Genomic DNA, 44,331 nt, shown 5'->3' with positions numbered 1-44,331 from the left:
GTTTGCCAACGCAAGGCTATCGACTTCTTTGAGCCATGCAAACTCCTTTTTGTACTTGGCAGGAGTCGGGAATTTTTGCTTTTTCAAGGCTTCTTTGTCGTCCTTGAACTTCTCATATGTTTCCTTTCGTTCAGCCAACATTTTATTGTAGACGAAACGAACGCAACCGAAGGTTTTCGCAAGAAATTGCTCTTGTTCTTGTGTTGGGTACAGACGGAACTTATATGCTTTGTTTGCCATATCGAATCACCTCACTTCATACCTTGATTTTCTATATATTTCTTTATCACTTCAATGGGCGCACCACCCGTTGTGAGTAAGCAAAAGCTTCTCAACATCGTGATTTCATTCTACTAAGGAAATATTGTAATTTTCACCCAGTCTAATTTCATTGATATATCAGCCTTTCATTTATATAAGACTGATTATATCATAGCCAAAAAAAAACTTTAGGCTACGCCTAACCGAAATTCATCTCCCATTTTCACTGGTGCTGGCACACCTTCACGTTTAGAAGTGGGAGACTTCTTTCGGAGGGAAGTTAAATAAACATTTAGGGGGAGTGTTAGTGTCTGTTGTCGTCATAACAGGTTCTTCTGGATTAATTGGTTCGGAATCAGCTGAATTTTATGTTGGTTTGGGATACGATGTGATAGGGATCGACAATAATATGAGGGAGTATTTTTTTGGTTCCGGTGGTTCGACCATAAACAATCGTGAGTATTTGAAACTTAAACTTGGATCTAAATATAGACATTATGATATTGATATAAGAGACTATAAAAAAATAGAAGAAGTATTTGAAGAATATAAACAAGATATTTCATTAATTATTCATACTGCAGCACAGCCTTCACATGATTGGGCAGCAAGAGAACCATTGACTGACTTTCATGTGAATGCAAATGGAACCCTTCATTTGCTTGAAGCTACGCGTAAATTCTGTCCTGAGGCAGTATTTATCTATACATCCACGAATAAGGTGTATGGTGATCGGCCAAATCAACTTCCTTTGATTGAATGTGAAACTCGCTTCGAAATTGATTCAAACCATCCTTATCATAAAGGTATATCTGAGGATATGAGTATCGATCAAAATATGCACTCCTTATTTGGAGCATCTAAATTAGCTGCAGATATATTGGTTCAGGAATATGGGAGATACTTCAATATGAAAACAGTTTGTTTTCGAGGTGGAGTGTTAACTGGGGCGAAACAATCTGGAGTCGTCTTACATGGATTTATTAATTACTTAATGAAGTGTGTAATCAATGGTATTCCCTACACGATATTTGGCTATAAAGGCAAACAAGTAAGAGATGTAATTGCTTCTAGCGATGTGATTTCCGCATTCCATACCTTTTTTCAAAATCCTAGACAGGGTGGAGAGGTGTATAACCTTGGCGGAGGAAGATATTCTAATATTTCCATGCTTGAAGCGATTGAATTAGCGCAAGAAATCACAGGAAAGAAATTAAATTATTCCTATAATGAACATCACCGAGTAGGAGATCATATTTGGTATATTAGTGATTTAAGCAAGTTTACCTCTCATTATCCTGAATGGAAGATTACAAAGGATATTCGTATGATTATGGAGGAGATTTTTTGACTAGTAATTGTCACAAAAGTAGAAGGAGAAGTTCTTGGAGTAAAAAAAGTAAGGTGAATAGAGTGACTTAATGTTAGTTTTCAATGTCGCCAAAAAGTTCATCAAATACTTTTACCAATCGTTTAAACCTATCATCAGATCGCAAGATTTTTAGCTCTGATAACACGGTTTCCTTCCATTTTTCATCATCCTTTAATCCTACAAATTCACTTAAATTCACTAGGCTTCGATTTTCCAAAAACATTTTAAGTGCCGCTTGAAGTCCTTTCTTTAATGTATCTCTAAAAGTCTTATTTTGCTCAGGATACTGATTAGAAAGTGTTCTATATTCATGTAAAACTTGACTTGCTTTTACAAAGCTTCCTTTACCAATAAAGGGTAATGTGATCACTGCTACATCGATATCAGGATGAATCTGTTGAAACTTCACAATGTTTCCAATCATTTCTTTCTTTCTCTCCGTCAAAATGTAGGGATGCTCCTGATGATAGGTTGCAATCTGTGGTGCATCATAAAAAGTTGCTCCTGCTTTGTAAAGTCGATAACCTAATTCATTATCTTCACTACCCCAACCAGCAAATTCCTCATTAAAATAACCTACCTGATCTAGCAAAGTTTTTCTAAAGGAGACAGCTCTAGTAATGCAAAAAATCCAAGGAAGATGGAATCCATTTAACCAAGGCCCATAATCTCTGATTATCGTAGGAAATGTAGGATCTGGATAAGCAAGTTGATGAAAAAATAAAGATTGAATCCCCTGTTTACCTAATAATGGAACTGGTCTTTTTATTCTTTTTATATACCTCAAAAGCAAGTGCATATTTTTAGTGTGATTCGAGAGAGATAGCTTCCATTTTCTCAGAAGTTTTGGTTTTGTTTTAATCATGGAATAGAATCGTTTGATTTGTTTTTCATTAAATTTTGGATCCAATACGGTATAAACGATTTTTTGCTGGTTGGTACATGAGATAACAAGGTTTTCTTCCGTTTGATGAAGATGAATATGATGTTCAATAAAGTCAGGATCGACTAGCATTTCTACATCTAAAAAAATAAGGATTTTTCCAGATGCATGTTGAATACCAATATTTTTAGCACGTGATCGACCTACATTATGTTTAGTTCGTACGTATTTAAATGTAAAAGGTGTTTCTAAGTTGCTTAAAGTGGTTGTTTGATCGGTTGAAGAATCGTCTACAAAGATCACTTCAAATTTTTCAGGGTCATAAGTTTGATTTTGGAAAGAATAAAGGGTTAACAAATTTTGTGGATATTTATTGTGGGAGATCATAATGACACTTACCTCTATAAACATATTACCTTTCCCTTCGTAATAAATAGTTTCTATCTACAATATGAAGATGGACTAGGCATGGGAACAATCTTCTAAACCCATATCAGCATAAAATATTGAAATGAATTTAATTATGTTACAACCTAGTAAAATGGGGGATGGTCATTGAAAAAGGATGTAAGTATCATTATGCCTTCATATAATAAATACCCTTTAAATTTGTTCAGCTTGTATGCATTAGCAAATCAAAAATATGATTTATCTAAAATGGAAGTGATCTTAATCGATGACGCATCAACAGATCTAACCCCTAAATTAAAAAGCTTTAAAGCCCCGTTTAAATATCATTACATTCGCTATGATAAAAATCTAGGTCGTTCTAAAGCGAGAAATGTAGGGATTTCGCTTGCAAACGGGAGTGTGATTATATTCCTAGACTCGGAAATCATTGTCGATTCTCATTTTGTAGCAAATCATTTGGAAAATCATTCGGAAGAAGAAAACATGGTAGTTACAGGAGCTCTAAGACAATATGGGGTCTATACAACGTTGTACCCCGATTTTCGTAATGATCAAATTGAAAAGTTTTATTCTTTAATACGGGGAAAACCACTTTTACTCAGACGTTGGCAGCTCATTCCAGGAAATCATCTAAGAAATCTAAAAACCATTCGAAAAAGATTGAAACAGGCGCAAAAACCAATCCCACTTTTATCGCAAAAAGAGATTAAATCTAGATTTTATCAACAGCTTACGTTTCCAAAACCTCTTTTTGCAGATGTGCGAAAGCATTTTGGGGACCAATTAATTGGGTATCATTTACCTTGGCAGGCCTTTTTATCGGGAAATGTCTCTTTAAAAAAAGAACTATTAGACAAGGTGGGATATTTTGATGAGGATTATCAAGGGTGGGGATTGGAAGACACAGATATGGGTTATCGATTATATAAAATAGGGGCAGTCTTAAAAAACGATCAAGGAGTCCCCCATTATCACCAAGAACATCCTTTTTCTACGCAGCAACAGCACCGTGATATGTTTAAAAATTACCTCATTTATCAAAGAAAACATCCTGAATTTGAAACCTCTACACATGCGATGACGATTGCTGGGTATATTGATCGATTAGAGGAACAGCGTATTTTAGAAGAATATAAACAGCTCAATCAAGAATATCCTAACCAATTTATGCTGCTTAAGGAAACATACTTACTATTCCTTCATAAAGTGGCAGAGTTGTTAGCAGAAGAGAAAAAAATAAATCATCTCTCTTTTCAAATCGGATTAGACGATCAACCTGAAAAAAAGAATCAAGTTCTTACTGAAGAAGATACCATTAAAAAGTTAGAAAAGTTTGATCTTTTTATAGATACCTTTCATATGCTGTTCCATTTATAATCTAAAAAAATGATGGGAGGGGTTAAAATTGGGAATAAACCTTATGTCACGATTTTGTTAGCCTTTTATAATGAAAAGAAATATATGAAAAAGGCCATTGCCAGTGTGAAACAACAAAGTTATTCCAATTGGCAATTGATTTTATTAGATGATGGATCAACAAACAAAAGCAAAAATTGGATTCTCCCAATCATAAAAAACGATTCTCGCATCCAATATAAACGATTCAGGAAAAATCAGGGAAAAGGCAAAATATTAAATGAGGGATTAAAGATCGCAGAAGGAGAATATGTTTTGGAATTGGATGCTGATGATTGGTTACACCCTCTTGCACTTCAATTATTTGTTGATTATATGCAGAAGCTTCCTTCCACTGTTGCGCTAGTATACTCCGACTATGTGACAGTAAAAAAAGTTGGAAAGAACTTAATGAAACACCAAGCTGTGGTAGCTCGTCCATTTCTTAATCGGATCCAGTGGGTGAAGAATTACTTTGTTCCTATCCCACGTTTCTATCGAAAAGAAGCCCTTCTTGCTATTGGGGGATGGGTGACAGATTATCCATCAGAAGGCCGATTATATGAAGATATAGCCACAGTATTTCGCTTGCTTAAACATTATCAAATGGCTTATTTACCTAAACGAACAATGGTGGTTAGAAGAAGATATGACAGTATTACGTATAAAAACCGAAATGCTTGGTATTCAATGTATAAATATTTATTGGCAAGAGCATTACAAGAATGGAACGAACCTTACCTTGTTGACGTAGACTTAAAAAACAAAATAAGCATTAAAGAGAAAAAAGGAGATTCTGGATCTCTCCCCCTTGTATCTCTACTTATTTCATACCCTTATCATTCTGCAATATTACCTTATCTTAGACAAAGTATTGCACATCAAACTTATCCAAATATTGAAACCATTTTTATAAACGATCATTCAATCTCAAAAGAAACCTTAAAATTGGCTAACGGGAAATATGTACTCATTTTATCGCCTTTCGAAATATTAAATCCTGAATGTATTGAGATTTTTGTTGACACAATGGAGGAGAAAGAAAGAAAGGGTGAGATCGTTTTGAGGGCAATAGCAAAAAGAAAAAAAATAAAATCGAAATCGCAAACTATTTTACCAGACCTTTGTATTTATCATTTAGATCTTATAAAAAAAGCTGATTGGACGTCAATCGATCATTCAACTGAGAAAAACATCTTAACGATTCCAAGGTTTTTAAGCTTTTACTTGTAAAGCTGACCTTATTTTTTTAAAATAGTCAACTGCCGTTACCCAAATCCTTCTAACTCATAATTTATTAGAAGAATATTTTAATTTGCTTTTGACATAGAAGGAAAATGAACCGGAGGGAACTAAGATGAATGTTGGGGTTGTAGGTGTCGGCTACGTAGGATTGGTCGTAGGAGCCTGTTTTGCAGAAATGGGACACCATGTCATATGTCTAGATATAGACCAACATAAAATTTCATTGTTGAAAAGTGGACAAGTGCCTATCTATGAGCCAGGTCTTTATGAAATGATTAAACGTAATTCGGAAAATGGACGACTTTCTTTTACTACAGATTTAAAAGAGATGCTTGATTTCAGTTTGTTTGTTTTTATCGCGGTTGGAACACCACCAAATGAAGATGGATCAGCTGACTTATCCCATGTTCTTCAAGTTGCAAAAGAGATTGGGCAAAATATCAACCGTTATACAATTATTGTAGATAAATCAACGGTACCTGTAGGAACTGCGCAAAAGGTAAAAAATGTAATTAAAGAACAGTTAACGAATCGAGGACTAAATCAGATAGAAATTGATGTGGTTTCTAATCCGGAATTTCTTCGTGAAGGGGCAGCCATTCAGGATTTTATGCATCCTTCCCGTATTGTCGTTGGAACAGATCATCCTCGAATAGCTGCTTTAATGAAGGAGCTATACCGTCCATTAACAGACCAAGGGTATCCATTGCTTCAAATGTCGATTTTCTCTGCTGAGTTAACGAAATATGCTACTAATGCGATGTTAGCGACTCGAATCAGTTTTATCAATGAAATTGCAGCCATATGTGAGGCAACAGGCGCTGATATTGAAGAAGTGAAGCTTGGATTAGGCTCTGATACTAGAGTTGGAATGGCCTTTCTAAATGCTGGATTAGGTTATGGTGGATCTTGTTTTCCAAAAGATGTAAAAGCATTGATACAAACTGGAAAAGAGTATCGGGTGGAACTTCAGATTGTAAAGGCTGTTGAGCAGGTAAACAGTCAACAAAAGCAAAAATTACTAAACAAAGTTCTACAATTTTTTGGTGAAGATCTCCATGAAAAAGTCATTGCAATATGGGGGTTAGCATTTAAACCGGAAACTGACGATATCCGTGAGGCACCAGCGATAGAAACGATAAAGGAGTTAAGACGGCATGGGGCAACGATACATGCCCATGATCCAGCGGCAATTGAAAATACTCGTGTTTTATTGGGGAATAATGGGATTTATTACTTCGATGATCTATATGAAGCAATTAAGAATTCAGACGCCTTGCTACTAATTACGGAATGGAAAATGTATCAAGAGGCAGATTTATCAATCGTTAAAAAAAGGATGAAATATCCAGTTTTATTTGATGGGCGTAACCAATTTGATCCAATTGCGATGCAGAAAGCTGGTTTTGTTTATTACTCGATTGGAAGGACGAAGGTACAATGAAACGTAAGCGAATATTAGTTACTGGTGGAGCTGGTTTCATTGGTTCAAATCTAATTGAGCGTTTATTAAAAGAGGGCAATGAAGTCATTTGTGTTGATAATTTCTATACAGGAAAGAAAGAAAACATTGTACCTTTTGATTGTCACCCATTTTTTACTTGTATTGATCATAACATTATCGAACCTTTTTATCTCGAGGTGGATGAAATCTATCATCTCGCCTGTCCAGCCTCACCCACTCATTATCAGAAAGACCCAATCAACACACTTAAAACGAATGTGATTGGAACGATCAATATGCTTGAACTAGCAAAAAAGGTAAATAGTAAATTATTACTTGCTTCTACGAGTGAAGTATACGGGGATCCAGAGATTCATCCTCAACCAGAAAGTTATCGAGGAAATGTAAATCCAATTGGACCAAGAGCTTGCTATGATGAAGGAAAAAGAGCGGCAGAAGCACTTGTTTTTGACTATCATCGTCAATACCATGTGAATGTCCGAGTGATTCGAATATTTAACACATACGGGCCAAAGATGAATCGTGATGATGGAAGGGTTGTAAGTAATTTTATTGTTCAAGCCCTTCAAAATAAAGAGCTTACCATCTATGGAGATGGTTTTCAGACTCGTTCCTTTTGTTATATTGATGACCTAATAGAGGGAATGATGAGAATGATGAATGGTTCAGACGATTTTATAGGACCTGTTAATATAGGAAATCAAAGTGAGTTCACAATCAAGGAGCTTGCGGAGATAGTAATTAAATTAACTGCTTCACAATCAAAAATAGTCTATTTACCGCTACCTATAGACGATCCCGTAAAACGAAATCCAGATATAAGTTTGGCGAAGTCAAAATTAGCTTGGGAACCAAAAATACCTTTAGTAGAGGGATTGAAGCAAACAATTGCTTATTACAAAATATAAAGGTTCGATTATTGGAGATCAAAAAGTTGATGAAAAAGATAAAAAATAACCCCTTAGTATCACTGATCATTCCCTACCAAAACCAACAGCAAATGATTACATCTTTACTTCAAAGTATACTTACACAAAATCAAACAAATGTTGAATGTATTTTTATCAATGACCATTCTACTGATGGGACTTCTAAAGTGGTCGAGTCATTTTGCAAACACCATTCTATTTCTTCTCGTCACCTATCTTTAGTTCATACAACTGGAGAAGGGCAAGCCATCAAATATGCTCTTGATTACTCAAACGGGGTATACATGATGGCTCTTTCACCATTTGTCATTTTACAACCTCATGCGATTGAACAATTTATATCTATCATACCAGAGAAAGAGGAAAAAGGGCAAAATGTTGTTGCGGCCTATGCAGATCAAAGACTATTTCAAACCTATTCCAAATATCGATATATTGGAGAAAAACAGAATACTACTATCAAAGAAATAAAAGACATCTTTTGTGAATCATTTTGGCCTTCCCCTGTTCTTTTTAATATAGAGGCTATCAAAGAAACAGGAGGTTGGCCTGTTGATTTTTTGGGAGAAGGCAAATATTTCTCAGAATTGGTCGTTTTGGCCAACCTCTTTTCTGTTGGGAGATTCATTCATATTCCTCAAGTTCTATCTTTTTATTTACAGGCTAGTATAGAAGATAGGATGAGAAAGGATTATTCGCCTGTTTTGCAAGTCCTTATGAGGAAAGTTTTTTCCCAAATACAAACAAGTCAGGAGTTTGTAAAAGACGAGAAGATTTCGTCCAAAATCTAATCACAGGAATAATCGGATAAGTTGGTTTAGCTGCTAATAATGAAAAAAGAAGTTTTTTCTTTGCTGCGAATTGGCTTAAGTGATATAGCAGAAGGTAGGCATCGTCCTGATGGTCCACATAGAGTTGATCAATAATGATTTCTTTTTTTGTTGAGGAGTAATGGTAGATAGCCACTCCTTTTATTTTTTTATTCTGAATTACAGCTAAGGCTTGATAGAAATCGAGAATCGATGGATCGTTCAGTTGTAACGAAGTGTACATGTTTAGATTTTTCATATAGGGGATTAAATGATCTGAAGAATAATAATCGATATGGTTTTGGATATAGGGCCTTATCATTGTTAAATTCTTAAACCAATGAATTTGGGAGCTTTTTGCATGATTTAAATTTAAAAAAGATGAATGAAGATGGACGGCTTTAGGAATTAGTCGGCGGAGGCGTAACCATCTGGTTAGTTTATAATAATGTAGTTTTTCCCCAATCACCCAGTGAATTGGAGCATTATCAATTCGAGTGGCTAGGCGCAAAAACGTTGTGCCTTTTGCTTTTGCATATTTTTCTTCATACTGTGCCATTTTTGTTCCTAGCCCCTGGTTTTGTACAGAAGAATCAATGATTTTATGAGACAGCCATGCCTCTGTTTGTTTTGGAAAACGAATAGCTACACAACCCACAATTTGCTCATTTAATTCAGCAACATGGATGATTTGGGACCCACTTTTTAACCATCGTTCTATTTGTTTGCATTTAGGATGTTCTTTTGGCAGCTGGTATAACTGACAAATTCTTGGGAAGTCTTCTTCATTTGCTAGTCGAAATAATGGTTCAGCCATTTTAATTACCTTTTTTCTCCTGTTACTGCATGGTTGGTGATATGGGAATTTTCGATGGAGTAAGGGATAATTTTTTTAAAGTTCATGATTCTGCTTGGCTTCTTTCTAACCATAAGGATCTCCTTCCTTTAATCATTTCATACCGTTCCTCCTTGCCTATAGATTCACTGAAAAGTATTTTTTTGCATTTATCTACAATAAGTTATTCAGATAAAGCGATCCTTCACATAAAGCAAACGCCCAAATCCATAGAATTAGGTTAATATGGAGAGAATTTTACCAGTTTTACACATAAATATAGAGCAGGGGGAAAAAGTTGAGGATACGACTTTTAGACCGATTATTCATCTATGAACGGTTGTTACAAGAAGTGACCATCTATCTTACCAGTGGTGGAACTTTTAAGGGAACTGTTGCAAAAGTCCATCGAGATTTTGTTACTCTTACCACTATTTCTGGTGCGATTGATATTCCTTTTTCTTCGATCCTAGCCATTGCTCCAGCAATCAAAAAAAATAGGAAAGGCAAAGGGTAGGAGCCTCTGCCTTTCCGTTCTTAGTGGTCAAGGATGGGTTACTTTCTTTTCTACAATTATCTTACTTCGAGGATGCGCTCTAATGGGATTACGCGGATTTGGTTACCTACAGCAACACCAACGGCTTTGTCATTAAGGAAAGCAACTTGCACGTTTGTATAGGTAACGTTGTTGTCTTGGCGGACAATAGTGACAGGAAGTAAAGCATTTGCGCGAGCCTGTAAAAGTTGTTTAATGAATTCCATTTTCTTTTCCCCCTTTCCTTTTTGATACTACATCATATGAAAAGAGAACTTATTTGCTGTAGACAAGTGTCAATCGTCAAACATGGATTTTTTTTTGGACAAGATTGGTTTTTTAACGTATCATTATTTTAAGAAACTGGTTATTTTTAAAATAGAGGAGCTACAATAATAATGGAAATTTGGCGATTTATTGATTATCAAACATACTCTCCTTCAATCAATATGGCTTTAGATGAAGCGTTATTAGAATGGCATAGTAAGGGACAGTTTCCTCCCACGATTCGTTTTTATGGTTGGGATCCAGCTACGCTTTCGATTGGATATTTTCAAAAGCTACATAAAGAAATCAACTTGCAAAAAGTAAAGGAGCACGGAATAGGCCTTGTTAGACGATTAACAGGAGGAAGAGCAGTGCTCCATGATAAGGAATTAACTTATAGTGTTGTTATTTCTGAAAAACATCCCAAAATGCCCAAAACCGTAACAGAGGCATATCGGATCATTAGCCTTGGTCTGTTAGAAGGATTTAAACAATTAGGGCTTCATGCTTATTTTTCTGTACCAGAAACCAAGGAAGAGCTTGATATGCTAAAAAATCCTCGATCCTCTGTTTGTTTTGATGCACCCTCTTGGTATGAACTGGTTGTCGAGGGAAGGAAAGTAGCAGGAAGTGCTCAAACCAGACAAAAGGGTGTAATTCTACAACATGGTTCAATTCTGTTAGATTTAGATGAAGACATCCTTTTTGATTTATTTCAATACTCAAGTGATCGAGTAAGAGAACGCATGCAGCGTAATTTTAAAAATAAGGCGGTTGCGATTAACCAGATCGCAACGCGTAAAATCAACTTGGAAGAAGTAAGAGAGGCATTTAAAAGCGGTTTTGAAAAAGGATTGAATATAAGGCTAGAACCGTATACATTAACAGAGGATGAGATGAATTTTGTTGAGGAATTAGCCAAAAAACGTTATGAACATGAGGAATGGACATTTGCTCGCTAGAAAGGAGTAAAAACATGGCTAAACAGGAAAGGGAAAAAAAAGATTGGTTAAAGATTAAGATTAATACAAATGAAAATTTTCGTGGCTTAAAAAAGATGATTCGGGCCAAAAAATTACATACTGTTTGTGAAGAAGCAAGGTGTCCCAATATCCATGAATGTTGGGCAGTAAGGAAAACTGCAACTTTTATGATCTTAGGGGACATTTGTACGAGAGGTTGCCGTTTTTGTGCCGTGACAACGGGAATGCCTACAGAGTTAGATTTGCAAGAACCAGCGCGTATAGCAGAGTCAGTGAAACAGATGGGATTACACCATGTTGTCATTACGGCTGTAGCTAGAGATGATCTAAAAGACGGTGGAGCTTCTATTTTTGCAGAAACCATTCGAGCAACTCGTAAGTTAAACCCATTAACGACAATAGAGGTCCTTCCTTCAGATATGGGGGGAGTATTCGAGAATCTCAAAATATTGATGGATGCACGACCTGATATTTTAAACCATAATATTGAAACGGTAAGACGTTTATCTGATCGAGTTCGTTCAAAAGCTAAGTATGATCGTTCTTTAGAATTTTTACGTCGTGCGAAAGAGCTAAATCCAGAGATTCCAACAAAATCAAGTATTATGGTAGGTTTAGGAGAAACAAAGGAAGAAATTTTGGAAGCGATGGATGATTTACGGGCAAATGATGTAGATATTCTTACTATTGGTCAATATTTACAACCAACGAAAAAGCATTTACCTGTAGAGAAATATTGGCATCCCGATGAATTTGCAGAATTGAAGGAAATTGCTTTAAGTAAAGGATTCAGTCATTGTGAATCAGGCCCACTAGTTCGCTCTTCTTACCATGCGGACGAACAAGTAAATGCGGCAAGCAAAGTGTTAAATCAAGAAATTATCAATTAGAACTTTTTGTAGAAACGAATGAAGAGCACCGAATTAGGTGCTCTTTTCCACATTTACAACTATTTGTATGATATTTTGTTCCTGATTCCATTCCAATTGCAAGTCTAGCCATAATTGTAAGGTTTGTAAGGAGATATAGGTACTATTTTCTTGAAGTTCTGGAGCAACATCAAGAGAATAAAGCTGCCCGTTTTTTATTAAATCTGATTGATTGATCTGGATTGAAAGGGTTGAATTTTTTTGTGGATGTGCTAGACCAATACGATTTGATGATGAATCCCATTGGATCAAATAGCCAAATTGATCAGCGATTGGTTTGAGGGGAACCATCAATCGGTTATTTCTCACATAACTATGATAATTTTCAGGTAAAGCAAAGAATGTTCCATTATCTAACTGAATAGATGGAGTGGGAATGGTGTAGATGTCGATAATTAAATTCTTTTCATCCCAATTCATTTGAGATTCGAGAAGTATCCCTAATGTCTTTGGTGAAATATACGTGGAACCATTAATGATTGTGGGGGCAATATCAAGTTCGATGGCTTTATCATTTTTATGCATGGTATTCTTGTTTATTTGTATGGTAAAATCCTGTTTTTGATTAGCAATATGAACCTGATTAGTTGCAGCGTCCCAGGTTAACTGATACCCTAGTCGACCCATCAATGGCTTTAATGGAAGTAAAATATGTCCATCTTTTAGGACGCTTGGATTATTTTTAGGTAAAGAGAAAGGCTGATGATCTAAATTGATGTTGATGTCAATGGATAAAGTTTCATTAAGAGCAACGGCTAAAGAAGTTACTTTGTAGCCAAAATCTTCAGCTAATTGCAAGAAGCCTTTTTTAGAGGAGACGATATAAACTTTGGCACCAATCGGGACTTGGTCAAATAACCAAATTACATCATCATTATTCATTCGTACACAGCCAGCAGAGGCATATGTGCCAATCGATAAAGGATTACTATTTCCATGAATCCCATAGGTATCCCCATTTGTTCCTCTTGCATTAAACCCCATCCAACGAGGCCCTAAAGGATTTTTTGGATCTCCTCCAGGAATGTTTAATTTGTAATAAGGCCGGTTTTTAATCTTCTGAACAATCTTAAAGCTTCCTTCTGGAGTATACTCAGCTTTTCTGCCAGTTGCCACTGGAAACACTTTTTTTAATTCTGTACCAACAAAATAGGCAAGTTTGTTTGTGGTTTTATTGATGATAATATAGTGGTTCTGTGTTTCCTCTGCTTGAACAAATAAAGGACTACTTGTCATGAAAAAGAATAGTGCAAGCATAAAAACTTTTATTTTCATTCCTTCACCTCTTCACCTTCCTTTTGTAATTTAACCCCGTCAATGACTCATTGTATGAAGGTAAGGCCCAAAAAATGAAAAGATGAAGGATATAATTTATTTCTTAATCTTTAGCGTGATTTCAATTTGTTGTGATTCACGCTGAAAATGAGGTGGTATTACCAGGCACTGCGCACAAACTGCCAGAATCAACTGCAACCATACAGAAGTAAGAGTTGTTATAAAACGCAAAATTACCGCAACAGGTACATTCGCGAGTATATCACACAAAAGCAACAAGCTAGCAATTAAAATAGAGCATGTAATAGACATGGAAGTTTCGAAAAATATACCTTTTATGATATGATTAAAAAATATGGAGAAAAAATTCATCAGTGAAGGAGAGGCGAGATCATAATGGAAATTCAAGCGGTTGTACTTGATCTAGATGGAACTCTATTAAATAAGCAGACGAAGATATCCAATCGAAATAAAGAGGTTCTAAAGAAACTAATAGATAAAGGGGTAAAGGTTTTTCTTGCAACAGGAAGAGCACCAGCAGCTTCTGCTCACTTTCATCAACAATTAGGTCTGGAAACAGTCATGATTTGTTCCAATGGAACGATGATTTATGATCGGATAAATGATAGGAATATGAAACATTTTACAATGCCAAAGGAAGTTGCAATATCTATTTTAGAAGGCTTCAAACCACATGTAAGCAATATTTTGGGTTTTTATGATCAACTTGTATACAGTTTAACAAATGACCAAGTCGTAGAGTGGTGGAAAGTTTCCTTTCAACGTACACCTGATTACATTGGTGATTTTGCTCATCTTTTACAACATGATATTTCTAAATTTGAAATTTTTCTTAAAGATCGCCAAGTAATTTTTCACCATGAAGAATTAGAAGAATCATTATCTGACCAAATCTATCTATTAAAATCACCAGGATATATTGAGATCATGCCAAAGGGTACTTCCAAATGGCATGCATTAAAAGAGGTATTAACTTACTATGATCTTGATCCAGCAAGAACGATTGCTTTTGGTGATGGGAACAATGATATAGAAATGATCACAAACGTTGGAATGGGTGTCGCGATGGGTAATGCCATTGCTGATTTAAAACAGGTTGCAAAGGATACAACCATAAATCATGATGAAGATGGCGTGGCCTATTTTCTAGAAAAGTATATATAATTGGTAATTTTTTTCAATAAAAATAAAACTTTGCTTACAAAAAAATGATTGAAATCGTTTTCTTTTAGATGTATAGTAAAGATGTATTCACAATCCAAAACGTTTTGGAGGAAGTTCCGTGGCAACGATAAAAGACATTGCAAAGGCAGCAGGGGTTTCTGTCACGACGGTCTCTCGTGCTTTAAATGGATATGATGACGTAAATGAAAAAACTAGAGCAAAAATTAAGGCGATCAGCGAACAGCTAAATTATAGCCCGAATTTTTTGGCTAGAAGTCTAGTAATGAATAAAACTAAGACGATTGGCTTACTCGTTTCTGGACTTACTCGCTCAGGGGCAAAGGATAATTTTTTGTTTGAAGTTTTGTCTGGCATCAATGATAGGGCTGGTGAATTAGGTTATGATATTGTTTTGTTTAGTACTACCTCATCTAAACAACAATTGAAAACCTATACACAGCTTTGTCGTGAACGACGAGTCGATGGGGTAATCCTAGCTGGGATAAAAACGGATGATCCATACTTGCAAGAGGTAGTGGAAAGTGAAATACCTGTCGTTTTGATCGATGTTCCAGTTGAAGGCCATCAAGTAGGCTATGTTACCACAGATAATATCTATGGTGCCAAAAAAGCAGTACAATATCTCGCTGAGTTAGGTCATCGCAATATTGGGATAGTCAATGGTCATGATCAGGCTTTTGTAAGTAGACAAAGATTAGAAGGTTATAAGCAAGCACTTGTGGATCATGATATACCATTCCATCAAGAATGGGTGATCAATGGACAATTTTTGGAAGAAGTGGCTAAAGAAAGAACATTAACGTTACTAACAAAGCACCCAGAGATCACTGCATTATTTTGTGCTAGTGACCTAATGGCTATTGGTGTGATAAAAGCAGCGAAAGAACTAGGAAGGAATGTTCCAGAAGATCTATCAGTGATTGGCTATGATGACATTATTTTAGCATCTTATTCTTCTCCATCCCTTACTACAATTTCTCAGGATAAATATATGATAGGATATGAAGCAGCAACGATGATCGTTCATATGCTAGAAGAAAAAATAAGCTCTCATGTAAAAGTTTTAGATACCCAACTCATTACAAGGGAATCAACTGCAAAACCTATCAACACATAGAATGAAATTTTTTTGATACAAAACCAAAACGTTTCGGTTTCTTTATATGTTGATTCCAAAACGTTTTGGATAAATTGAAACTAGCAAATAATTTGTTTAGGCAACTTGGAGGTTTGAGAATGGACTATCGAGTAATTAAAGAAAACGATTTATTTTTGCTTACAGATGAAAAAGGGGATATCTATGAGAACCATCCAAATGGGTTGGGGCTTTATACCAAAGATACTCGATTCCTGAGCAAGTTAGATTTAAAAATAAATGGGCAGGAGCCAATACTTTTGTCTTCGTTGGCTGATCAAAACTACTTAGCAAAGATCATCTTAACGAATCCTCACATGGAAAAAGATGGAGAATTGATTTTGTGGAGGGAATCAGTAGAGATTGAACGTAAGCGCTTCATCTATAATGGTGTACTCTACGAAATGGTTAAAACTAAAAATTATTATCCAAAACGTGTGAAATTTGAATTAAGTTTTCACTTTGATGTAGATTTTAAAGATATGTTTATCGTTCGAGGATTTCAAACTGGCAAGGTAGGGAAACGTACTAGACAGTCCTTAGAAGGAAATACAATACGTTTTCATTATCAAGGGGCTGATGATATTCATCGAGCAACATCGATCAGTTGGGACTTCCCTGCTACAAGCGTTACGGAAGATGGAGATCTTTATTTTAACTTATCTCTGTCACATGAAGAGGAAAAAGTAATTACGTTGATGATTCAACCTGAGATAGGTGAACAAGTTAAGGAAGTTATAGAGCCAAAAAAAGCTCTAGATTTCTTAGAACAATCTTATCGTGAATGGGAAACAAATACAACAAAGGTAGAAACAGATCATCCTATTTTTCAATCAATGATTAAGCGTGGTATTGATGATCTTAGAGTCTTATTAACTGATCTTGGGTTTGGACTATTTCCTGTAGCTGGATTACCGTGGTTTGGCGTGCCGTTTGGTCGCGACAGCTTAATAGCAGCACTACAAATGCTCCCATTTAACGCTGAAATTGCAAAAGGAACACTTCTAACAATGGCTGCTTACCAAGGTACTAAAATTGACACATGGCGTGATGAACAACCAGGTAAAATCATGCATGAACTTCGTTTTGGTGAATTAGCAAATACGAATCAGATTCCTTTTACACCTTATTATGGAACCATTGATGCCACACCACTTTTTTTAGTTCTACTTACTGAATATGTAAAATGGACAGGGGATTTAGAACTATTTAAAAAGCTTGAAGCCAATGTAAAAAGAGCTTTAACATGGATCGACGAATATGGCGATCGTGATGGAGATTTATTTGTTGAATATTACCAAGAGGCATCAAAAGGAATTGCAAACCAAGGATGGAAAGATTCTGGTGATTCTGTCGTTCATCGAAATGGGGATTATGCCAAAGCTCCAATTGCATTAGCTGAGGTTCAGGGGTATGTTTATCAAGGTAAAATAGGCATTGCAGAGATTTATCAAAATCTTGGTAATCTTGATCTTGCTAAGCAATTACATAGTGAAGCAGAGCAATTAAAAGAAAAATTTAATTCATCTTTCTGGATGCAAGACCAACAATTTTATGCGATTGCTTTGGACAAAGAAAAAGCTCAAGTAGGAACTCTTACATCTAACCCAGGACATTTACTATTATCTGGGATCTTAGACGAGGAAAATGCTAAAAAGGTTAGTGATCTTCTTGTTTCACCTAAGATGTTTACTGGTTATGGAATTCGCACGATGGGAATAGGTGAGGCAGGATATAACCCTATGAGTTATCATGATGGGAGCGTTTGGCCACATGATAATAGTCTGATTGTTCTTGGAATGAGTAGAACGAAGCAATCCGCTGCTGCAAACACAGTGATTCAAGGCCTTATAAAGGCTGCTACTCATTTTGAATATACTAGACTTCCTGAGTTGTTCTGTGGATATGAGGATACTCTAGGCCATGTAGTTGAATATCCAGTTGCTTGCTCACCACAAGCTTGGGCAGCAGGTACTCCTTTATTATTTGTTCAAGCGATTCTAGGTCTTTTTCCAAATAGCTTAGATCAAACGATTACATTAAATCCTGTATTACCAGAGGATATCAATCGACTAAAAGTCTCGCAACTTAAAATTGGTAAAGGTGAATTAGCAATAACTATTGAACGCAAAAACGGTACTCTAGAGGTTTCAATTGATAAAAACACTACAGGGTATAACGTGACTCAAAATTTAAAATAAGAATGAAAAAAAGAGAGGGGTTAAAATGATGAAAACGAAAAAAGTCTTTACCATCATTACGATTTTGACGTTATTACTGACAGGGATTTTAGCAGGTTGTAGCTCATCGAATGAAGAGGCTGACAAAGGAAAAGATCAAGGAACTGCCCAAGGAGAGAAGATTCAAATTACTTTAGCGGGTTGGGGTTCCTCACCAGAAGAAACCAAGTTATTTAATCAAACTCTAGATGCATTTAAAGAAAAAAATCCAAATATTGACGTAAAATTCGAAGTAATTGCTGATCAATATATGGATGTCATGAAAACCCGTTTAGTGGGTGGGCAAGCGGCTGATGTCTTTTTCTTAGATGCATTTGAGGCACCAGGACTAATTGAAACTGGTGTATTAGAACCATTAGATGATTATGTAACTGATGATTTCGATGTAAATGATTTTGAAAAACCAATGCTTGATGCGTTTAAAGGAAAAGATGGAAATATTTACGGTTTTCCAAAGGACTTTTCAACATTAGCTTTATTCTATAACAAAAAAATGTTTGCAGATGCTGGAATTAAGAATCCTCCGAAAACTTGGGATGAGTTAAGAGAGATTTCTAAAAAATTGACAAAAGGTACAGAGGTATATGGTTTTGGCGTTGCCCCTGAGCTAGCTCGTTTGATGTATGTCGCTCAATCTACAGGAGACCAAGTTGTAAAAGATGACAAAGCAAATTTTGCTAGTGACAAAGCAGTAAATGCATTACAACCAATCGTAGACCAACATGTTGTTGATAAAACATCTGCACAACCATCAGAAGTTGGAGCTGATTGGGGTGGAGACATGTTTGGACAAGGAAAAGCTGCAATGGTCATTGAAGGACCTTGGGCGATACCTTTCTTAGAAAGTAATTTCCCTTATTTAGATTACGCTACTGCAGAAGTTCCAACGATCAATGGAAATAAAGGTACAATGGCGTATACTGTTGCCTATGTTATGAATAAAGAATCGAAAAATAAAGAAGCTGCTTGGAAACTGATCTCCTTCTTAACGGGAAAAGAAGGGATGAAGATCTGGACAAGTAAAGGTATTGCATTACCTACTCGTAAATCGGTTGCAGCAGAATTAGGTTTTGACAAAGATCCACTTCGTGCGCCAATGATTGAAGGGGCTGGCTATGCCACTGTATGGCAAGGTGGAGTTAACTTACCGATCATTATGAATAATTTTAATAACCAATTTGTCAGTGCATTTCTTGGGGATCGTCCTTTAAATGAGGCGTTAAAGGAAGCTCAAGATCAAGCGAATAATGAGATTCAAGCAAATCAATAATTTTTAACTATACATGAGGGGGAGGGTACTTATCCCCTTCTATTCTTCAAAAGGAAAGCGCAGCTTTAAAAGGAGTGAGAAACAATGGCTACAAGGAAATACAGCAAAAGAGCATTAGGAGAAGCTGCACAAGGTTATCTATTTATGTCGCCCACTATTTTTACCCTAGGCTTGTTTCTTGTAGCACCGATTTTATTTGCGGTGTTTTTAGCTTTTCATAAGGTAAAATTACTAGGAGGCATGGACTTTCAATATTTAGGACTTGATAATTTTACGCGATTTTTTACTGATCAACGTGCCTTAATCGCATTAAAGAATACAGGGTTTTATGTGCTTATCGTTGTTCCAGTTCAAACATTTTTGGCTCTGTTATTAGCCGCTACATTAAATGCAGGTTTAAAGGGACAACGATTTTTTAGAATTATTTATTTTTTACCAACTTTAACTTCTTCGGCTGTATTAACGTTGATCTTCATGTGGATGTATAACCAAAATGGGTTGGTTAACCAAATTTTAAGCATGTTTGGACTACCTACCTATAATTGGGTTGGGGATCCAAAAGTCGCTTTAATTGCGATTATGATTATGAATATCTGGTCAACTGCACCTTATTTCATGGTTATTTACTTAGCTGCTTTACAAGATATTTCTGATCAAATCTATGAAGCAGCAGAGATTGATGGAGCAAATGCGATCCAAAAGTTTTGGTATATCACTGTCCCGATATTAAAGCCTGTCACTTCATTTGTTGTGATTATGGGAATCATTGGTACATTCCAATTGTTTGACCAGTCTTATATCTTTTCAGGAGGTTCAGGTGGACCAAATAATTCTACCTTAACCGTTGTACTTTTAATTTACCAATATGCTTTTAAAAACATAGGTACGATGGGTTATGCAGCGGCTCTTGCATTTATCCTTGCTGCCATCATCTTAATCGCTACCTTATTGCAACGCAAATTTTCTAAAGAGGAATCTTTATATTAGGGGAGGAGAGAGAAAAGATGCAGAGAAAAATACGATTTAGTAAAATATTTCTATATGCCATTCTTATTCTCTATGCTGTAGTTACTGTTTTACCTTTTTTATGGGCATTGTCTTCCTCCTTTAAACCCTTATCCGAAATTCTTGAAGGGTCAATGAATTTTGTTCCAAAAAACTTTACTTTTGATAACTATCGCCAAATCTTTGTGGAACAAGCATTATTTCCACGTTGGTTACTAAATAGTGTTATCATAGGAGTTGTTGGAACTTCCTTAAACCTTCTTTTTAATTCTATGGCTGGATATGCATTAGCTCGCCTAAGTTTTCCAGGAAAGAATAGTTTATTTATTTTGATTTTAGCAGTACTTATGATTCCAGCACAGGTGACAATGATTCCAAACTATCTTATTTTAAAAACATTAGGATGGCTAAATTCATATCAAGGCTTAATTGTCCCTGGTATGGTAAATGCGACGTTTATTTTCATGATGAGGCAATTCTTTATCAATTTCCCTAAAGAATTAGAAGAGGCAGCTGCTATCGATGGATTAAGCCGATTTGGTACTTTCTTCCGAATCGTTTTGCCTTTAGCCAGACCAGCTTTAGCCGCTCAGGCGATCTTTGTTTTCATGGGGTTCTGGAATAACTTTATGGGACCATTAGTTATTTTATCAGATCAAGAAATGTTTACACTTCCGATCGGATTAAATACTTTTAAAGATCAGTACGTAAGCTATTGGAATCTCATCATGGCCGCATCGATGGTTTTTACCTTGCCGGTATTAGTCATCTATGCCTTCTTTAATCGTTACTTTATTAAGGGCATTACCTTTACAGGTGGAAAGTAGATAGGTATAGAAATAAGAGAAACAAAAAGCCAAGAGTGACAGCCTCTTGGCTTTCTTTCCTTTTAATAGAAAGTAATTTACCTAGGTCCAGGTTCATCATCCGGGTCAGGAACATTTCTTAATGGACCGGGCCCGAAACCATCAGGTCCAGCGGGTCCGCCAGGTCCAAAACCGCCGGGACCAGGCCCGAAACCATCAGGTCCAGCGGGTCCGCCAGGTCCAAAACCGCCGGGACCAGGCCCGAAACCATCAGGTCCAGCGGGTCCGCCAGGTCCAAAACCGCCGGGACCAGGCCCGAAACCACCAGGTCCAGCGGGTCCGCCAGGTCCAAAACCACCGGGACCAGGCCCGAAACCACCAGGTCCAGCGGGTCCGCCAGGTCCAAAACCGCCGGGACCAGGCCCGAAACCATCAGGTCCAGCGGGTCCGCCGGGTCCAAAACCGCCGGGACCGCGCCCACCAGGCCTACCTTGTCTACCACCAGGTCCTATTGGACCACGCCCAAAACCACCTTGTCTTTTGCCTCCAGGCCCTGGCCCTCTTTTACCCCCAATTGGTCCATTTGATTGCTGCCCCATATTACCTAATCGTTTTAACGCATCGAAAAAGTTGTTTTTGGCCAAAAAATTTACCTCCCTTTTAAAGAATAAGGTTCACTTATAAAATATGCATAATAGAACTGGTCCGTAAGCATGACAAATAACTATTTTTTTTATTCGCAATTAATTTTGCATATGGTAAGATGCAGGGGAGTTGAAGTGGATATCAAACTATTGCAATTCGATTGCTTATTGGTTTTCCCATATCTTCGTAAGTGGCAAATTGAAGAAGAGTAACTTTAGTTCAAACAAAAAAACCGGAGTGTAATTATTCTCCGGTTACATGTTTATTGATATGTATTTTATTTCAAAGATTCAATAAATCTCATTAAGGTTTTTCTTTGCTCAGGGGTTAATTCTAGACTTACTTCAACTAATTCTTGAATGTCTTTAGGAAGAGATTGGGGATTCTTACTTTGTTCCACTCCAATTTGGTTAATTGCATCCTCTATTAAAAGCTTTGCTTCATCTAGCATTTTATAAATCTGAATCAGAGATTTTAGAGAATCATTCATGCATGTTGATCCTCAAAAAAAAGTAATTTTTCAATTTCATTCTTAATCTTGAGTAGTTCTTCAGGGTTTAATTTTTTAACATCTCTAATCATACTATCTAGTTTAATCATTCTAAACTCATCAAGATAAGTTGGAATGGAATCAGTTTTGATAGCCATCACCTAATCTCCTTTCGATTGCTGTGCAAAATAAATATTACCACGATTTTCGTCAAAAATAAACATGTACATCGTCTTATTTTTGATGGTATTTGTTGAAAAAAATCATATTCGTTGAAAATACGCTAAAAATCGTCATTTTTTAAAAAGGAGTAGAAAAATGGCTTTTATCAGTTTAGGACTTTTGATTTATCTCATATTATGTAATTATCCTTTTTCAAAACAGTTAAATGAAATTGGAAAAATGAAATGGATAAGATGGACAATTTTATTAGCAGGTGCAATTCATGGGATTATGATTTGGTCTAAACAGGATTTAGTTACCCCAAAAATCATTACTGGTGTTTTGTTACTTTTGTTAGTTATTTCATTTACTATGTCTGGCAAACATCGTGGGATTGAAGACATAGTTGCCCGCACTATCTTTAAAAAAATCGCTTGGTTTTTTATTCTTTTAATCACTCTTCTTCATATCATTTAACTCCTTCTGTGATATAATGAAGCAAAACTTATTCAGGTGGAATTTCCCATCTGGATTAGTAAAAAATACGGAAAGATGGGGTATACAAATGTCTCAAAGTCAAGTCTACGAAAATAGATTAAATCGCTTTTACCAATGGATGGATAAAAATGATCTAAGTGTGGCGCTTATCTCTTCACCCACAAATGTTTATTATTTAACTGGTTTTTACTCAAATCCTCATGAACGTTTTATGGGTTTATTTCTTAATTCTGGACAGGAGCCTATCCTAATTACACCTGAATTAGATAAAGAGGAAGCAAAAAGAAAAACTTCATTAAACAACATATTTGGTTATGTAGATCATGAAGGGCCAGTCCAATTGATTAAAAAATATATACTGTTCAAACAAGACCAACCATTTGGACTTGAGGAAGGATATGTTTCGTTTAAAAAAGCTCTTTGGTTAAAGGAAATTCTCCAGTTTCAACAATCCGTTGATATTGAAAAAGGCTTAATGGGTCTAAGAATAACGAAAGATGAATTGGAATTAAATAGTTTAAAAGAAGCAGCTTATTGGGCTGATAAAGCAATAGAATTTGGAATCGAGGCGATTCAGGTAGGCAAAAGCGAATTAGAGATTATTGCAGAAATCGAATATCGTTTAAAAAAAGAAGGCATTGAAAAAATGTCATTTGATACGATGGTGTTAACTGGCGAAAAATCTGCCTTGCCTCATGGAAAGCCAGGCCAAGAAAGAATTAAGAATGGGGATTTTGTTTTATTTGATTTAGGAGTCGTTTTTAATGGATATTGTTCCGATATCTCTAGAACTGTTGCCGTTGGCCAAATTTCAGAAAAACAAAAAGAAATGTATCACATTGTCAAACAAGCCCAGCAATTGGCAATAGATGTGGTAAAACCTGATCTCGCTATTAAAGAAGTGGATTTAGCCGCTAGAAGAAAAATTACGGAGATGGGTTTTGGCCCTTATTTCGTACACCGGATTGGCCATGGGTTAGGTTTAGATATTCATGAACTCCCTTCGATGCATGAGAAGAATGAAGAATTGTTAAAGGAAGGAATGGTTTTTACCATCGAGCCAGGAATCTATGTGGCAGAACTAGGTGGAGTCAGGATTGAAGATGACATCTATGTCACAAAAGAAGGGCCCCTGGTACTAACCTCATTTACTAAAGAGCTTATTCAATTGTAGTGTTGTACAAAAATTACCAACAAAATCGATGAATGGATATCCCTCTTTCTACAAATATTAAGCATACACCAACAAGGAGGTGATATCAGATGGCAAAAGGACAAGAACGTTCTAGCAACTGGTTAGTAGTACCTCAAGCTGCACAAGCATTAGATCAAATGAAATTCGAAATTGCCCAAGAACTTGGTATCCAAATTCCTGCAGACGGATACATGGGCTATATCGCTTCTCGTGACAATGGTGCAATTGGTGGTAACATTACTCGTCGTTTAGTTCAAATGGCAGAACAACAACTTTCAGGCCAAACAGGAATGACTCGCTAATTCACTTACAACTAAATCATTGGTATAGTTAAAGGCAGTGGAGCAATCCACTGTCTTTCCTTGAAAGATAATAAAGTATAACTTTCTTCCACTTGTCATTTAGGGGTTTGTATATTCCATAAGCTGCGATATAGCGTGACTAGCAGCTTTAGCTGTGTAGCACGACTTGTACACTTTGTGTGCCTTCAGAAGTGCCCTTCTCTCCTTAATCTTTATTCATAGAAGGTATTTCCTACCATGACGGCTGGGTTGCCGTACATTTTCAACAAGAAATATAAGATCATATATAATGTATAGCCCCCTTTCGTCTTAAAAAGATCGGAAGGTCTTTTTATTGCCTTTTTTAAAGAGGAGGAGAGGGAAGAATGAGAAAAAGACATAAAACTTTTTCTGCAATGACTTATTTTCTAATTATTACGTTAATTAGCGGATTAATTATGCCCGGTTTTTTATCAAAAGCCAGTGCATCTTCTTATGATGGTTATGATTGGTTAGAAGAATGGCTTCCCCAACCAGGAAAAAGAACAGATCAAAATCCCTTTATGCCTCAAAGTCAAGTCATGAACCAAACATTACAAAGCAATATTCAAAATCCTTTATCTCAACTGCCCAGTCTTCAAGGGCAATACAACCTTGAACAATCTCCTTTCAATCCTGTGATAGAAGATCCCGTACAGCTTCCAACTGGTAATTTAAAGATTGAAGAAGAAGACCTCTTTTTAAATATTTATGCAAATCCGTTGTCTATTCAAAGAACTTACAACTTAAAAGATAAAGATAAATTGTTCCCTTTTGGTTATGGCTGGAGATTTTCTTATGATTACTATATTCAAATGTTTGCTGATTTTAATATTTCCGAGTTCAAGCCTGATGGAAGTAACGTTAACTATACCTATCAAAAAAATGATCCAAACGGTTTAGTGGATAGTTACGACGGTGATCCGCTGATATATTATCCTCTTGATCAAGGAACATATTCCAGCACAAGTAGATCTGATTTAGAAAGAATTTCTAAAGATGAATACCAAATTACAAAACCTGATGGTTATATCTATACCTTCAAAGGTTATAAGGCTCCATGGCGAGAAAACGCAGATCCTATTCAGGGAAAATTAATTGCAATCAAGGATCGTAATGGCAATACACTTCAATTTAATTATGATCAACAAGGTCATTTAATCCAAATTAAATCATCAGACGGAAGAGCAGTTTCCTTAACTTATAACAACGATTTAGTTCAGAGTATAACTGATCCACTAGGTCAAGTCACTTTCTATGAATATGAAGGTAAACGTCTAAACAAAGTAAAAAAACCAGATGGCACTTCAATCCAATATACATATGATCAGGATAATCGATTATTAACTATAACATATCCAAAAACAGGGAAAGAAAGTTTTACTTATCAAAATGATCGGGTTGTTCGTTATGATCAAGAAGGAGACTTAGTTTATGAATATCAGTATCAAGATACTGCTAAAAAGGTCGTTCGTATTGATGCTTTAGGTAATCGTACAGCTTTTGTATTTAATGATAAAAAGCAAATCATTCAAAAAACGAATCCTTTGGGGGAGACTTATTCTTATACTTATGATGATCAGAATCGCTTAACAAAGATTGAGTCCTCTTTAGGAACAACAGATATGCAATACGATGAATTAGGGAGATTAGTCTATAAATCTGACGAATATGGTCGAAGTTTCTCCTATCAATACAACTCATTTGATCAGATTACTCATATTGTGGATGAAACTGGACGTGAATGGCTTAGAGAATATGATAATAAGGGGAATTTATTAGCAAATATCAATCCCTTAGGCGAAAAAGAAAGATTCACCTATAATGATAAAGGCCTACTTGAAACCTATACCAATCCTAAAGGAGCTATTACTCGTTTCCAATATGATGAATATGGACAGCCTAGTTACGTGCAATATCCTTTGGGTGTTTATCAGCGTATGCAATATGATCGTTTAGGAAGATTATTGAAAATGAATAATGCAAGTGGTGGGACAATAGAAATCACATATGATCCAGCCAACCATCCCATTCAAGTAAAATATTCAAATGGACAAACATTCCGTTACGAGTATGAGAATGGATTATTAAAACGATGGGTTCAGCCTAATGGTGCCGTTACCACTTATACTTATAATACAAAAGGTCAACTTAAGGCAATCATCAATGCCGAAGGGGAATCTACTGTTTATTCATATAATCCTAAAGGGGAATTAATACAGATTAAAGGGCCTCTTGGAGCTAAGATTTCTTATCAATGGGATGCATTGGGTAGAATGATCAAAAAAGAAGGGAATTTAATTCCAGAAGAGTCATTTCAATATGGGTTAAATGGCCAATTAATTGAACAAAAAAATGCCGATGGAACCTTTCAATATACTTATGACAATAATGGAAGAATCAAATCGATCAAACAGAATGGGAACGTAGTAACAGACTTACAATATAATGAATATGGGTACCTTTCTTCTATTGTGAAAGCCAATCAAGAAATTCTCACATTTACTTATGATGCATTAGGGCGGGTTTTAACGAAAACAGACCCACTTGGTGGAAAAGAAACGTATGAATATGATAAAAATGGTAATCTAATCTCTGTTGTAAATCCATTGGGAAATAAGACAACCTACCGTTATGATGAAATGAATCAATTAATAGAAATGATAGATGCTGAGGGAAATTCTACTCAAATTCAGTATAGTCCTTTAGGACAAATAACAAGTACAATTGATGCAAAAGGGCAAAAAAATCAATATTTTTATGACGAGTTAGGTTTTTTAACTGCACAAATTGGCGCAAAAGGTGAAAAAACTTCTTTTACTTATAATTCTCTAGGTCAGGTAGAATCAATAACCAATCCATTAGGTCACATTCAAAAATTTGAATACAATGACTTAGGGTTGTTAACACAACTCACTGACCCTTTAGGGAATATAACTCAGTATGCCTACGATGAGTTACAAAGAATAAAAGAAATAATTGATCCAAAAGGTAATTCTACTTTTTATACATACGATATAGATCAATACAAGATTGAGGTAACGAATCCACTTGGAAACAAAAATGAATATTGGTTTGATGAAAATGGTAGATTACTATCTTTTATTGACCCCCTAGGGCGAGAAACACAATGGAAGTATAATCAAAACGGTCTACTGATTCAGAAGGTAAATCCACTTGGACACAAAACTCAATACGAATATGATGATCTTCAAAGATTAGTTGCTGAAGTTGATGCAAAAGGAAACAAGGAAAGATATGCTTATGATGAATCAGGCAATCTCATTTCGATTGTCAATCGGAACGGAGATAAGACTTCTTTTGAATATAATTTAGCTGGAGAAATTATTAAACGAATCGATGCAATTGGCAATGAAACAACATATTCGTATACTCCAACAGGCAAACTAGCAGAAGTAATTGATGCAACTGGAAGTAAAATTCAGTATCAATATGATCAATTAGGTCAATTAACAAAAGTGGTTGATCCATTAGGGGGAACAGTTTCATATCAATATGACCCTCAGGGTAATATTACTCGCATCGTGGATCCTGAAGGAGCAACTTCATTTTTTGATTATGATTTAGTAGGTAATCTTAAAGATTATACGGACTCAAGAGGGAATACCTGGAACTATCAGTATGATCCTACCGGTAAAATGACTGAAATCATTGATCCGGAAGGAAATAGGAAGTCATACATTTATGATTCTTTAGGTAACCTGATTGAGGAAATAGACCCTCGAGGTAACTCAACTCAGTATCTATATGATGCATTGAATCAGCTTGTCCAAATTACCGACGCCTTAGGGTATAAACAACAGTTTCAATATGATAAAGTTGGTAACTTGATAGAAATGAAAAAAGCTGATGGTTCAGTTAATAAATATCGTTATGACCAATTAAATCGTTTGCTTGAAAAAGTAGATCCCATGGGGAATTCAACCAAGTATCAATATGATCCTTTAGGAAACCTGCAAATGGTTGAAGATGCAGAGGGTAACCAAACAAAATACGAATATAATCGAATTGGTTTGCTAACCAAAGTAATGGATGCGATGGGTGGACAAACTACTTATTCCTATGATCCCTTGGGCAATTTGATCAAAATGGTGGATGCAAATGGGTATAGTACGCATTGGCAATACGATGCTATGGGTCGAATGACAAAAGAAATCAATGCTGAAGATGAAGAGTATATTTTTCGTTACGATTCTGTGGGTAACTTAATAGAAGAAAGAGACCCTAAAGGACAGTTGACCAAATATCAATACAATAAACGTAGAGAACTAACAAACATCGTATTACCTGATGGGGATCACATTCAATACCAATACGATTCCAACGGGAATATAATCAAAGCCGCAAACTTGCATTCCGAAGAAAATTATTCCTATAATTCATTAAATCAACTAACTAGAATTGAAAATCTAACATTAGATAAAGTCACTCAATTTTCCTATGATAAAGCAGGTAATCGTACACAGATCATCGATCCAGAAGATCGTGTGATTAATTATCAATATAATGAATTAAATCAATTGTCACAGTTAACTGACCCAGAAGGAAATCGTACAACTTTTTCTTATGATCCAGTTGGCCGTCTTCAAATGATTGAACGCCCAAATGGAGTGAATACAAACTACGAGTACGATCCAAATGGACAAGTATTCAAAATAGGTCATCAAGGGAATAACTATTATTCTTCCTACCAATATCTCTATGATCAAGTTGGAAATCGTATCAAGCAAATAGAAGAGGACGGAGCAACTACAACTTATCAATATGATGCGTTGTACCGTCTTACATACGTTCATTATCCTAAAGAAAAGATTGAACAGATTAAAGCAAGCTACTATACACCTCCACAAGAAAATAAACAAATAACGGGTGAAAATATTCTTCCAACTGTAACACCTCAACAAGATCAAGGTAAGAATAATAGCAATGAAAATAGAAAATCAAATACTAAGGAAAAGGGAAAAACTTCGTCTCTCTTTTGGGCACTATCTGATACAGTCTTATTCGCAAATAAGATGACAACTGTTACAAATGATGTTTACCAGGGAAATGAGCATGCCAATAACGGGAAAAGTGGACAAAGAAACGATCAAGGAAATAGTGGAAATAACGGAAATTCAACTCATGGAAATAGTAATAAAGAAAATGGGAATAACGGAAAAGGGAATAACGAGGGAAAAGGTAAAGAAAAAGCCCACGGTAGAGGAAAGGATAAAAATAAAAAACCTAAACCTTGGGAACAATTTCTATGGAATATGAACCTTCCTCAGTTAAACCTTTATCCGGAAAAACCAGATTACTTAATTGATCCAGTTGAAGAAGTATGGTATGAATACGATAAAGCAGGCAATCGTACAAAAATGATCGCTGATGGAGAGATTACAACATATTCTTATGATAAAGCGAATCGTTTACTTCAAGCCGGAGAAGATTCCTTTATCTATGACGAAAACGGCAATCTCATTGAAAAGACAACTAAAGATGGTATAGTCAAATATGAATATACTGGCAACAACAAGCTAAAAGGAGTCTACTATCCTGATCAAACCAAAGTAGAATTTCAGTATGATGCTTTTGGTCGAAAAATTAGTCGTTCCCAAACATTTTATGACTTAAAGGGTGACAACTCAAAGGGTAATGGACAAGGAAGATATAATGCCATTCAAAAGGGCAATGGAGAAAAAAATGGATTAAGACAACAAATCGAAAATCCATATAGTCATCTATTAAAAGAAGAAGTTACTCAATACCTCTATGATGGGATGAATGTCCTAAAGGAATATGGAGAAAATGGAGAACCTCTAGCACAATATTATATGGCTGATGATCAAATCATCGCGAGGAAAATGTTTGGCCTTCATGGTAGAAAACAAGAAGGATATGAGGGCAATATTCGCACTCGTGGCGGATTATTATACTATCAACAAGATGCACTAGGAAACGTCATGGATCTAACTGACCAAACAGGCGATGTAGTCATGAAATACCGTTATGATGCCTTTGGTAACTTATTTACCCAAATGGCAGCACCTTATAACGTAGTCGGATTTACAGGCCAAACTTATGATGCCAAAGCCAGTCTGATGGATTACAATGCTAGATGGTATAGTCCAAAATATGGCCGTTTTACAACCATGGACACCTTTATGGGTTGGATAGAGAATCCACTTAGTCTAAACCGATATAGCTATGTAATGAACAATCCAGTTAACTTTATAGATCCAACTGGTCACCAAGCTGAGGCTGGTGCAGGAGGTGTAAATGGTTCAACAGCAAACTTAATAGTAAATGGAGAAAACTATGGAGAGGTTGACTTATCAAATGGACACACATACTTTGAAGACGGCTCATCAGTTAGAGAGATATATGAAAATTTAGGTGGTACAGTTACATGGGATAGTGATACTCAAAGTGTGATCGTGACCTTTCCTGAGGAGGATGAGGGAAGTAGCGGTAGTGGTAGCTCTGGTTCTAGGAATAATGACCATGATACGCATACACCTACAGTGCAGGAAATTCTAGCACAAAGGAGTAATAACTTTAATAATAGCTCTGGGGGAATGCCATCCAATTCAGACATAAATATCACAATAACAAATGATGCTTTAACAAATGATATTAATCAATTAAAGAAGAATTATGAAAAGATTGAAGAATATACTAGAATAATTAAAAGTGAAAATTCTAGTATGTCTGAAAAGCTTAGAGTTGCTCCCAAACTTTTACTAGTTAATATGAAATATAGATATAACTATGCATGGATAGATATGGGAATTAAAGCAGAACTTGAAGGGCTAGCCTCCTATGATGAGAGGTGGAGCATTAACAGTATATGACCCAAAATTTGCGGCTCAGCAATTATTGAGGGATATAAATACAATTACACAATTAATGGTGTCAAAATAGAAATAAAGTGGTATGCTCCCGATACAAATGCAGCAACAAAATTTCTGGGAAGTAATTCTGGAAGTGGATGGACAGCACAAATTAAAATTGATGGAAAACTCCTTGGACAAGATGGCATTAATAGAGAGATAGAAGAATGGCTATTAAGTATTATCGATTTTAACGAGGGGAGCCATCCTTTTTTCTTTTTGTCCAAAAAGAACATTTGTTTTGATAAATCAATGTATCGTACTCCCCAACCATCGTAAAATGTGTTAGCATGATAATAATGAGCATAAATGGTGAGGAGTTTTTTTATGAAACGAATCGTGTTGCATAAAGATTTTAGTCCTTTAGGTAAGGGTCTTCAAACCATTCAACCCCTTTCATCTACTAAAAAATGGATCTATCTGGTACCGAGTGGATCGTTGATTCCTAAAGTAAAAGAGATGTTGCTAGATATAAAGCAACCTCATGTTCAAAAGGGAATTGAAGTGATGACTTTTGACCAAATGATGCGACAAATTGCTTTAAATAGTGAACACTTTAAGATGCTTACTCCTTCTGAACAGGAGTTATTGGTCAAACATGCTGTTGAACAAGTACATAGGGAAAAAGGCATCATTCATTTTTACGAGTCAATGAATAAAACTGGATGGCTTCATCAAGTGGAGATGTGGATCGGTGAAATCAAACGGGCAGGGGTCACCCCTGATCAGCTGATTGCTTTATGGCAAGAAGATTCACAAAAAAATAAAGAATTAGCATGGATCTATGAGGCTTACCACCAATTATTACAAAAGTACGCTTTGATTGACCATGAGGAATCTTATTATTTGTTTTTACAACAAACAGAATTAGGGGAATCATTACATGAATACATGGGTGTGGTGACAGACCAGTTTTATGATTTTTCACCCATTCAAATGCTGGTCTTGGATAAACTAGGGGTTCTTGGCTTAAATATCATCGTTCATTTAGCGGTTGATGAACAACGCCCTGAATTATTCCAATGGACGTTGAATACGATTGACTTTCTAACGAACTTAGGTTTTCAACAAGAGAGAAACACTGAGGAAAATCAAGAGATGCAATCCAAAGTTTCACCAGCCATCAACCATCTCAAAAAAGCAATCTTTTTCCCGTTTCCTGAAAAAATCGATGCACATCAATCCGTTCATTTACTTGCTGTTCCTGGTAATAAATGGGAAGTCGAAATGGTTGCGGCAGAAATCAAATCTTATGCTTTGGGACAAGCGATTCCTTTACATGAAATGGCGATCATTGTGCCACAAATGGAACGGTATAAAGAGGTTATCTATGAAGTGATGGAGAAAGCTGGGATTCCGATTCGTCTTGCCAAAAGACAACGACTAATAGAAAATCCTTTTGTTCAAGCGATCATTAGTCTTTTAAAAGCCATGAATGGACAAAAGAACGATTGGTTGTCGATGTTGGTTAGCCCTTATTTTAAATGGAATCAAGAGATTGATCCTTACCAACTTACACATATCTTTCGCTCATGCGGATATCCCATGACACAAAAGAGCTGGAACGAAAGATTCATTTCCTATAAACAGAGATATGAATCAAAAGAAAACGAATTAAAAAAATATGATGACGTCATGCAAACGATCTTTGAGTTAGTTGAGATTGCACCCAAAAAGGGAATAAATCAGGAATATATCCAATTTATCGATCGATTAGAACAGACCTTACGAATAAAGGAACAGATCAAACTATATTTCTTTTCAAATCCTACAGAGGAAACGGCATTTCGTGATCTAAAGGCTTACGAAAAGTGGCAGGAAGTGAAACAGGAGCTTGCGATGATGGATCAATATATGGAAGGAGATCATGGGGAGAATCAGGTTGATTTTTGGAACTGGATCCAATCTTTAATTTTGGCATGTGAGAAAAGCGATTATGATTTTACGCAAGGGAAAAAACAAGGTGTTTTTATTTTACAACCCAACCAAATACGCGGACAACAATTTAAAATCGTGTTTATTCTTGGGTTGGTGGAAGGAGATTTCCCACGACCGATCAAGAATGACTGGCTTATGCCTGACCAAGAACGCTATGAGTTAAGAAAACAGGGGATTCATTTAAATCTTTCTAGGGAATACGAGAATCAACAAAAGTATCATTTTTATCAAAGCATTGCTTCAGCTACAGAACAACTATACCTTGTCTATTCCTCTAAGAATGAGGAAGGAAAAGAATGGTTACGCTCTTTCTTTGTTGAAGAATGCTTGGAATGCATCATAGAGGAAACGTATGATACAAAAACCCTTGATGTGTCTGACCTTGTTCCACGAGATTTTCAGGATTGCGCCCATGAAGAGCAATTATGGAATAAAGTGTTTAAAGAAGATCATGATCTGATCAAAGATTTGCTTAGAGAACAAGATGAGGAGAGATTACGAAAAATAGAATATGGTATTTCCAGTGAAAAAGAACGTGATTTGTTGTTTTCCTCATATGATGGCAATTTACAACAAGCACAACATGTTGAAGAAATGAAGCAATGGATGACGAAAAAGGTTTGGAGTACATCTCAATTAAATCAAGCAAGTCAGTGTCGTTTTTCTTATTTTGCAAAAGATATTTTAAAATTAACGGAGTGGGAAGAACCAGAGGAATCCATGTCTCCAAATGAAAAGGGAGATTTGATTCATCGTGTATTACAACGCTTTTTTTCCCGCTTTCGTAAAAATGGTGGAGAGATCTTTCACCCCGATTTGCAGGGGGAATATGAAAAATGGTTGCTACAAATAGCTGAGGAAGAATGGCAAGTCTTTCTACACCAGAATGAGCGAACCATTCATCCCGTATTAAGTGATTTAGATTGGCAAAAAGTTGTACAAGATCTAAAACAGATCGTTCGTCATGAACAATCTTGGCGAAAAAAAAGCGGATCTACTCTTTATCCTCAATACCTTGAGTTTTCCTTTGGCATGCCGATTGATGAAGAAATGCTAAGAAAAGAAGAAATTGATCCTCTTTCTACGACTGAGAAGGCAGAGATTCAATTACCAACGAAAACGTTAGTATTAAGGGGCAAAATTGATCGTATTGATGTAAATGATGAAGGACAGTTTGTAATTTATGATTATAAAACGGGTCAACCTCCAGAAAACAAAGAAATTAAACAAGGAATCCATCTACAACTTCCACTTTACTTATTTGTTTTGGAATCTCTATTCCATTTTCCATTAGATCTTGCGATTGGAGCTTCCTTTTATACCCAAGGGAAAAGGAATGACAAAGGGGAAATCGTGGATAGCCGGAATCGTGGTATTTGGAAAAATGATTTCTTAGATCAAGTAGGAATCAGTAACCGAGTTGGTTCTAAAATAGACGAAGAAGAATGGCAACAGTGGGTAGAAGAAATGAAAATAAGAATCGAACAATTGCTCACTGAAATGGAACAAGGAGATTTTTCTGTATTACCAAGCACAGAATGTCCAAGCTATTGTCCTTTTCAACATATTTGTCGAAAAGATGAAGAACGCATCAAAAACAAAATCCGGCTAAAGGAGGGAGTCTAGTGGCTTTTCCTTTAACAGATGAACAACGATTTGCAGTAGATACGTTACATCTAAATTGTATTGTTCCTGCAGGTGCTGGCTCAGGAAAAACGAGGGTACTTGTAGAAAGATACCTTAAAATTATTGAAAAATATGCAGACGTTCCGAATATAATTGAACAAATCGTGGCTATCACCTTTACTGAAAAAGCAGCAAAAGAAATGAAAGAACGGGTTAGAAAAGGAATGGTTGAAAGAAGGGACCAAGCTTTTGAAAGTGGCGATTTAGATGCTGCCAACCTTTGGCGAAACAATATTCAACGGTTAGAACGGGCATCCATCTCTACCATTCACTCCTTTTGTGCCAAGATCCTAAGAGAATTCCCTGTTGAAGCCAAGGTTGATCCGGAATTTCAAGTACTTGAAGCAACAGATAGCAAGTGGATTCTTGCTGATACGATTGAAAGGGAATTTAAAAAATTTCTAAAAGAAGAAAAGGAAAAAGGAATATCTCCTTTTTATCAGTGGGTTTCTAAAGCTGGTTTTTCTAGAGTTTTAAAACAATTGCAAAAGGTATATGAACAAATATCAAACACGGGGATCGATTTTACACAGATTAAAGGATTAACTGAAGCCCAGTTCCGTTTTTCTCCCTACCAATGGATCACTGGAATTGACCAACTGATTGAGGCAGGAGACGGATTGTATAATAGTGATAGTAATTATAAACGTTTTAAAGAATATCAGGAACAATGGCCAAATGTAAAACAACAAATCGTCTTGGCACAAGAAGTTGGAGAAGGCCTTCAAGAAGCGATCAACCAGATGATCGAAATCACCAGTGGTCAGTTTGGTAAAGGTTTGGTTTCAGCTTTAAGGAAAAAAGCCAATGATCAGGCCAAAGAGTTAAATCAATGGCTAAAAGCGATTGAGTACCATGAATGGGAAAAAGAATATTTGACAGGCTTTTATCCTTTGTTACAAAAAATAGATGAGGCATTTCGACGTGAAAAAAATAAACGCAACAGCTTGGATTTTGATGATTTACAATTTCAGGCCATTCGTTTGTTGGAAGAAAATCAAGAGGTAAAAGAAAAACTGAAAAAAAGAATCTCCTATTTAATGATTGATGAATTTCAAGATAATAATCAGGTTCAAAAAAGGCTGATCTCACTGCTTTTAAAGGATGATAAACAAACCATCCAACCAGGTCGTTTATTCGTTGTTGGTGATCCGAAGCAATCGATTTATCGTTTCCGTGGGGCAGATGTCCATGTTTTTAAAAAAATGGAACAGGAAATCAGTGCAATGGAAGGAAGAATTGCTCCATTGCAATATAATTTTCGCTCTCATCCAGATATTATTCAGTTTGTAAACTTTTTCTTTGAACAAGTCATGTCCAGTGATGAAACGTCGCCAAATTATTATAAAGAAGCGATTGCGAAAAAGGAAAAAATCGCTGAAGATGAAGTGGTTGAATTTATTCCTATATATCATGATACAGATGATGAGCAATCTGTACGGGAAAAAGAAGCCACCTATATTGCTAAACGAATCGAACAGTTAGTTACTAGAGGAGTAGAACCGAAAGAGATCACCATATTATTTCGTTCCATGTCCCAAGTGAAAATATATGAACAAGCTCTTTTGAAGAAGAATATTCCTTATTATGTGGTAGGAGGACGTGGGTTTTATCAAAAACAGGAAATCTATGATCTGTTACATGTGTTAAAATATCTAATCGACCCTACCAATAAAATTGCTTTAGCCGGGATTCTACGTTCACCAATGGTTGCTATCACTGATGATACGCTATACCATTTGCTGACAAAAGAAATATGGAACAAACCATTTAGTCAATGGCGTAGTGCGATAAACGACTTAGCGCAAACAGAAATAGAAAAAGTAGAACATTTTGTTCATTGGGTTTCTCTACTTAAAAAAGAAGTAGGAAGAACGAAAGTGTCTGTACTATTAAAAAAGATTTTAGAATTGACACATTATCAAACGATTTTGTTTGCTTTACCACAGGGAGTCCAAGCCGTTGCAAACGTGGAAAAACTGATTAGGCAGGCTGAACATTTCCCGGGAGATAACCCTTACTCTGTCTATGAATTTTTACAACGGATAGAACGCTTAATCGAGGAATCTCAAGAAGAAACAGAGGCAGCTGTGGAATCGGAGACAGGAAACACAGTAAAATTGATGACCATTCATCAATCAAAAGGGCTAGAGTTTCCCTATGTTTTTGTTCCAGATTTGTCACGAAAACCAGTCAATGACGATTCATTAATCCGCTTTAATTCGAAAATGGGGCTTTCGTGTAAAGTGCCGTTGTTAGAAGGAGAATGGGAGGAACCCATTCGTTGGTTGTACCTTTCTAAAATAGAAAAAGAGTTAGAACGGGATGAATCTGTACGGGTATTCTATGTTGCCGCAACAAGAGCAGAGCAAAAACTGATTCTATCTGGAAAAGTCGAACAAGTGAAAAAAGAAATCGAAGTTAGTGAGGTCTTATCTACCAACACCTGGAGCAAATGGATCGATGTTGTCTTAAAATATGAAACGATCTCATTAGGGGAAGCGATTTGGCATTATCCTTTGAAAAATGGAGAGGTTGGGAGAATAAAAGTTATTCACTATGATGATCAAGAAACATTGCAAGAATCTGATTCAATGCATGAAGTTGAAGCTGTAAAATCTAGTAAGAAAAATACGAATCGTGAAATAAAAGTTTTAAATTATACCAAACCATTACAAGTTTTACCAGAAGATACAAGGTACAGTGTATCATCGATTAAACGTTATCAACAATGCCCACGATACTATTATTTTACGGATCGTCTTTCATTGTTTTCGACATTGGATTGGTTGAATGAAGAAAAGATCGATTTTAATGAAGAGGATGTAGAAATGGTTGGTGAAAATACTGATGAAAATAATGGTACTAACTCACTAAAGACTGAACAGTTAACACCAAGTTTGAAAGGGACGATTGTTCATCAACTGTTAGAAGCTCTTACTCACCAACCTGATCAAATTGGTGATTGGCAGAAACTTTTACAAAAGAATTTAATTAAGCAAGGGATTAGGGTAGAGAATATAGTAGACACCGATTGGGAAGTTTTCCAAACCGAAGTTCATCAGTTTGTAGATTATTTCCAGCAAAGCCCGTTTTTCAGACAACAACCATCTGATTCCTATTTAACAGAGTATGATTTTATCCTTTCACTAAGGAATGGGAAAATCTTTGGAACCATAGACCGTCTTGACATACATTCGGATGGAACCTTTTCAATCATTGACTATAAAACAGATAAAAACGTAGACAAAGAGATTTATGAACCGCAAATTCTCACTTATGCCCTTGCAATACAAAAGAATCTAGGCTTAAAACCCGCAAACGGCTATTTATATTTTATTCGACACAATCAGATTGAGTCGATTGTAATCGATGAAGCACGATTATTAGAGTGGGAAGAACAATTAGAAGAAATAATGAACAAGATCAACCAATCCCAAGCTCAGGAAGATTTTACTCAGAATCTTGAACATTGTAGCCGATGTGCATTCAAAAATCTATGTTATAAAAAAGATTGAAGTTTAAAAAAATAAATGAAACTTTTTGCCCGGCTGCTACGTCTTAATAATGTAGATTCAATTTTTATGATAGCCCATAAATTTATGAAGGCCGGGATTTCATATGAAAAGTTTTTCAAAAATAATCATAGGGTTACTTCTTCTTAGTCTCTTGTTAACAGGTTGTAATCTTTTTGATAACGATTCACAAAAACACTTGGTCGAGCCACAGGTACCAGAGAATCCACAGACCCCAAAGAACCCTCAGAATCCTTCTTCTGGGACAGTAAATACGTTACAAGAGGCTTTTCCAACTTCACTGATATTTAAAAAACCTCAAGATTTTATGGAAATCATCATTCCAGGGTTTCGTATTGGTTTAACAAAAGAACAAATTCAAGAAAAATTGGGGAAACCGAATTTGGTGCAAAGTAAACAAAGTGAATGGCAGAATCTAGAAGAATGGATTTATGATGATGTTAATGGGTATCGATTGGAGTTACAATTTGATGAAAGGAATCAGTTGATTAATTTTCAATTGAGCAAATACTTAACGGCTAGAGGGATTGTTCCTACTATTTTGAATAGGCAGGTTCCAGCTCCAGGCTCACCACTTACTTATTCAGAATTAGGCTTCCAAGAGGTGATTTTAGGTTCAACTGTTGATGAAGTGACTGGTCATTTTGACCAACCTATGATGGCCTATATGAGTTATGATGAAATGTATGGATATGACCTTGCTATGGTCTACCAAGGAATAACTGTTCATGCTTTATTAGAAACAGAAGAACCCTATGTACATTTGATAGAGACTAATGATGATGGATTGATACCGACAGATCGGGGCATTCAAGTTGGAAGTTCAGTCGATGAGGTAATCAAACAATACGGTCCCCCTTCCTATGATTGGCGGGAAACAGGTGATCTTATTTACTCCACTGATGACTATTGGTTTGCTATTAAATTTAAAATTGAAGATGACAAGGTTCAATCTATTTCCATCTATGAAGCATCATAGCCACTTAAAAAGTGGCTTTTTATTTTACCCTTTGAAATGGTAACATGAAAGAAGACAAATCATTTCTTTTAAAGGGGTCATCATTTTATGTTCCAGTTACTTCTACTGATGATTGAACGAATCGGTTTAATTGTGACGATCGCATTTGTATTGACTAGATCAACCACTTTTCGCAAATTAATTGACCATAAATCGGACACCTTTACCAAGATTAAGCTTGCGATTTTATTTGGCTTTTTTGGAATTGTAGGAACCTATACTGGAGTTGCGATCCAACCTGAAACTCATGGTTCTACATTATGGATCAAAGATATCGTTCAAATTGATTTTGACGAAGCATTGGCCAATTCTAGGGTAGTTGGTGTTGCGATTGGAGGATTATTAGGAGGACCAGTGGTTGGATTAGGGGCTGGTCTCATTGCTGCGGTTCACCGTATGCTTTTAGGTGGTTTTACTGGGTTAGCCTGTGGCATGTCAACTGTTACAGAGGGTTTAATGGCAGGGATGGTCTATAAGAAATTTGGCAATCGTCGAATCGTTTCTACTAGCATGGCATTTTTGACAGGGTTTGTTGCTGAAACAGTACAAATGATCATCATCCTATTACTTGCTAAACCTTTTGATAAAGCATGGGCATTAGTACAAGTGATTGGACTACCAATGATTATCGCTAATAGTATTGGTATCGCTATTTTTATTGCGATCATTCACAGTGTGATTCATGAAGAAGACCGGATTGAGGCCAACCAAGCACAAAAGGTCTTACATATTGCTGATCAAACCCTTGTACATCTTCGTAAAGGATTGAATGAAGAATCTGCCACTGAAATTGCAAAGCTATTATTAAAAACAACAAGGGTTTCAGCTGTCTCGATTACAGATAAACATCGGATATTATCCCATGTGGGTTTGGGAAGTGACCATCATATTCCAGGTCATTCATTGTTAACGGAGGCAACCAAACGAGTTTTACAAACAGGAAAAATATATGTAGCAAAATCAACCGATGAAATACGCTGTGAACATCCAAAATGTCCTTTACAGGCAACCATTATTGTCCCAATCAAGAAATCAAATCAACCAATAGGAATTTTAAAATTTTACTTCTCTAACCCTAAGCAAATTCGACCAGTAGATAAGGAATTAGCATTAGGTCTAGGGAGATTGCTTTCTCACCAGCTTGAAGTGATTGAAGCAGAAAAACAAGCCAAGTTAGTGACTGATGCCGAGATTAAGGCATTACAAGCGCAGGTAAATCCTCACTTTTTATTTAACTCACTAAATACAATTGTCGCTTTGATTCGTACACAACCTGATTTAGCACGTAAATTGCTGATTCAATTAGGACATTTTTTTCGCCAAAACTTGAATGCGTCAATGTATGAACTCGTTACTTTTAAACAAGAACTTGAACATACACAAGCTTACCTAAATATTGAACAAGCAAGATTTTCTGAAAGGTTAAAGGTGAATTTTGACATTGATAAAAAAGTTGAGCATGTATTATTGCCCCCATTAACATTACAGCCGTTAGTAGAAAATGCAATTAAACATGGTTTGAAGAACAGCCAACAAGAATGGATGATTGATATAACTTTAAAAAAACAGGGTAATCATTCCATGATTTCCGTAAAAGATAACGGAATTGGAATGGAAGTAGAGCGAATCAACCAATTGCTTTACCAACGTGTAGAATCTGTATCTGGAACTGGATTAGGATTATATAATGTACACCAACGTTTACTTGGACGGTTTGGCGAAGAGTCAAGGCTTCATATTGAAAGTGAAGTAGGAAAAGGAACATTGATTTGGTTCCTGGTACCAATTGGTTAAAGATGGGAGTGAATAGGCGATGACCATAAAAGTATTGATTGTGGATGATGAGTCTTTAGCTAGGGATGAGCTACGATATTTATTGAGTCAAGAGGATGAGATAGAGATCGTTGGGGAAGCGGAGAATGGAGAAGAGGCCTTAACGAAAATTTTCAATTTAAATCCAGATATCGTATTTTTAGATATTCAGATGCCTAAAATTGATGGATTAACAGTAGCTAGAACTTTGCTAGACTTAAAAAAGAAACCTTTCATTATCTTTGCAACGGCTTATGATCAACATGCGATTCATGCTTTTGAAGTGAATGCGATCGACTATTTGCTCAAACCTTTTGACGAAGATCGTGTGATGAAAACCATTGAAAAGATTAAAGAAAAATTAAATCATCCAAATCAAGAAGTTTTTTTTAAATGGCTCGAGCAATTAAGAGAAGGTTCCAATCAGCTGTCTAAACATACTTCAAAATTAGCTGTTCAACTTGAAGAACGCGTGCTTTTAATCGATCCAAATGATATTGTATATGCCTTTCGAGAGGGTCGGGGTGTCCTAATCAAAACATTTGCGGAAACCTATACCACCAAATACACGTTACAGGTTTTAGAAGAAAAATTGAAGAACTTTTCCTTTTTTCGTGTACATCGCAGCTATTTAGTAAATTTAAACCACATTCAAGAAATGACTCCTTGGTTTAATGGTGCATATACTTTGACGATGAAAGATCAACAACAATCTAAGGTTCCTGTAAGTAGACAATTTGTCAAACCACTAAGAGATGCACTAGAGCTTTAATGCGAATACCAAACAGGACAAAATAATCGCCATTCATACCAAGATTTGAACATTTTAGACAAAATTTAGACACAATTTTTCCTTCTTTTATTAAAATTGAATTTGAAAACGATTGCAAATTAATCAACATAAGAGAAAGAGGGGAAATGTATCATGATTACTTTCTTATTATCATTTGTAGCTCTTATTTTAGGTTATATTTTTTATGGGCGATATGTTGAGAAAGTATTTGGTGTGAATGAAAATAGGCAAACACCTGCCTATGTAAGTAATGATGGTGTGGACTTTGTACCTATTGATTGGAAAAAGGGAAGCTTGATTCAGTTATTAAATATTGCAGGATTAGGACCCATTTTTGGGCCTATTTTAGGGGCATTGTGGGGTCCAGTCGCCTTTTTGTGGATTGTATTAGGTGGGATTTTTGCCGGTGCAGTTCATGACTACTTCTCTGGTATGCTATCCGTAAGAAACAATGGTGCACAATTACCTGACTTAGTTGGTAAATATCTTGGTAATGGTATGCGTCAATTTGTTAACGTGTTCTCTTTAGTATTACTGATCTTAGTTGGAGTCGTTTTCGTAACAGGACCTGCTTCTTTAATTGTCACACTAACACCTGATTGGATGACTTTAGGAATTGTAAGTGCCTTGATTTTCGTTTACTATATTTTGGCTACTTTATTACCGATTGATAAAATTATCGGGAAGATTTATCCATTATTTGGTGCTTTATTGATTATTATGGCGATCGGTGTCGGGGGAGGATTGCTTGTTAAAGGTTATCATATCCCTGAATTAACATTAAGCAACTTACATCCAAAAGGATTACCAGTTTGGCCATTACTCTTCATTACGATTGCTTGTGGTGCGATTAGTGGTTTCCATGCTACTCAATCTCCACTTATTGCACGTACCATTCAAAATGAAAAATATGGACGTAAAGTATTTTATGGCATGATGATTGCTGAATCCATGATCGCTATGGTTTGGGCAGCAGCAGGAATGGCTGTTTTCAATGGAGTTGATGGACTACAAGATGCATTAGTACAATATGGTGGACCAGCAGGAGTTGTGCGCCAAGTCTCTATTTCTATGTTAGGGGCAGTTGGTGGAACTTTTGCAATTATCGGTGTCATTGTATTACCAATTACCTCAGGAGATACTGCGTTCCGTGGTGCACGTCTTCTCATTGCGGATTTCTTAAAACTAAGTCAACGTAAAATTAGTAAACGCTTAATGATTACACTCCCATTATTTGCAGTGGGTTATAGTTTAACATTAATCGACTTTAACTTCTTATGGAGATATTTTTCCTGGGCGAACCAAACAACAGCGATGATCCTTTTATGGGCGGCAGCTATGTTCTTAGTACAAGAAGGAAAGAATTACTGGATTGCAACGATTCCAGCTACTTTTATGACAGCAGTATCTTTCACTTATATCTTACAAGCGCCAGAAGGATTTGGATTGCCAACAACGATTTCATACCCAGTAGGGTTAATCATTACAGCAGCAATCGTCATCATCTTTGCGCTTAAGGCTATCAAAACAAGAAAACAATATTCAGTTTCATTAGAAAATTAGAGAACAGTAAAATCTTTTAGAGAGGTGAGAAACGGATGAAACCTATTATTCCAGTCTTTGACATTCAAATCGAGTTGACTGAAAGGTTAAAAGAGTATATTAAGAATAATGGGGGAATTCTTACCATCGCAGAAGCACCTCAAACAGGTTGCTGTACCAACTTTCTCTTCGTTGGGGCACAACTAGGCAAACCTAAGGAAGAGGGATATTATCGAGTTCTTGAGGAGGAAGGTATTCAAATCTACTGGGATCCTTTTATCCTCAAAAAGGACAAAAAATATGAATTGGATTTAGAAGGATTGTTTAAGTGGAAAACGATTGTGGTCCATTAATGATAGTCTGATAAGAAATATTATAGTAAAAAACGGTAGCTATAAAAACAGCTGCCGTTTTTTTTAGTGCGCCACGCATGGCGATTAACTAGACGGTGAAAGTCCGTTATGGGGGTATGTAGCAACCAACCATTAGCCTAAGGCAAGGGTGTCCATCGTGAGGTGGAATCTGAAGGAAGCCGGCGGCAAAG

34 protein-coding genes and 1 pseudogene are annotated in these 44,331 nt (G+C 36.1%); 26 read left to right on the top strand and 9 right to left on the bottom strand.

Annotation, left to right across the window (positions count from 1 at the left end; all coding sequences use genetic code 11):
- Together BEN26_RS12015 and BEN26_RS12010 are read right to left on the bottom strand one after the other, a co-directional pair.
- Positions 1–240, bottom strand: a 240-nt coding sequence (locus BEN26_RS12015) for a helix-turn-helix domain-containing protein (protein ID WP_181482175.1), incomplete at its 3' end; no start/stop codon positions are given.
- 11 nt (positions 241–251) lie between these two features.
- A pseudogene (locus BEN26_RS12010) lies at positions 252–332 on the bottom strand (IS200/IS605 family transposase); the annotation flags it as partial.
- A gap of 236 nt (positions 333–568) precedes the next feature.
- Here BEN26_RS12010 and BEN26_RS12005 point away from each other — a divergent pair.
- Positions 569–1,612 (top strand): NAD-dependent epimerase/dehydratase family protein, encoded by a 1,044-nt coding sequence (locus tag BEN26_RS12005; protein WP_069798580.1) that lies wholly within the window; start codon positions 569–571, stop codon positions 1,610–1,612.
- Positions 1,613–1,685: 73 nt separating this feature from the next.
- Here the strand turns inward: BEN26_RS12005 and BEN26_RS12000 are convergent, their stop codons facing one another.
- Positions 1,686–2,927, bottom strand: a complete 1,242-nt coding sequence (locus BEN26_RS12000; protein WP_069798582.1) for a glycosyltransferase family 2 protein — start codon at positions 2,925–2,927, stop codon at positions 1,686–1,688.
- 144 nt (positions 2,928–3,071) lie between these two features.
- Between BEN26_RS12000 and BEN26_RS11995 the strand changes: the two genes are divergently transcribed.
- The 5 genes from BEN26_RS11995 (at position 3,072) to BEN26_RS11975 (ending at position 8,752) form a co-directional block, all read left to right on the top strand.
- The gene (locus BEN26_RS11995) at positions 3,072–4,304 is read left to right on the top strand and encodes a glycosyltransferase family 2 protein (RefSeq protein WP_069798584.1); all 1,233 of its coding nucleotides are present in this window, start codon (positions 3,072–3,074) and stop codon (positions 4,302–4,304) included.
- Between the two features lie 9 nt (positions 4,305–4,313).
- Positions 4,314–5,555 carry a glycosyltransferase family 2 protein gene (locus BEN26_RS11990; protein ID WP_084818764.1) on the top strand — a complete coding sequence of 414 codons (1,242 nt, stop codon included), beginning with the start codon at positions 4,314–4,316 and terminating at the stop codon, positions 5,553–5,555.
- Between the two features lie 124 nt (positions 5,556–5,679).
- Entirely contained in the window at positions 5,680–7,011 is a 1,332-nt protein-coding gene (locus BEN26_RS11985; protein ID WP_069798589.1) for a UDP-glucose dehydrogenase family protein, read from the top strand.
- On the top strand, positions 7,008–7,940 hold the full coding sequence (locus BEN26_RS11980) for a UDP-glucuronic acid decarboxylase family protein (protein WP_069798591.1): 933 nt from the start codon (positions 7,008–7,010) through the stop codon (positions 7,938–7,940). Before BEN26_RS11985 ends, BEN26_RS11980 begins: the two co-directional genes overlap by 4 nt.
- A 29-nt stretch (positions 7,941–7,969) precedes the next feature.
- Positions 7,970–8,752, top strand: a complete 783-nt coding sequence (locus tag BEN26_RS11975) for a glycosyltransferase family 2 protein (RefSeq protein WP_069798593.1) — start codon at positions 7,970–7,972, stop codon at positions 8,750–8,752.
- On the opposite strand, the gene BEN26_RS11970 is transcribed toward BEN26_RS11975, so the two are convergent.
- On the bottom strand, positions 8,676–9,587 hold the full coding sequence (locus tag BEN26_RS11970) for a GNAT family N-acetyltransferase (protein ID WP_069798595.1): 912 nt from the start codon (positions 9,585–9,587) through the stop codon (positions 8,676–8,678). The two genes, BEN26_RS11975 and BEN26_RS11970, sit on opposite strands and share 77 nt — an antisense overlap.
- A 316-nt stretch (positions 9,588–9,903) precedes the next feature.
- On the opposite strand from BEN26_RS11970, the gene BEN26_RS11965 reads away from it, so the two are divergent.
- Positions 9,904–10,122, top strand: a complete 219-nt coding sequence (locus tag BEN26_RS11965; protein ID WP_068724979.1) for a hypothetical protein — start codon at positions 9,904–9,906, stop codon at positions 10,120–10,122.
- Positions 10,123–10,178: 56 nt separating this feature from the next.
- Here BEN26_RS11965 and BEN26_RS11960 read toward each other — a convergent pair whose 3' ends face one another.
- Positions 10,179–10,367: a hypothetical protein gene (locus BEN26_RS11960; RefSeq protein WP_068724977.1), complete on the bottom strand. Its 189-nt coding sequence runs from the start codon at positions 10,365–10,367 to the stop codon at positions 10,179–10,181.
- A gap of 165 nt (positions 10,368–10,532) precedes the next feature.
- Between BEN26_RS11960 and BEN26_RS11955 the strand changes: the two genes are divergently transcribed.
- Positions 10,533–11,369: a lipoate--protein ligase family protein gene (locus BEN26_RS11955; protein WP_181482290.1), complete on the top strand. Its 837-nt coding sequence runs from the start codon at positions 10,533–10,535 to the stop codon at positions 11,367–11,369.
- A gap of 14 nt (positions 11,370–11,383) precedes the next feature.
- Positions 11,384–12,280: a lipoyl synthase gene (gene lipA, locus BEN26_RS11950; protein WP_069798599.1), complete on the top strand. Its 897-nt coding sequence runs from the start codon at positions 11,384–11,386 to the stop codon at positions 12,278–12,280.
- A gap of 33 nt (positions 12,281–12,313) precedes the next feature.
- On the opposite strand, the gene BEN26_RS11945 is transcribed toward lipA, so the two are convergent.
- Positions 12,314–13,594 (bottom strand): L,D-transpeptidase family protein, encoded by a 1,281-nt coding sequence (locus BEN26_RS11945; protein WP_069798601.1) that lies wholly within the window; start codon positions 13,592–13,594, stop codon positions 12,314–12,316.
- Positions 13,595–13,990: 396 nt separating this feature from the next.
- Between BEN26_RS11945 and BEN26_RS11940 the strand changes: the two genes are divergently transcribed.
- The 6 genes from BEN26_RS11940 (at position 13,991) to BEN26_RS11915 (ending at position 21,277) form a co-directional block, all read left to right on the top strand.
- Positions 13,991–14,779: an HAD family hydrolase gene (locus tag BEN26_RS11940; protein WP_069798604.1), complete on the top strand. Its 789-nt coding sequence runs from the start codon at positions 13,991–13,993 to the stop codon at positions 14,777–14,779.
- 118 nt (positions 14,780–14,897) lie between these two features.
- Positions 14,898–15,917, top strand: coding sequence for a LacI family DNA-binding transcriptional regulator (locus BEN26_RS11935; RefSeq protein WP_069798606.1), 1,020 nt, complete (start codon positions 14,898–14,900; stop codon positions 15,915–15,917).
- A gap of 119 nt (positions 15,918–16,036) precedes the next feature.
- Positions 16,037–18,136 carry an amylo-alpha-1,6-glucosidase gene (locus BEN26_RS11930; protein WP_069798608.1) on the top strand — a complete coding sequence of 700 codons (2,100 nt, stop codon included), beginning with the start codon at positions 16,037–16,039 and terminating at the stop codon, positions 18,134–18,136.
- 28 nt (positions 18,137–18,164) lie between these two features.
- Positions 18,165–19,445, top strand: a complete 1,281-nt coding sequence (locus tag BEN26_RS11925; RefSeq protein WP_399168451.1) for an ABC transporter substrate-binding protein — start codon at positions 18,165–18,167, stop codon at positions 19,443–19,445.
- A gap of 84 nt (positions 19,446–19,529) precedes the next feature.
- Entirely contained in the window at positions 19,530–20,432 is a 903-nt protein-coding gene (locus BEN26_RS11920) for a carbohydrate ABC transporter permease (protein ID WP_069798612.1), read from the top strand.
- Between the two features lie 17 nt (positions 20,433–20,449).
- Positions 20,450–21,277: a carbohydrate ABC transporter permease gene (locus BEN26_RS11915; RefSeq protein WP_069798614.1), complete on the top strand. Its 828-nt coding sequence runs from the start codon at positions 20,450–20,452 to the stop codon at positions 21,275–21,277.
- Positions 21,278–21,354: 77 nt separating this feature from the next.
- Here BEN26_RS11915 and BEN26_RS11910 read toward each other — a convergent pair whose 3' ends face one another.
- The 3 genes from BEN26_RS11910 to BEN26_RS11900 all read right to left on the bottom strand — a co-directional run bounded on the left by BEN26_RS11910 (position 21,355) and on the right by BEN26_RS11900 (position 22,549).
- Positions 21,355–21,900, bottom strand: a complete 546-nt coding sequence (locus tag BEN26_RS11910) for a hypothetical protein (RefSeq protein ID WP_069798616.1) — start codon at positions 21,898–21,900, stop codon at positions 21,355–21,357.
- Positions 21,901–22,178: 278 nt separating this feature from the next.
- A complete protein-coding gene (locus tag BEN26_RS11905; protein WP_069798618.1) occupies positions 22,179–22,391 on the bottom strand; it encodes a hypothetical protein in 213 nt (70 codons plus the stop codon).
- Positions 22,388–22,549, bottom strand: coding sequence for a hypothetical protein (locus tag BEN26_RS11900; protein WP_181482287.1), 162 nt, complete (start codon positions 22,547–22,549; stop codon positions 22,388–22,390). The genes BEN26_RS11905 and BEN26_RS11900 overlap by 4 nt, the downstream gene beginning before the upstream one ends.
- A gap of 160 nt (positions 22,550–22,709) precedes the next feature.
- Here BEN26_RS11900 and BEN26_RS11895 point away from each other — a divergent pair, with 160 nt between their 5' ends.
- The 11 genes from BEN26_RS11895 to BEN26_RS11845 all read left to right on the top strand — a co-directional run bounded on the left by BEN26_RS11895 (position 22,710) and on the right by BEN26_RS11845 (position 44,140).
- A complete protein-coding gene (locus BEN26_RS11895; protein WP_069798620.1) occupies positions 22,710–23,030 on the top strand; it encodes a hypothetical protein in 321 nt (106 codons plus the stop codon).
- A gap of 88 nt (positions 23,031–23,118) precedes the next feature.
- Positions 23,119–24,225: a M24 family metallopeptidase gene (locus tag BEN26_RS11890; RefSeq protein ID WP_069798622.1), complete on the top strand. Its 1,107-nt coding sequence runs from the start codon at positions 23,119–23,121 to the stop codon at positions 24,223–24,225.
- An 89-nt stretch (positions 24,226–24,314) separates the two neighbouring features.
- Complete coding sequence (locus BEN26_RS11885) at positions 24,315–24,548, top strand: alpha/beta-type small acid-soluble spore protein (protein ID WP_068724938.1); 234 nt, start codon at positions 24,315–24,317, stop codon at positions 24,546–24,548.
- A gap of 365 nt (positions 24,549–24,913) precedes the next feature.
- Positions 24,914–31,423, top strand: coding sequence for an RHS repeat-associated core domain-containing protein (locus BEN26_RS11880; protein WP_069798624.1), 6,510 nt, complete (start codon positions 24,914–24,916; stop codon positions 31,421–31,423).
- A gap of 366 nt (positions 31,424–31,789) precedes the next feature.
- Positions 31,790–35,026 carry a PD-(D/E)XK nuclease family protein gene (locus tag BEN26_RS11875; RefSeq protein WP_069798626.1) on the top strand — a complete coding sequence of 1,079 codons (3,237 nt, stop codon included), beginning with the start codon at positions 31,790–31,792 and terminating at the stop codon, positions 35,024–35,026.
- Complete coding sequence (locus BEN26_RS11870) at positions 35,026–38,604, top strand: UvrD-helicase domain-containing protein (RefSeq protein WP_069798628.1); 3,579 nt, start codon at positions 35,026–35,028, stop codon at positions 38,602–38,604. Before BEN26_RS11875 ends, BEN26_RS11870 begins: the two co-directional genes overlap by 1 nt.
- Before the next feature lie 103 nt (positions 38,605–38,707).
- On the top strand, positions 38,708–39,601 hold the full coding sequence (locus BEN26_RS11865) for a hypothetical protein (protein WP_069798630.1): 894 nt from the start codon (positions 38,708–38,710) through the stop codon (positions 39,599–39,601).
- Positions 39,602–39,688: 87 nt separating this feature from the next.
- Positions 39,689–41,434 carry a sensor histidine kinase gene (locus BEN26_RS11860; RefSeq protein ID WP_069798632.1) on the top strand — a complete coding sequence of 582 codons (1,746 nt, stop codon included), beginning with the start codon at positions 39,689–39,691 and terminating at the stop codon, positions 41,432–41,434.
- Positions 41,435–41,453: 19 nt separating this feature from the next.
- A complete protein-coding gene (locus BEN26_RS11855; protein WP_069798633.1) occupies positions 41,454–42,224 on the top strand; it encodes a LytR/AlgR family response regulator transcription factor in 771 nt (256 codons plus the stop codon).
- 153 nt (positions 42,225–42,377) lie between these two features.
- Positions 42,378–43,808 (top strand): carbon starvation CstA family protein, encoded by a 1,431-nt coding sequence (locus tag BEN26_RS11850; protein ID WP_069798635.1) that lies wholly within the window; start codon positions 42,378–42,380, stop codon positions 43,806–43,808.
- A 35-nt stretch (positions 43,809–43,843) separates the two neighbouring features.
- Positions 43,844–44,140, top strand: a complete 297-nt coding sequence (locus BEN26_RS11845) for a CC/Se motif family (seleno)protein (RefSeq protein ID WP_068724922.1) — start codon at positions 43,844–43,846, stop codon at positions 44,138–44,140.
- Positions 44,141–44,331 lie beyond the last annotated feature (191 nt).

It is taken from the genome of Tepidibacillus sp. HK-1, from assembly GCF_001748485.2.
Lineage (GTDB): Bacteria > Bacillota > Bacilli > Tepidibacillales > Tepidibacillaceae > Tepidibacillus_B > Tepidibacillus_B infernus.
The sequence above is the reverse complement of the archived record's forward strand: the minus strand, read 5'-3'. Positions and strand labels throughout refer to the sequence as shown.

Bases quoted from the DNA above. Each gene is read 5' to 3' on its own strand.
- BEN26_RS11860 (WP_069798632.1), top strand. From the start codon at position 39,689: ATGTTCCAGTTACTTCTACTGATGATTGAACGAATCGGTTTAATTGTG.
- lipA (WP_069798599.1), top strand. From the start codon at position 11,384: ATGGCTAAACAGGAAAGGGAAAAAAAAGATTGGTTAAAGATTAAGATT.
- BEN26_RS11940 (WP_069798604.1), top strand. From the start codon at position 13,991: ATGGAAATTCAAGCGGTTGTACTTGATCTAGATGGAACTCTATTAAAT.
- BEN26_RS11980 (WP_069798591.1), top strand. From the start codon at position 7,008: ATGAAACGTAAGCGAATATTAGTTACTGGTGGAGCTGGTTTCATTGGT.
- BEN26_RS11925 (WP_399168451.1), top strand. From the start codon at position 18,165: ATGAAAACGAAAAAAGTCTTTACCATCATTACGATTTTGACGTTATTA.
- BEN26_RS11945 (WP_069798601.1), bottom strand. From the start codon at position 13,594: ATGAAAATAAAAGTTTTTATGCTTGCACTATTCTTTTTCATGACAAGT.
- BEN26_RS11845 (WP_068724922.1), top strand. From the start codon at position 43,844: ATGAAACCTATTATTCCAGTCTTTGACATTCAAATCGAGTTGACTGAA.
- BEN26_RS11985 (WP_069798589.1), top strand. From the start codon at position 5,680: ATGAATGTTGGGGTTGTAGGTGTCGGCTACGTAGGATTGGTCGTAGGA.
- BEN26_RS11855 (WP_069798633.1), top strand. From the start codon at position 41,454: ATGACCATAAAAGTATTGATTGTGGATGATGAGTCTTTAGCTAGGGAT.
- BEN26_RS11960 (WP_068724977.1), bottom strand. From the start codon at position 10,367: ATGGAATTCATTAAACAACTTTTACAGGCTCGCGCAAATGCTTTACTT.
- BEN26_RS11920 (WP_069798612.1), top strand. From the start codon at position 19,530: ATGGCTACAAGGAAATACAGCAAAAGAGCATTAGGAGAAGCTGCACAA.
- BEN26_RS11875 (WP_069798626.1), top strand. From the start codon at position 31,790: ATGAAACGAATCGTGTTGCATAAAGATTTTAGTCCTTTAGGTAAGGGT.
- BEN26_RS11915 (WP_069798614.1), top strand. From the start codon at position 20,450: ATGCAGAGAAAAATACGATTTAGTAAAATATTTCTATATGCCATTCTT.
- BEN26_RS12000 (WP_069798582.1), bottom strand. From the start codon at position 2,927: ATGTTTATAGAGGTAAGTGTCATTATGATCTCCCACAATAAATATCCA.
- BEN26_RS11905 (WP_069798618.1), bottom strand. From the start codon at position 22,391: ATGAATGATTCTCTAAAATCTCTGATTCAGATTTATAAAATGCTAGAT.
- BEN26_RS11865 (WP_069798630.1), top strand. From the start codon at position 38,708: ATGAAAAGTTTTTCAAAAATAATCATAGGGTTACTTCTTCTTAGTCTC.
- BEN26_RS11885 (WP_068724938.1), top strand. From the start codon at position 24,315: ATGGCAAAAGGACAAGAACGTTCTAGCAACTGGTTAGTAGTACCTCAA.
- BEN26_RS11970 (WP_069798595.1), bottom strand. From the start codon at position 9,587: ATGGCTGAACCATTATTTCGACTAGCAAATGAAGAAGACTTCCCAAGA.
- BEN26_RS11880 (WP_069798624.1), top strand. From the start codon at position 24,914: ATGAGAAAAAGACATAAAACTTTTTCTGCAATGACTTATTTTCTAATT.
- BEN26_RS11895 (WP_069798620.1), top strand. From the start codon at position 22,710: ATGGCTTTTATCAGTTTAGGACTTTTGATTTATCTCATATTATGTAAT.
- BEN26_RS11930 (WP_069798608.1), top strand. From the start codon at position 16,037: ATGGACTATCGAGTAATTAAAGAAAACGATTTATTTTTGCTTACAGAT.
- BEN26_RS11890 (WP_069798622.1), top strand. From the start codon at position 23,119: ATGTCTCAAAGTCAAGTCTACGAAAATAGATTAAATCGCTTTTACCAA.
- BEN26_RS11850 (WP_069798635.1), top strand. From the start codon at position 42,378: ATGATTACTTTCTTATTATCATTTGTAGCTCTTATTTTAGGTTATATT.
- BEN26_RS11975 (WP_069798593.1), top strand. From the start codon at position 7,970: ATGAAAAAGATAAAAAATAACCCCTTAGTATCACTGATCATTCCCTAC.
- BEN26_RS11900 (WP_181482287.1), bottom strand. From the start codon at position 22,549: ATGGCTATCAAAACTGATTCCATTCCAACTTATCTTGATGAGTTTAGA.
- BEN26_RS11990 (WP_084818764.1), top strand. From the start codon at position 4,314: ATGATGGGAGGGGTTAAAATTGGGAATAAACCTTATGTCACGATTTTG.